The following is a 57,671-nucleotide window of genomic DNA, read 5'->3' on the forward strand; positions in this document are numbered from 1 at the left end:
AATGGATAGGGCATTAAGGCTTACTTCCGACAAAGGAATCTACAACTACTGTGGATTTGAGATCAGCCAACATTTCTTTTTTGAAAAGGCAGACCGTGTGGATGCCGAAACTGTGGAATCATGGATTACAGAAATATTGGCCTTGTACAAAAACACGGCAGTCGCATTATGAATATCTCGCATTCAGCGCAGGATATTCTGCACAGATACCGCAATGAGGCTGGAGCAATAAAAGCAGAGCAGGGACTTATTCTTATTCCAGATGTGAGTGGCTTCACCGATTTTGTCCCAAGTATATGTATCGAAGCAGGAAGCTATATTTTGCGTGAGCTTCTTATGGCTATTATGGATAGTAACCGTCTAGGGATGAAGGTTTCTGAAGTAGAAGGAGATGCTGTCCTTTTCTATAAATTTGGTCTGCCTCCTCAAATTGATCTTATTATTGAGCAGTACGAAATCATGCTGAAGAATTTTAGGGAAAAGCTGGACGCCATAGAATCCCTTATCGACAGAAAGCTTAATTTATCCCTGAAGTTGGTCGCGCATTACGGGCTTTTTGCCGAATATGCTGTGGGCGGTTTCAGTAAGCTTTATGGAAATGCAGTAGTGCAGTCGCATTGTTTGCTCAAAAATACAATACAGAGTAGCACTTATGTATTGTTCACTTCTGAATTGCTGAATTGTAGTGGCTCGGATCGCAGCTTTGCCTCAGAAGAAAGCTATAGCTATATAGATTATAAAAATAGAAATCTTGCTTAAATTTAAATCCTGACAAATTAAAACTCTTTTGTTTCAAGTGTCAGAAATTAGTAAGGCACATGGAGAAGTTTTTTTAGTTTAAAACCAAGATAAAACTGACATTTTTTCGCTTGAAAAACTGAAAAAATGTCATTTTTTTCTACTGGCACAATTTTGGTTTTTTTCTCGTCGGCACTGCTAGCCAGTGCATGTTCACAAATATTGTCTAACAATTAAAAGTAAAATGTTATGAATCTTATCAAAAGAAATGCAGACCAACGCACTGGTTTGCCTCGTATGTTTTTTGATGATGTTTTTGGCCGCGAGCTTTTCAATTGGGAAAACAGCAATTTTTCTGCAACAAGCACCACGCTGCCATCGGTAAACATCAAAGAGACAGCAGACCATTATGAAGTCGAAGTTGCCGCTCCTGGGCTAGATAAGAACGACTTCAAAGTAACCCTTGACGGAAACCTGCTCACAATTTCTTCAGAGAAAGAAAACAATCAGACTATCGAGCAAGAGAATTTTACCCGCAGGGAATTCAGCTATCAATCTTTCCAAAGAAGTTTTGAGCTACCTAAAAATGTGGTGGACGAAGAAAAAATCAGCGCCCGCTATGAAAACGGTCTTCTTTATCTGTCCATCCCTAAAAAGGAGGAAGCCAAACAGAAACCTCCAAGAAGGATTGAAATCGCGTAATTTTCAATCTGTTATTTTACCTTGTTTTTAGTTAAAGCTGTCCATTTGGACAGCTTTTTATTGTTGTTAAAATCAGAATTATGTCTTCACAATTATTCTCAGGGATAGCTGTGCTGTCCTGTGTTGTCTTATTTTTAATTTTATTGTTGCGTCGATTTAGACAGCCCTATTTTACCGCATACATTATAGCGGGCGTTCTTCTGGGACCAAAACTATTAAACGTGATCCACGATCCCGCAGTAGCTACGGAATTAGGTGAGATAGGAATTGTGTTGCTTATGTTTTCTATCGGGGCTGAGATAGATCTGCATCATTTAGGCAGGAATTTCTATAAACCCTTTGCAATAGTTCTAGTACAGATTCTGATGAGCTTTTTATGCATGTATGCTTTGGGGGGCTATTTGGACTGGTCGGCCAGCAGGATTATGCTGATGTCTTTTATCATAAGCCTTAGCAGTTCTGCTATAGTGTTTCAGTATCTGGAGAAATCTGGAGAAATTAGAAGCTCATTGGGTATTATAACCTGTGGTGTGCTGCTGATGCAGGATATTCTTGTTGTTCCAATGATCCTCTCACTCAATTTCATTTCAGGTAGTAATGCATCTTTTTTTGAAATTATTAAAGTATGTGCGGGAGGCATACTAATACTACTGTTTTTAAGAGCTGCAATCAAAAAAAAGATTTTGAAGATTCCCATGAGAAGAGAAATCATTGCCGATCATGACCTGCAGGTGTTTATCGGTTTCTGCATTTGCTTTGGAATGGCTTGGGTGAGTTCTTGGTTTGGACTGTCTCCTGCTTTTGGAGCATTTGCTGCTGGAATAGTAATTGGCCAAGATAAAGCTACACGTTGGCTTGAAAAATCTTTGATTCCCTTGAGGGTTTTCTTCATGGCATTCTTTTTTCTCGCCATTGGATTGCAGCTTGATTTACATTTTTTTGCTGCAAATGCAGGCACAATTATAATTGTTGCTGTAAGTGTTCTGTTGATCAGCAGCCTTATTAACAGCCTACTTTTTAGGTTGACGGGTAGCAGCTGGAGAGATAGTATATATGCTGGTGGACTGCTGTCGCAGATAGGTGAATTCAGTTTTGTTTTGCTTACCCTTGCCGCCTCACTTGGCCTTGTCGAGGATTACATCTATCAGATCACTCTTGCAGTCATAACTTCTACCATGCTACTATCTAGTATCTGGCTTACTATAATCCGAAAGTTGATCTATACGTTGCCGCCTGTTGTAAAATCTTAGTATTTAGATTTTTATGTTTTTTTTAGGAATGTTAAAATTGTATTAAATTTTATTTTGTTTAATATTTTTTGATTTTTGTTAAACAAAATTGTTGTAAATTTAATCTAGCTAATCATAAAAAAGACACACTATGAAAACTATTAAAATGAAATTCGCAGCCGCATTGGCTTTATTTGTTTTGACACTGAGTTCATGCAGCAGTGATGATAATGGTCCTTCACAGGATAATATGAGTATTTATGCAACCGCGAAAGCGAATGCCCAATTAAGCGTTTTGGCATCAGCTTTGGAAAAAGCAGGTCTTGCTAGCACATTGAGTTCTTCAGGATCTTTAACCGTATTTGCTCCAACTAACGAAGCTTTTAACGCATTTTTGTCTAAAAATGGATATGCAGATCTTAATGCAGTTCCCGTAGCTGCCTTAAAAGAAATTTTACTTAATCATGTTCTAAGCACAAAAGTTAAGTCTAGTGCTATAGTAACGGGATATGTTAAAACCCTCGCAAAGGGAAGCGCCTCTACAAGCAACACCCTTAGCATGTATATAGAAAAAAATACTGCTGTGGATATTAACGGAGGAAAAGCCAATGGAGGAGCAACTGTAACCACTGCCGATATAGAGGCAACAAACGGTGTGGTGCATATAGTCGATGGCGTTATCGGTCTGCCTACTATAGTGACTCATGCTATAGCAAACAAAAACTTTACTACTCTTGTGTCGGCACTAACCTATAATCCTGCTTCGGGATTTGCAGCCATGCTTTCGGGAACCACAGGTTCTCCATTTACCGTTTTCGCTCCCACAAACACTGCTTTTGCAAGTTTTTTAACGGAGACTGGATTTTCTGGACTCTCAGCCATTCCAGCGAATGTTTTGGAAACAACCTTAAAGTATCATGTTGTAGCTGGTGCAAATGTCCAGTCTTCAGCATTGACTAATGGGCAGACGGTAAATACTGCCGCAAGCCAAAGTTTTACAATTAATACGGCTGGAGGAGCCAAGATAACCGATGCAAACGGAAGAATAAGCAACATAATTATTACCGATGTACAGTGCTCCAATGGTATTATTCATGCTATAGATAAGGTTCTACTGCCTAAATTGTAATTTCTGGTTTATAATTTTTTGTGGGCAATTGTTTTTAATGGCGGTTAAAAGCTTTTTTAACCGCTTTTTTTTTAAATAAATCTTGATTGGTTAGGAACTACAAGATTATTTCTGACTTGATTTATTTTGCCAGACAATAAACATCAATACGTTTTAAAATGAAAACTAGAATAATTTTACTCATTGACGATGACTGCGATGATATTGCATTTTTTAAGGAGGCATTCGCGGAGATGGATGATCGTTTTACGCTTATCTGCGTAGATGGCGGTGCGAAGGCCATTCACATGCTTAATGAAATGGATAGTGCCCCTGCGCTTATATTCCTTGATGCGGGCATGCCCATGATTAATGGATGGGAATGCCTGAAGCTTCTCAAAGCTGAGAGCCGTTTTACATCCTATCCTATCATCATGGCTTCAACCTCTCAATTGTCTTCAGGAATAGAAAAAGCCCGTGATCTAGGGGCGCTGGCCTATATGATTAAACCTTGGGATTTTAAAGAATTGGTATTTATGATCAAGTTGATTTGCGCAGGATTGGATGGGGCTCTGCAACAGAATCTGTTAGATCTTGAGCTGGCGATGCCAAATCATTTTTTTGTCTTTTGAGCAACACAGGATCAGCCAGATGCAGATTGGCTTAAAAGAAGGACAGGTTCATCTTATCAAAATAATATCATAACTTTTCCTAAAAATAAAGTTGTGTATTCCTAAAGAGCTATGACGGATATATGATGAAATCGGACTGCTTTTTTGGCAGAATTAGGACGAACTTTTTATAGGCTAAATTTAGAGAAACTTTAGTTTTTTTACCTTGCATTTTTTTGCATGTTTTAACTTTGGGCATTTGGGAATTTTAAAACGAAAATTCATTTTGTTTTGAATAATGTTTCTACAATTTTCATCTTAATTTTCTTTTCTTTATTCTATTTAAGATTATAAAGTAGTAATTTTCTTTAATATTGTTCTCTTTTAAATTTAGTGCGTAAATATTTTATTAACAATTGTTAAAGTATTTTTAAAAAGAAAAAGCTTTGTCTTTGCTAGAGTTTGCGCATTATTTTGTGATTAGTAATGAATTATTATGCGTTTTTAAGTTAAAATTTTAAGTATAGTTGCATGTTTTTGCGTTTTTATTTGTAATATATTTACGGTTATTAACCAAAAAACTGCCCAACTTATGAATCAAAAACTACTCAATCTATTCTTTTTAATAGCTATAAACGGCTTTATTTTAGGTCAGGGAACTAATATAACTCCAGGCTGTTCTAATAGCGGACCAGAAATAAGTGCAAGCCCTAAAGCAGATTTAAGAGGGACTTATTTAACATCAGTATATAATTTGGACTGGCCAAGCAATAGGACTGCAACTCCTGCAGTTCAGCAAGCCGAGCTAATTACAATTTTGGATAAATTGGTTATTACAGGAATCAATACGGTTTATTTTCAGGTTAGACCGGAATGCGATGCTCTTTATAACTCATCAATAGAACCTTGGTCGTATTGGCTGACAGGAACTCAAGGTGCGCCGCCAAACCCAATGTGGGATCCTTTAAGTTTTGCCATAACAGAATGCAGAAAACGAGGATTGGATCTGCATGCATGGCTGAACCCTTATCGTGCAAGTGTTGGCGGTTATACATTGGCAAACAATCATGTTTCTAAATTAAATCCGTCTTGGGTTTTTACAGCTTCAAATAATGCCAATCTTAAAATTTTGAATCCGGGTTTGCCAGCGGTACGAAATTATATTATCAGTATTGTAGAAGATATTGCTTCGCGATATGATATTGACGGAATTGTTTTTGACGATTATTTTTATCCAGATCAGGGTATGGCAAATAATCAAGATGCCACGACTTATGCCAATAACAATCCGACAGGAATAAGTAATATTGATGACTGGCGCCGTGATAACGTGAATCGTATGATTGCAGGTGTTTATGATGCTTTGCAGGTTATTAATACCAATTATAATAAAAATATTGTTTTTGGAGTTGCTCCGTTTGGCATCTGGAAAAGTGGAGTTCCGACAGGAATTGTTGGAAATCCATCTTATAGCGCATTATATTGTGATCCAATAAATTGGCTTCAAAATGGGAAAGTAGATTTTATTTCTCCTCAATTATATTGGAAAATTGGCGGTTCTCAAGATTATATCAAACTTTCGCAATGGTGGAATGATCAGGCCGCGACTTATGGCAGACATTTATATGTTAGTCAAGGGTATGATCGCTTGCCGAGTACTTCATCTCAAAATTGGCCTGCTTCAGAGATTCAGAATCAGATAGATCAAAACCGAATTGCGGGAATGACCAATACTTTTGGACAGACTTCTTATTCTACGCGATATATTATGAGCGACGAAAAAGGAATTGCAACAGCTTTACAAAATAATCAGTATAAGTATAAATCATTTCCGCCTTCGATGCCATGGAAGGACAATATTTGTCCATTAGAACCAACAAATATTAGATTTGAAGGCAATATTCTAAAATGGGATGCTCCAGTTGCAGCCACTGATGGCGATTTGGCAATAAAATATGTGGTGTATGCATTTGCAACACAGGCCGATATTCCAAATTTTAAACAAGACGGCACAAAAGTTTTGGACATTGTAAATGCAACTCAGCTTACTTTGACTACGGCACAATTGACTGCTCCAAATAATTATTTTCTGGTGACGGCTTTGGATAAAAATAATAACGAAAGTGCTAATATTACAGGTGTTCCATATAGTAGCTTGCCAGCGGCTCCAGTAGCTTTAAGTCCTACCGAAGGAGAGTTGTATATAAATTCTCCTGTAAATTTTTCTTGGAATTCTACAGTTAGTAATGCAGATTACCGTATTCAAGTTTCGAAATCTGCAACAGGATGGACAGAAACGAACGGATTTACGACTGCAACGACCCCAAATGCTACAGTTGTTGTAAATGCTGTAGTAAATACAACTATGAGTTATGTTTGGGATCAAGCTAACGCTGCAGTTTATGAAGCTCCAATAGGAGGAACAACTTATTATTACACTATAAGAAGTTATAGTGCTGCAACAGGAACTTCAAAATATTCTACTCCTGTAAGTTTTACTCCAAAAAGTGTCAATTGTACTGTGCCAGGAACAACTGTTATTACTGTTGATAACATTGATGCAACTTTAGTAGGATCATGGACAGCAACATCTGCCACTGCTGGCTATGTTGGGGCAAATTATATTCATGATGGCGATACGGCAAAAGGAACAAAAACAGCAACTTTTACTCCAACAATTACGCAAAGAGGCAAGTATGAAGTTTTTATCAATCATACTGCTGGAACCAATCGCGCCAATAATGTTCCTGTCGATATCATTCACGAAAGTGGAACGACAACTGTTCCTGTAAATCAGCAGATTAATAATGGAACATGGGTTTCATTGGGAACTTATAATTTTAGCGCAGGTACTAATAATAAGGTTGTAATTAGGACAACTGGCACTTCAGGCGTTGTTATTGCTGATGCTGTTCGATTTTATTTCATAGATTGTTTGCCTGATGCTACACCGCCAGTAGCTGATTTTACACCAGCTTCGGCTACAATTTGTGCAGGACAAACGGTTTCATATACGAATGCATCTACTAATGCAACTTCCTACAGTTGGTCGTTTCCAGGAGGAACTCCGAGTACGAGCACTGCTACGAATCCAGTTGTAACTTATAATACTGCAGGAACTTATAATGTTGTTTTAACCGCTACAAATGGAGCAGGTTCAAATACGAAAACATTGACGAGTGTAATTACTGTAAATCCTTCAGGAGCAGTTACAGCAGGATTTACAGCTCCTTATTCAGAATTGGCAACAGGCGAAAATATGACTTTTACCAATACTTCTACAGGCGCTACAACTTATGCATGGACCTTTCCTAATGGTTCTCCAGCAACGAGTACAGCTGCAAACCCTACAGTAAATTTTACGACAACAGGCAGTAAGACTATTACTTTGGTAGCTTCAAATGCTTGTGGTAGTAATACTTACACAATGACAATCTGCGTTGGAACAAATACCAAAACTACACTGGAAACTTTCGAAAGTTCGGCAGGAAGATTTACAAGTGTTCCTACTGCGTCAGGTTCGACTGTTGGAATTGCAACCACATCAACATTGGCAAGAGCTACAGATAGTTTTAAAAACGGGACAGCAAGCTTAAAAGCAGTTTTGTATGATAATACAACGGTAACAACAAATTGGTTAGTGCGTTTGCTTTCGGGCGGAGGTACACCTGCGAATAATCAGGCTTTTGTTGGGAATCAGGGATCTTTTGGATTTTGGATGAAAACGAGCACGGCAAATGCAGGAGCAACGGTAACGGCTTGGATTGATGATACGGATGGTTTAGAAGAATTGCCTCCACAAACAATCATCAACAATGGAGCTTGGAACTATTACGAATGGTTTTTGCCAACTGCCGTTGGAACCACTATTACTACTGGAAATGGAATCGTTGGCGGAGCATCTGTAACTTTGGATGCTATTGTAATCAAACAAAATAATACCGCGTCTACCATGACAGTTTGGATTGATGATATTCAGCACAATTATATTTCTGCTTGCTCTGGAACTAGAAAAATGTTGGATGTAGAAGAGGCTGAAGATCTTAAAGTTTCTAATGAATTAATTGTATATCCTAATCCAACCAATGGAATATTGAATTTGAAATTGGATAGCAACATAAAGTCCGATGTCAGATTATTTAATATTACAGGACAGCAATTGTTGAGCACCACTTTTGAAGGTACAGAACAACAGCTTGATTTGAACAATTTTACAAAAGGAATTTACCTTCTTCAGGTTTCAACTGATGGGAAGATAACTACTAAAAAGATCATCTTAAATAAGTAATTTTTGTTTTTAGGTTAAGGCCGCCAATTCAATTGGCGGTTCTTTTTGTGCTAAAAAAATAATTTTAAAAGTGTTTTCTTATTAATAATCATAACCACGTAAACTATTTATTAACAAAAAGCAAAAAACATGAGGAAAAACAAACTTATCGATTTGCGAAACCAAATTGCTTCAATTATGGTTTTGTTTAGTATTGCAACCGGTTTGGCGCAAACGACGCCAGACTCCAAAAAACCAAGTGATGAGCAGCTCTATTCTTTGGCAGACAAATACTTGAAATCTTCTATTAAAAAAGAAGTCAATCCTGATGGAGAGGTATTTCTACAAAGAGAAATGGGCGACTATCTAGCATTAGCGAATAAAAAAAATGCAGTAACCAGCAAGCCAGATTTAGTAGAAAAACACGATGAATTAGAATGCGAGCACAATGGGGAACTTTTGAAAGAGTATCTAAATAGGCCACATCCTTCGGTTAAAACAATGGTAAAATATTTTACTGAAGCTAGTAAAGAATTTGATGTTCCTGTAGAAATTTTAATGGCAGCTGGACAAGTGCAAAGCAATTGGGCGCAAGTGTCTTCTTCTTTCTACGGGTCTTGGGGAGTAATGGGATTGATTGAAAGCGATTTTAACAATCAAATTGCTGTAGCGGCTAAATTAATCAAATCTACTCCAGAGGCTATTAAAACGGATGCCAAAACTAATATCAGGGCAGCAGCAGCCTTATTAAAAAGTTATCAAAAGAAAACGAATCCAAAAGGATTGGAAGATTGGTTTGATGCGACACGAGAATTAACAGGTTTGAAAGATGAAGAAATGAAAACTTCATTGGCAGAACGTTTTTTTAAAGTAATAAAAGAAGGGTCCAAAACAGTTACACTTTGGAAAGAAATCATAGATATAAAAGGAAATTCAGTAACAATTCCATCAAACAAAAACTCCAAAAGTTCTACGGCAAAAATAAGCGCCGTTCAAGCAACAGCAGCGGTCGATTATCCTGATGCTTTGTCAAGAATTACTTCTTGCAATTATGGAGTTGGGCGAAATGGCTACGGTATAGATTACTATTTTGTCCATTATATGGCAACAGGCACGTATGAAGGTGCTATTTCTTATTTTAATGATTGCAGCAGAACAACACCAACTTCTGCACACTATTGTATACGCAACTCAGATGGCCAGATTTCGCAAGTTGTGCGCGAGGCTGATCGTGCTTATTCGCAAGGAGTTTCAGGATATCCGCAATGGAATGGAGCCGGAGTAAGTACAGAACACGAAGTTTTAGCAACCAATTTATCTATGTGGGACAGCCAGCCTATGCTTAATGCAGCGGCAGCTTTGGCAATTGATGTCTGCGATAGAAATGGTGTTCCGAAAACAAGACGTGTTACCAATGGTAATCGCGGAATTTATGGCCATAACGATGTAAATACGGGAACAGATTGTCCTAATCTTACAACAGCTCGCTGGAATGTTTTATTGGCAAAAATTACAGCGGGCAGTTCAACAAATGTTCCAGTTCCAACAGCACCTACTGCAGGCCAGATATATGTGAGCACACCGGTAAACTTTACATGGGATTCTGCAGTTTCAAATGCCGATTACCGCATTCAGGTTTCCAAATCGAATGCAGGGTGGAACGATACGGACGGATTTACATCTGCAGCAGCGCCAAACAGCACAGTAGTTGTAAATGATGTTGTAAATACGGTAAAAACGTATTCCTGGAATGCTACAAGCGCAGCAGTATCAGAATCTCCGGTAGGAGGAACGGTTTACTATTACACAATCAGAAGCTATAGCGCAGCAACGGGCACTTCAAAATATTCGGCTCCCGTAAGTTTTACGCCAAAAAGCGCAGGCTGCACATTGCCGGGCTCAACTTCGATTACGGTTGACAATCTAGCGGCGACTTTAGCAGGGGCCTGGACCTCCACTTCAGCAACAGCAGGATATATAGGTACGGATTATATTCATGATGGCGATACTGGAAAAGGGACAAAATCGGCGACTTTTACCCCTTCAATTCCTCAAAGAGGGAAGTATGAGGTATTCATCAACTTTACGGCTGGCACAAACCGCCCGGCAAACGTTCCGGTTGATATCATTCATGAAAACGGAACAGCTACAGTTACGGTAAACCAGCAGATCAATAATGGAACTTGGGTTTCATTGGGAAGATACAATTTCAGCGCCGGCTCTGCGGGAAAAGCTGTAATCCGCACAGCTGGCACAACTGGGGTTGTCATTGCAGATGCCTTTAAATTCACCTTTATTGACTGCCTGCCTGAAAATACGGCTCCAGCAGCCAGTTTTACGCCAACAGCTGCCGCAGTTTGTGAAGGGCAAACGGTAGCCTATACCAGCACTTCTGCAAACGCAACTTCATACAGCTGGTCGTTTCCGGGAGGAACGCCAAGCACAAGCACTGCCGCAAATCCAGTAGTCACTTACAGCACGGCAGGAACTTATGATGCAAGCTTGACTGCTACAAATGCAATAGGCTCTGACACTAAAACAATAACAGGATTGGTGACTGTAAATCCTGCAGCGGCTGTCGTAGCTGGATTCACAGCCCCTTTGGCAGAATTGGCAATTGGAGAGAGCATAACGCTGACAAATACTTCTACAGGGGCAACTGCATACGCTTGGACTTTCCCTAACGGATCTCCTTCGGCAAGTACAGCTGCAAATCCATCGGTAAGCTTTACATCTGCAGGTTTGAAGACTGTTACCTTAGTGGCTTCAAATGCCTGCGGAAGCAATACCTACACCATGACATTTTGCGTTGGGTCAAATACTACAACAGCTTTAGAAACTTTTGAAGCTTCGGCAGGAAGATTCACGCAAGCTCCAACTACTTCTGGCTCTACTGTTGGTATTGCCACAACTTCAACTTTAGCACGAGCTACAGATAGCTATAAAAGCGGAACAGCAAGTTTAAAAGCAGTTTTATATGACAATACATCAGTTGCTACAGATTGGCTGGTGCGTCTGCTTTCAGGCGGAGGAACCCCTGCAAACAATCAGGCGTTTGTCGGCAATCAGGGCTCTTTCGGCTTTTGGATGAAAACCAGCACCGCAAATGCCGGAGCGACTGTTACGGCTTGGATTGATGATACAGATGGATTGGAAGAGCTGCCTCCACAAGCCATTATAAACAACGGAGCTTGGAATTATTACGAATGGTTTTTGCCAACTGCGGCAGGAACAACAATCACGACAGGAAACGGAACCGTTAACGGCGCTTCTGTAACTTTAGATGCGATTGTGATCAGACAGGGCAATACGGCCAACACAATGACGGTGTGGATCGATGATATCCAGCACAATTATATTTCTGGATGCTCCGGAACCAGAAAAATGCTGGATATAGCTGATGATGCTGCAGAGGTAAAAACTGGCGATGGATTAGTAGCATATCCGAATCCGACAGACGGAATCTTGAATTTGAGTTTGGAAAACAATACAAAATCTGATGTCCGATTATATAATGCTTCAGGCCAGCAATTGCTGAACACCACTTTTGAAGGGGCTGAACAGCAGCTTGATCTGAACGGCTTTGGAAGAGGGATCTATCTCCTTCAGGTTATTGCAGATGGCAAGACGATAACCAGAAAGATTATTTTAAATAAATAGTTTTAACTCGATATTTTTTAGCTGCCCAAACCCGTAAAAGAGGTTTGGGCAGTTTTTTTACTTGTTACCAATCTTAAAAATGTAATTATTGTTTCTTTTCATATTATTGATTTTATTTTGTTTAATATTTTTTGATAAAAATTAAACAATTCTTACCTTTAATCTATAAATCAAGCCTTTATTTAAACTGAGGTATAAAACATGAAGTTTTTAATAGTGATCCTAATATAAAAATGGTGTTTATGGAAAAAATACTTGTAATAGGAGGAAGCGGAGGAATTGGAGAAGCAATAGTATTGGAGCAATTGGGAACGAAGCAAGTTTATAACATTAGCAGAACTGCTCCTAATATTTCACATCCTAACTTAATTCATTTTACGGCAGACATTTTAAAGGACGCGCTTCCAGAAATTGAGAAAATTGATGCTATTGTTTACTGTCCAGGTTTTATAAATCTGAAACCTATTCTGAGTTTAAGCATTGATGATTTCAGAAATGATTTCGAAATCAATGTTATTGGTGCTGTGAAAGTAATACAGCATTATCTGCCAGCCTTAAAAAAAGGCACAAATCCGTCTGTGGTCCTTTTCAGCACAGTTGCAGTAAAACTTGGAATGCCTTATCATGCTAGTGTTGCTGCAGCAAAGGGTGGAGTAGAAGGTCTTGTTAAATCATTAGGTGCAGAGCTCGCTCCCGCAATCCGTATTAACGCTATTGCACCTACTATTACAGAAACTCCATTGTCAGCTTCAATCCTCAGAAATGATCGTATGAAAGAAAACATGTCTGAACGTCATCCTTTAAAAAGATATTTACAGCCTAAAGAAGTGGCTAAAATGGCAGATTATCTTATTTCAGATGCGGCAGGATCTATTTCGGGACAAATTTTTCAAATGGATTGTGGCTTGGTCAGCTTTAAAATTTAATATGTCATCATGAAAATTCTATTAACCGGCTCAACAGGATATATTGGCAAAAGAATTCTGCCCTTACTACTTGAAGAGGGGCATGAAGTAATCTGCTGTGTACGGGACAAGAACAGATTTTTTTATCCTGAAAAGTATTCAGCAAACGTTAGACTTCTTGAGGTTGATTTTTTGCAATATAAAAGTGTAGAAACTATTCCTAATGATATTGATGCCGCGTATTACCTTATTCATTCCATGTCTAGCGCTGACAATTATGATGAGCTTGAAAGGATTTCTGCAAGTAATTTCAAAAAAAAGATAAATGATACAAGCGCTAGGCAAATTATTTATTTAAGCGGAATTGTCAATGATAAATCCTTATCTAAACATTTGGCTTCTAGAAAGGCGGTAGAAGAAATCCTAAAAAGTGGTAAAACTCCAACAACAACCTTGAGAGCAGGAATTATAGTAGGTTCAGGCAGTGCGTCTTTTGAAATTATACGGGATTTGGTCCATAAACTGCCTGTAATGATTACACCAAAATGGCTTAATACTAAATGCCAGCCTATTGCCATTGCCGATGTTTTAGAATTTTTAATGAAATCACTGCTAAACCCTAAAACATACAACGCGAGTTTTGATATTGGCGGGCCAGATATTCTTACATACAAGGAAATGTTGCTAGAATTTGCAAAGATTAAAAAACTCAAAAGATTTATTTATACACTGCCAGTAATGACGCCTAAGTTGTCTTCCTATTGGTTATATTTCATTACTTCCACTTCTTTTAAACTGGCTTCGGCATTGGTGAGCAGTATGAGAGTAGAAGTGGTTTGCAGGGACAATAGGATCAATGAGTTGTTGGATATAAAACCTATGAGTTACCGTCATGCATTACAAAAAGCAATTGTAAAAATTGACCAAGATGAAGTAGCTTCGAGCTGGAAAGACGCGCAAATAAGCGGACAGTTTAAAGGAAGTATCTCATATTATTTAAAGGTTCCTAAAAAGGATTGTTTTATAGATAGAAGAAAAAGAAAAATTATAAACAGAGACTATACTATTGCTAAAATTTGGTCTATAGGAGGAGAAACCGGATGGTATTATGGTGATTGGCTTTGGGGTTTGAGGGGATTTATTGATAAGCTTTTTGGAGGTGTTGGAGTTCGACGAGGAAGAACGAATAAACATGATATACATGCAGGAGATGCTCTTGATTTTTGGCGTGTGGTGTATGCTAATAAGGAAGAAGGAAAATTAATTCTCTATGCAGAGATGAAACTTCCGGGAGAGGCATGGCTCGAATTCAAAATTTTTAATAATACATTATATCAGGCAGCAACTTTTAAGCCATCAGGAATTCTCGGAAGGTTGTACTGGTATGCTGTGCTGCCTTTCCATGGTTTTATTTTTAATGGCATGATCAATAAATTGATAGATTGACTTAATAACTTTGATATTTGTTATTGTTAAAGGCTATTGGAAAAGAACTTCTTAGTTCTGTATTATTTATAAATTCTTTTTGTTTTATTTGGTTAAACTCTTAAAATTATGCGGAAAAGTCAGCTTAAAAACTAAAAGTATGGATAAAGTTTAATTAAAAATATGATTTTTATTTTTTAATTCAATTTTTTTTCTAATTTTATCGTCAAATAATACCACTCTATTTTGATTGCAGGAAAAGCAAATACAGTCACAAAATCAAAATCTCTTACTCTAAGAGGTCTTCAGCCTATCTTTAATTGTTGAAGAATTGATATGCAAACACTATTCTTAAGTGTTTAGTATCATTATTGTATTTTTTATTTTCTCAACCAAACCTAACCAAATGAATTTTACCAATTTATTATATCGTTGTATTGATTGCAAATCACTTTATCTAAAAGGTTTGCAGCCAATATTTAATTGTTAAAAAGTTTCACTTCTCAGTTTACAGATTTTTATGCCAAAACTCTTCATTTTCATGAATAGTCGAGGTGTTTCTATTGTCAATTTTATTAAATTTTAAACTAAGAAAATGAAACTAACCAATAAAATAAAACTGATTATTGTGTTGTTGTCATGTATTACAACATATGCACAAAAAACTATAAAAGGAACTGTTACAGACAAACAATCCAATATACCCATGGTAGGCGTCAATGTTATTGTTCCTAATTCAAAAGCAAGTACAATTACAGATTTTGATGGAAAATTTCAACTTCAAATACCTGAAAACAGCACTTCGATAGAACTTTCTTATATCGGATATCAAACCCAAAAAGTTACGATAGACGAAAAATCCAATTATACTATTTCTATGACTTCCGGTCAAGGCCAAAGCCTAGATGAAGTAGTAATTATTGGTTATGGAACGCAATCTAAAAAAGATGTGAGTTCTAGTATACAATCTATAAAAACCAAAGATTTGCCTCAGGGAACTTCTTCAAGTTTTGAAAACAGTTTGCAAGGACAGACTCCTGGGGTGAATATAAGTTCGTCATCGGCTACACCAGGAAGTGCTGTGAGCGTTAATATTCGTGGTGTTTCTTCTATATCAGCGAGCAGCCAGCCTTTGTATATCATAGACGGAATTCCAATAGTGTCTAGAAATAATTCGGCACTAAATGCAAATATACAGCCAGTTAATCCATTAGCAGATTTGAGCCCGAATGATATTGAATCTTTTACAGTTTTAAAAGATGCTGCCGCAGCCGCCATTTATGGATCAAGAGGTGCTAACGGAGTAATCTTAATTACCACAAAAAGAGGTAAAACAGGTAAAAGTATTGTAGATGTTAATTATTACACTTCTTTTGCTGAAATTTCGAAATATCCAAAAATGGTTGACAGCGAGAAGTTTAAAAAGTTTTTTAACACCGCTGCAGAATTTGACGGACTAGGTTCTGATTATTTTGATTGGATCGATACTTCAAAAGGAATCAATACCAATATCTACGATGAAATCTTTAGAGTTGGTGTAACGCAAAATTTAGATCTTAGTGTTAAGGGCGGAAGCGAAAAAACGAGCTATTATCTGAGCGGAAATTATTATAATCAGGAAGGAATTCAAATAGGTCAAGGCTTTAAGAGATTAAGTGCCCGTATGAATCTGGATCATAATATTAATGAAAAATTCAAAATAGGAAATACTTTTTTTATTACACGAAGTAACCATCAGCGAACAATTGGCGAAAATGATGAATATGGAGTTGTAATCAATGCACAAGGTTGGGATCCTACAGAACCTATTTATGATGAAAATGGGAAGTATACCAACCCTTTTAAATACAACACTTGGTGGCCGCTTGAAAATCCTGTTCAAATTGCCAAAGAGTACAAAAACACTTCTCAATCTACTCGCGTGCAGGGTACAGCATATGTTGAATGGAAAATTATTCCAGATTTAAAGTTTAAATCGGCTTTTTCATTAGAGTATTCCAACCTAGTCGAGGATTCTTATGTTCCTTCTGGCACAAATAAATCGAAGACAGGTGAAGGTATTTTTGCAACTTATGAAGAAACCAATTGGTTGGTAGAAAACACTTTAAATTACAATAAACAATTTGGCGAAAAGCATAATTTCGGAGCTATTTTAGGATGGACAATACAAGAAAATGAAACTCGTTTTTCTGACCAATCTGGTGTCGGATACGCTACTAACACTACATCTAGTATTTCGGCTGCAAGTACTATTATTGCTAGTACTTCGGGTAAAAACCAATATGGTTTGCAATCTTTTTTTGGAAGAGCAAATTATGTTTACGATGATAAATATATAGCATCATTTACAGTGAGAGCTGATGGTTCTTCACGTTTTGGAGAGAATAATCAATATGGCTATTTCCCATCAGGATCGTTGGCTTGGAGAGTTAATAAAGAAAAATTCTTTAAAAGTGAAAGTATTTCTGATTTTAAAATAAGAGCTAGTTACGGACTTACAGGAAACCAAGAAATTGGTTCAAATTGGAGAGGAACTTATACTCTAAATGCTAATTATAACGGAGTTCCGGGAATAGCACCTAACCGATTAGAAAATCCGGACTTGGGTTGGGAAAAAACAAAGCAACTTGATATAGGTTTAGATTTTGGATTGTTTAAAAACCGAATCACTTTAACGGCCGATTATTTCAACAAGCAAACAGATGATCTTTTATTGCAAGCAAAAGTTTCGGGACTTACTGGTTTCAATTCTGTTTATCAAAATGTTGGAGCTATAGAAAATAAAGGTTTTGAATTTGGAATTAATGCAGCCGTCTTTGATGGAGATGATTTTAAATGGAATACAGGGGTTAATCTAACGTTGCTTGACAACAAGATTAAAAAATTGATGAATGACGGTGAAGAAGTGGGAAGAAATCATATTTTGAAGGAAGGACAAGAAGTAAGCACTCTATATTTAATTAAATTTTTGGGTGTGGATCCACAAACTGGAGACGCAAAATTTGATGACATAAATAAAGATGGAATAATCGATTTCTCTGACAGACAAATGGTTGGAGGCGCATTGCCAACTTATTTTGGCGGATGGAGCAACAATTTCAGCTACAAAGGATTTACTTTGACGGCAAACTTTGTGTTCTCTGGAGGAAACAAAATATTCAATCAAAGCCGTCATGTTTACGATAATTATGGGTATACAAAAAGCGGCATCCCATATTCTAATATTAGCGAAAGAGTATATGATAATTATTGGAGAACGCCAGGGCAAATTACTGATGTGCCAAGGCCTTCTACAAAAGATGGACAGATGCAGCGCTTTAGCACGCAATTTTTGGAAGATGGAGATTATATCAGATTGAAAACTTTAAGTCTTGCTTATAAGCTGCCTTCTAATGTGATTCGCAAAATTGGTTTGAATAGTCTTTCTCTTTATATCCAAGCTCAAAACCTATTTACTATAACCGATTATTTAGGTTTCGATCCTGAAGTTTCTACAAATACTTCAAGTCAGGAAGATTTGAATATTCTGCAAGGGGAAGATTTTGGAACTTTAGGTCAGGCACGCACTTTTACATTAGGATTAAGTACAACATTTTAAAATTTGAAATCATGAAAAATAAAAAGATATATGTATTCTTGTCTGTGTTACTTGCTTTTACAGTTTTAGGATGTGATGATGTACTGGACACAAAATTAGATGATGAAATTCCGGCGGCAACTGCCATAACTGATAATATTTCATTAAAAGCCGCCGCTGTAGGACTGTATGATGTGATGCAAAGCGGAACATACTACGGAGGTGAATTTATATTGGCTCAGGAATTAACGGGAGGCAATGCAGATGCGACCGGTTTTCAAGAGCGTTTTACCCAGTTGGACAACGCTATTGTACCACCATCAAATGCTTATATTCAAAGCAATTGGGTAAATGTTTATACACTTGTAAATGCCAGCAACTTGATTTTGCAGAAAATGGAAGAGCTTGAGCTGAAAGATGACAATTCTAAAGGAACTGCACTTTTTTGCAGAGCACTAGGACATTTTGATGCGTTGCGCCAATTCGGGCAGTTTACAGATCCAAACTCAAAATATGGTGTTCCAATTTCAACTAAATATTTGGATGCAAAATCTGCTAAAGAAATTTCCAGATCTACTGTTGCTCAGTCTTATCAGCAAATTATTTCAGACTTAAAAGATGCCATTGCAATTTTGAAATATGACAGCAATAGATTTTTTATTACAAAAGCTGCTGCTGAAGCTTTGCTTGCAAGGGTTTATCTCTATCAAGGCGATTATGATAATGCCATATTGTATGCCAGTAAAGTAATTAGCAATAGTACGTATAAATTAAATACAAAATTTAATGATATTTATGATGTTGAAGGTTCGTCTGAAGCTATCCTAGAGTTACAGTTTTTAGGAATTGATGGTAATAGTTTAACCGAATTTTTATCAGTTTCACCTCCGGAAGTTTCTGCTGATTACAGTAATTTTTTCAAACCAATGGACGATGACGACGATCCAAGAAGTTATAAATATTACGATTCGGGAAAAGAAGTTTTTTGTGATAAATATGGAACTCGTGACAGCGAAATAGACGGAAATGCCATTATCATTAAACTTTCAGAAATCTATCTGATTCGTGCAGAAGCTTTGGCAAAGAAAACTCCTCAAGATTTAACTTCGGCTTTGGCTGATTTAAATGTGGTGCGTCAAAGAGCTTTACCGAGTAAGCCTTACACTTTAGCCCAAATTCCAAATCTAGATGCTTTTGTTACTATTTTGATTGAAGAAAACAAAAGGGAATTAGGTTTTGAAGGACACCAATGGTTTACTATCGTTCGATTAGGCAGAGCAACTTCAATTTTGAATATTCCTGCTTTCAGAACAACTTATCCAATACCGCAAAACGAAATTACAATTGCCCAAGGCAAGTTAGAACAAAATCCAGGATACTAAAAAAATCCCCCAGGAAGCTGCTAATGCGGGATTCATTTACAAAAAATGTATGTCGCTTAGCAGTCTTCTTTAAATTCAAAAAAAGAAAAAGAAATGACAAATAAAACGCCGTTTGCACTTTGTATACACGGAGGTGCGGGTGTGATAACTCCCGAGAATCTATCACCAACAGATAAAAAAATGATAAAAGAGGATCTTATTCTTGCTCTTAATGCAGGAGAAGAGATCTTAGCAAAAGGCGGTAATGCCGTTGATGCGGTCGCTGCTGCCGTAGTAGCTTTAGAGAATAGCATTCATTTTAATGCGGGAAAGGGAGCCGTTTATTCTCGAGAAGGCAAACATCTATTAGAAGCTTCAATAATGGATGGCGCTACGTTAGAGGCTGGATCGGTAGCAAACAGTATGAAAATTAAAAATCCCGTTTTATTCGCCAAAAGTTTATTAGGATATAAAGACCTTATCATGATTTCTGGTGAAGCTGCCGATAATTTGGCAGAACAAACTAATCACGAATTAGTAGAAAACCATTACTTTGATACTGATTTTAGAAAAGAACAATTTTTGGAGGCAAAAAAAATCTCTGAAACAGCAACTTTTCTCGATCATACCAACTTAAAGATGGGAACTGTTGGCGCAGTTGCTATTGATAGAAATGGCAATATAGCCGCAGCGACTTCGACAGGAGGAATGACTAATAAATTGGATGGACGAATTGGCGACTCCGCGATTATTGGAGCCGGGACTTATGCCAATAATAAGACTTGCGGCGTCTCTTGCACTGGTGTTGGAGAATATTTTATTAGAGCCACAGTATCTTCCATGGTTTCAAATTTAATGGAATTTGGAAAAATGTCTCTAGAGCAGGCAACCGAAGTAACGATAAAAGGCCATTTGACAAAGCTGGGCGGAGAAGGAGGGCTTATTGCAATTGACAAAGACGGAAATATTAATTTTTCATATAATTCTCAAGGAATGTACCGTGGATTTGTGTGTGAAAAAAAGAAAGAAAAAAAAGTATATATCTGGGATAACGAAGAAGTATAACACTAAAATCATATCATGAAATCTATTCCGTTTTTTGTAATCTTGTGTTTACTACTGTTGTGTTCTTGCCAATCAAAGCTTAACAATGTTGAAGAGCTTAAAACTAAAGGAAAGCTATTCATAATTGGTGGCGGAAAAAAATCTGATAAATTGGTTTCTGAATTGATTGCAGTTAGTAATCTAAATAAAGAAAACTTTATGGTGATACTTCCAATGGCTAGCGAAGAACCCGATTCGGCAGTTTATTATACGGCAAAACAATTTATTGGATTAGGTATAAATTCAAACAAGATAAAGGCTTTTAATTTTAATCGAATCAGCCAGCCAAAAGTACAGATTGATTCTCTAAAAAAAACTAGCCTAATTTATATTACTGGTGGAGATCAAAATTTGTTTATGAAATCAGTTTTGAATACCCCTGTTTATAAAGCCATTCATTCTGCCTATCAAAATGGGGCAACCATAGCAGGAACAAGTGCTGGCGCAGCAGTAATGAGCACAAAAATGATTTCAGGAAATGAATTGAAGCACCCAACTTATACTGGAGAATTCCATAGCATCGAAGCAAAAAATTTTGAATTAGCAACGGGATTGGGTTTGCTGCCAAATGCCATTATCGATCAACATTTCATTTACCGAATGCGAATGAACCGTTTATTGTCGGTTGCTATGGAAAATCCAGATTATTTAGGAATCGGCATTGATGAATCGACCGCTATAGTGGTACAAGGTGACGATGCAAGAGTTACTGGAGATTCGCAAGTGGTCATTATAAGAAAAACAAATAAAACAAATATCCAAGTCAAAAGCGGACTATTAGGAAGTAAAGATATTAGATTAGAAATTCTTCTGCCGGGAGAGAAATTTAAATTATAAAAAAAATGAAAATATTAGAAAAATTCCCAGATACAATTACTATAATTCTAGTAATTACACTTCTCTTTATAGGTCTGACATGGATAATTCCGTCAGGAGAATTCGATCGTACGATTGCAAACGGAACGGAGAAAATTATTGCAGGTTCTTACAAGTCTGTACAAGCATCTCCTCAAGGAATCAAAGCTTTTTTGGAAGCTCCGATTAAAGGATTTATTTCGGCATCTCAAATTATTGCTTTTGTCTTTCTGGTGGGAGGAGCGTTTTCTATTATAAACATGACGGGCGCAATAAACGCAGGACTTTTTAATGTAATTGAGTTTAGCCATAAAAGGCCAAAACATAAAATTTTTATTGTTCCATTTTTAATTGTATTATTTTCTTTTGCAGGAGCTACTTTTGGAATGAGCGAAGAGATTTTAATCTTTATTCTGATTACCGTACCCATGGCAAAAGCAATGGGTTATGATGCAATTGTTGGAGCGGCAATTCCAATTGTAGGAACTGGCGTTGGTTTTGGAGGTGCCTTTAGCAATCCATTTACTATTGGCATTGCACAAGGTATAGCACAAATTCCAATTTTTAGCGGAATGGAATATAGGATTTTTGTCTGGTTTATTTTAACAACATGTGCTTGCTTCGTAATTACGCATTATGCAATAAAAATTGGAAAAGATCCTAAGAAAAGCCTATTGTTTGGCATTGCCGATGAAAAAGAGAATAGCAATCTTGAGACATCTGACTTTAAATTAGACACCGCTAGGAAAATAATTTTATATGCACTTTTTGCAACCATTCTCATTTTAATTTACGGGGTGAGCAATTATAATTGGTACATAAACGAAATCGCTGCTTTGTTTTTGGCCTTAGCTATTTTTGTCTCCATTGTTTACAGAATGTCAATATCAAAAGCGATAGATGCTTTTGTATTGGGAGCTAAAGACATGATGACTGCAGCATTGGTAATCGGACTGGCCAAAGGACTTCTAATTATTACACAAGAAGGCAAAATTATTGACACGATACTTAATTCTATTGTATCAATAACCCAAAACACGCCAAAGGCTGTATCTGCTGAATGCATCTTTTTTTTCCAATCATTTTTAAACTTTTTCATTCCGTCAGGATCGGGACAAGCTTCTTTGACCATGCCCATTATTATTCCGATTTGTGATGCCTCAGAAATAAGCCGACAAATGGCAGTGCTGACTTTTCAATTAGGAGACGGCTTTACTAATCTTATTATTCCAACAAGCGGAGTTACAATGGGAGCGCTTTCTTTGGCTAAAATACCTTATAGCAAGTGGTTTAAATGGATGCTGCCTCGAATGGTGGTATTTTTAATAGCATCAATGCTGCTGATTCTTCCCCCTTTATATTTATTCAATTGGTAAAATCAGACTAAATGAAAACACTAACAATAACTTTTCTGTTTATTTTGAGCGCTTGCTCTTCTGAAAACAATACGGAAAATTCGGTTCCAAAAACACCAGAAGCAAAAAACTATGTGTCTTACTTTACAGGAAATAAAGTAGATAAAATTACAGCCCCAAAGGGAGGAATTTGCTTGATGGGAGGAGCAACCGAAAACGATCAGGCAATGAAATGGTTTTTAAATAGGGCAGATGGCGGAGATGTTTTAATATTACGTACTTCTGGAACTGATGGCTATAATTCGTATTTGTATACCTCTTTAGGAATCGCTATTAATTCTGTTGAAACTATTGTTTTTAAAAATGCCAAAGCGAGTTCTGATGCGTATATAATCGAAAAAATAAATAATGCGGAAGCAATTTGGTTTGCAGGAGGAGATCAGTGGGAATATATTTCGTATTGGAGAAACACGCCAATTTCTGAAGCTATCAATGAAGCAATAATCAATAGAAAAGTTGTCGTGGGCGGAACCAGTGCTGGTATGGCGATTCAGGGAGGATATTATTTTTCGGCTCAAAATGGCACGATCACTTCTCAAGAAGCATTGTTAAATCCTTTTGATACTAAAGTCACAATATCCAACGAGTCTTTTTTAGATAATGCAATTTTAAAAGATGTCATTACCGATACCCATTATGATAATCCCGATAGAAAAGGAAGACATATTGCTTTTTTAGCCCGAATTATAAATGATTATAAAGTTCAAGGAAAAGGAATAGCTTGCGATGAATACACTTCCGTTTGTATAGACGAAAAAGGAATTGCAAGAGTCTTTGGAAATTATCCTTCTAAAGATGATGTTGCCTATTTTATAATGCCAAATACAGAAATTCCAAACAACAAGCCAGAAATTTGCAAACCAAACAATCCATTGGAATGGAATCTGAATAAGGTTGCCATTAGCGTTTACGAGGTTAAAGGAACTAGTGCTGGAACTAATACATTTAATTTAAATAATTGGATTGATGGAACTGGAGGCACATGGAAAAAATGGTTCGTAGAAAATGGCAAACTCAATGAATAAGGGAAACGCAATAGAATAATTAACTCTCAAAAATAAAATACCAATACAATACAAGATGTACCATTATCTTCAAAAATATAATAGATTCTTGCTGCGGTTAAATGTAAAGAACGAAACGTCTCGCCTTCGCGCTGTAGTTTTGGGTTCAGCTGTCAGCAATGGTCCAACTCCATCTATAGAAGAGGCTTATGACCCCAAATCCTTGGAACATATTAAGGCAGGAACTTATCCTGTGGAAAAGGATATGGTTGCTGAAATGAAGGCTTTCAATGCCGTTTTTAAAAAATATGGCGTAAAAGTGTATCGCCCAGAAACGATTGAAAATTACAATCAGATTTTTGCCCGTGATATTGGATTTGTCATTGATGATGTTTTTGTAAAATCTAACATTTTGCCTGACAGAGAACGCGAACTGGACGCGATTCAATATGTAATTGATCAGATTGATCCATTAAAAATTGTTCGTCCGCCAGCAGAAGTTCATATAGAAGGCGGCGATGTTATGCTTTGGAAAGACCATATTTTTATAGGAACTTATAAAGGGAGCGATTATAAAGATTACATAACTGCAAGAACCAATATGCATGGCGTAAATTATATCAAATCTCTGTTTCCTCATAAAATTGTAAAAGAGTTTGATTTAGTAAAATCTAAGTTAGAAGCAAGAGACAACGCTTTGCATTTAGACTGCTGTTTTCAGCCAGTAGGAAAAGATAAAGGGATTATCTATAAAAGAGGTTTCCGCGAAGAGGCAGATTATTTGTATTTGGTTGAACTTTTCGGAAAAGAAAACTTATTTCATATCGAAAGAGAAGAAATGTATAATATGTTTTCGAATGTATTTTCAATAGATGAAGATGTGGTGGTCTCTGAGAAGAATTTTACGAGATTAAATAACTGGCTTCGTGAAAATGGTTTTACTGTTGAAGAAATTCCGTATGCCGAAATTTCAAAACAAGAAGGTCTGTTGAGATGTTCAACTTTGCCATTAATTAGGGATTAAATAATTGTTTCAAGTTTCAGGTTTCAAGTTTTTCCAGAATTTGACACTTGAAATTTAAAACAAAAAAAAATAGAAATGAAACAGACAACAAATGCAATCCTAATGATTAGACCCGTAGCATTCAGAATGAATGAACAGACGGCAGTGAATAATTATTACCAGAAAGTATTGAATGGACTTTTGCCAGATACTGTTAATGCTAAAGCGCAGCAGGAATTTGATGCTTTTGTAGAAAAGCTAAGGGCTGTTGGTGTCGATGTAACTGTTGTTGATGACATTATAGAAACCGATACTCCAGATAGTATTTTTCCAAACAATTGGGTTTCATTTCATGAGCATGGTGATGTAGTATTGTATCCTATGTTTGCAGAAAACCGTCGTCTGGAACGTCGTGATGATATCTTGGATATTTTGGAAAAAAAAGGCTTCGAGATTTCTAATATTATTTATTATAACGCGGCAGAAGAAGAAGGCATTTTCTTAGAAGGAACCGGAAGTTTACTTTTAGATCGTGCCAACGCAAAAGCATATTGTGCTTTGTCGCCTCGCGCAGATGAAGAATTGGTTATTAAATTCTGCCAAAACTTTGATTATACACCAGTAATTTTTAAAGCTTTTCAAACTGTAAATGGAAAGCGGAAACTGATTTATCATACTAATGTGATGATGTGCTTAGGCGAAACTTTTGCTGTTATTTGCGCAGATTCTATTGATGATGAAAAAGAGCGCAAAATGGTTTTGAATCATCTCAAAGAAGATAAAAAAGAAATCATTTTAATCACAGAAGATCAGGTAAATAATTTTGCTGGAAATATGCTGGAAGTTAGAGGGAAAGATGATAAGAGATATATTGTAATGAGTGCTTCAGCACATCAATGCTTGACTCCGAAACAAATTGCCCAATTAGAAAATCATGCAGAAATTTTAAGTTCAAGTTTAGATACAATTGAAGCTTGCGGAGGCGGAAGTGCTAGATGTATGATGGCTGAAGTTTTCCTGCCAAGAATTCACAGCATTGCTTAGCGTTACTTTGAATGGAATGAGATGAATAAAGATGGAAAATATGAGAGGAAGTGCATGTGGATATGGGGCGCAGAGATTTGCTACTATACGTTAATTAAATCAGTGTTTTTATTTTCATGATGGCAGCAGAAGAAAAGAAAAAACCACTGTTTAAGTGAAGATCTAAAACAGTGGCTTGGTATTTATATGATTGATAGTTATAAAAGTTTTGTCTTTATTCAACGACTATTTTTTTGGATGCAGCAGATGAATCTTGAAGGACCCTTGCTACATATATGCCTTTGCTAAGTTTTGTTCTAATAGTTTGACTAGCATTGGCTTTCAGATTTTTTGCTTCATAAACCAGTTCGCCGCCAATTGAGTATATAGTCAGAGAATACTCTTTATCTGACTCTGAAGTGAAATGGATATTAAACTCTCCACCCTTTGACGGATTTGGATATATCTGTACGCCAGCATCTATTTCTATATTATCTGCTGAAATATTCTGTGCAACGGCACTTTTTGAAGTCGTTCCTATTTTATTGAATTTAAATAGTTGGCATGAAGTCCCATAATATTCCCAAAGTTGGAGATTTGCTGTTCCATCCATATTGCAGTTGGATGTGTCCCAGCCTTTTGTGGTGTCAACTGCTGATTTTATGCTGTAATAGCCGTTGCCAACATCGGTTACCAGCCATTTTTGGGCATCATTAGTATAATTGTCCCAAAGCCTTATCGATTTCCCATTTGTTGGATCTGCACTTTCAAGATCTATTACACGTCCAGTTGAGCTTGCATTGGATTTAAAACGCCAATACCCGTTTCCTGCATCAATGGCAATCCACTGCTGTGCTGTTGTGCCCAATCGATCCCAAGGTCGGATGGCAGTGCCATTTGCATTGGTTCCATACATAAGGTCTACCACTTTATTCGAATTTGTTTTAAATTCAATTTCATAGACTCCATTGTTTACTAGAGTAGTGCAGGTTTGCGACGGAATGTTGCTGTTTGCATATTCAGAGAACCACTGTTTGACTGGCGCAGCGCACGCCTCCCAGTTATTGTTGAAAGCAGTTGTAACATTGTAGGGATCTGCATTGGTTATAAGTCCCTCGGGTGCCAGTAGATTCCAGCTGCAATTTCCTGTGGCATCGATTCTGCCCTTCAGGTTAAGTCCAAAACCGCTTGTTGTTCCAGTTCCCCATGTCTCTGCTCCAGTAGGTGACCAATCGGTTTCTGTTATCATAATTGGCGCTATATTAGCAATCGGTTGCACATTGGCATTCCAAGCATTATTGAAGCTGGTTGTATTTTCAGCATTTGCTCCCCAATACCCTGGATAGACATGTACAGCATAACCAATATTGCCACCTGTTATCAAATGGTTTGGATATCCCTGATAATGGGATTGGTATCCTGTTCCCGGTATCCAGCAGACATTATTTGCACCATTAGACCTAATTCTATTTACAATATCTTGGAAGAAGTTCTTCAATGCGGCAAAGTGCTCATCACCTGTTGCGCCCCAGTTTCCATTTGTTCCTAGTATTTCTATAGGTTCATTGGCAATTTCAAACATAACATTGTCTACATTTTTTAAGTTGGGATGACTCGATAGATATTGCCAAACCGTTCTTAAATAATTATGGTAGCTGTCTCCATAGGCAATTCGATTGGGACATACTCCAGGAGGGCGAAGCACAACATAAAGCCCTCTGCTTCTGGCGTGGTTGATTAGAGGGATTATGACTTGGTTTACATAAGTAACCAGTCTATTATAATCAAAGCACGAGATGTTATTTTCTCCAGCTGTGCATCCTGGTGTGTTAGTCCAGTAGGGATCGATATGGAGTCTTATGTAATTTAATTTCCATCCATTGGCTGTGTTTGTGAGCGCATCCATAACGGCATTATTGTAATTCAGACATCCCTGAACATTATAATTATCCCAGCGACATTGGCCATAAGAACAGCCATTGAACCAGGGACTGGGAGTTATGGCTACCCCGTGCAGCAATACATTTTTTCCGCAGGGATCTTTTAGATTCTTGCCATCAACATGTAGAGGAGGCAAAGGCATTCCAGGCCATGCATATAATTCCATCAGAGGAATAATCGCCAGAAATAGAAAAATCACTTTTTTTACTCTTTTCATAACTTTAATTGGTTTAATTAGTTAGTAAATTAACCTACAACTTCTTGTAGGTTTTTCATTGCTAATTTAATAATAAAAGAGATTAAAAAACAACCGATTGCGTAATTTTTTAACATGAATTTTTAAGATTTCAGTATTTAGAGCAGGTAAAAGGGAAATTAACTATTGTAATATTTTATGTTTTTATTTTGGGTGGTGATGTGAAAATTTTGTTGAGGGATGATATTGATGGTATCATTTTCCTGTTTTTTGCAATGCTCTTATTACAATTGTCTTAAAAATTTTGTATTTTAGTTCAAGCCCAGTTCCAAATCTTGAAGACATGCTGAACTTATGCAAATGTTCGGCAGCTTGAAAATCATCTCGAAGAAAAGTATCTCAGAATTGTAGTAACAGTTTTTAGATAGCCACAGAACGTTTGATGGCCTGATGCTTTTAGAATGCTAAAATTGGGATTTATTTTTACAGTATAGATCGTTTTAACCTTAAATAGCTTAAGAGATGCAAATGAAGCAAAAAGACGAAAACCTAGACCAATCAGCCCATATTGCTGAATTTTTATCAGCTATTAAAACCAAATCGGATCGTTTAGCCAATTATTTTATTTTCACCTTTTTTGCTTTTGGCTTGTTTCTGGCTACTTTTTATGATACCTGGCAGATAGCAGTTGGAGTGGGTGGCCTATTATTGGTGGCCTATTTTTCGGCAAAAATGGCTCTTGCTGATTCAGACTTCTACCAGTATGTTTTAAGTGCTGTTTTAGGAATCTTTATGGCCCAATTTATCTATCAAATGCATGGCCTGTTTGAAATGCACTTTACGGCATTTCTTTCCAGCGCCATATTGATTACATATCAGAAATGGAAATTACAGATTCCTCTTCTAATCATCGTGATAGTGCATCACGCCCTGTTTGCCTATATGCAGTACTCAGGGGTAGGCGGCATTTATTTTACGCAGTTGGATCATATGTCGCTGCAAACCTTTATATTCCATATTGTTCTTGTGGCGGCTATTTTCTCAGTTTGCGGACTGTGGGCCTACCAGTTTAAGAAATACAGCGAAATGCATATCGATCTTATTTTCAAGAAAAAAGAAATTGAAAATATGGAACTTAAAAGAGCCAATTATGAATTAGACCACTTTGTGTATAGTGCTTCCCACGACCTAAGAGCACCACTAAATTCCATGCTGGGGCTGATTGAAATTGCAAAAGACGAGACAGAAGAAGGCCATACTTTGGAATATTTAGAAGCTTTGAAAGGCAATGCAGAAAGGCTGGACACCTTTATCTGTGATATTTTAGACTATTCGCGTAATCTCCGCACTGATGTAAGCAATGACTCGATTAGTTACAAAGAGCTTTTGAATGACATAGAGCAGAATCTAAAATTCATGGGCGATAATAGCCGCAGCGTTGATTTTATCACCGCTATTAGAGGGGACAGCCCTGTTTTTTCTGATAAAAGCAGGCTTAACAATATTCTAAATAATCTCATTTCAAATGCAATTCGTTATCAAGATACCGAAAAGAAAAATCCTTTTGTTAAAATTGAAATTGACATTTTGGAAGATGAAACGCATATTGTAATTAGTGATAACGGAATAGGCATTCCAGAAGAGTCCCTGCCTAAAATATATGATATGTTTTATCGTGCATCCAACAAGGCGGTAGGATCAGGGCTTGGGCTCTATATTGCAAAGGAGGCTCTCAACAAACTTGGAGGCCAGATAAAGGTAACTTCCAAAGTGGGAGAGGGAACCGCTTTTTATATTCAAATTCCAAACAGACAGATGATAAAAAATATTAATTGATGGAAGCAGCTTCTCAAAAAACATTTTACAAAAAGGTTCTTGTTGTCGATGACAATCCGACAGACCGATTTATTGCAAAAAAAATGATTGAAAAATGCAGTTTTGCCCAAGAGACTATTCTGTGTGAATCTGCTCAGCAGGCATTGGAATATCTTATAGCATTGGAAGATGAGCCTGATGCTTTACCGGATTTTATTTTTCTAGACATCAGCATGCCGGGCATGGATGGATACGAGTTTCTGGAGCAGTATGCCACTTTTCCAGAGGTGATTAAAGCCAAATGTATAATTTTAATGCTAACCACTTCTCTGCATCCCGATGACATTGAGCGCGCCCAAAGCAATCCTCTGGTCATCCGTTTTATAAACAAGCCTATAAGCAGAGATAAGCTCGAAATGATTTCCAATGATTTTCCTGCGGAAAATTAGGTGGCGTTTTGCTATTAGACAGGATAGTAGTGAGGAAGCTGGTTAGAAAGTGGATTATTTTACGTTTTTTTATGTGTATTAGCAATCAAAATTTTTGCATTATGTGCTAAATATAAGTCAGAAGGTAGCCCAGCAATGCGCCTCCCAAAACTACTAAGGCAGTATTTAATTTTTTTAAGGTAAAAACTGTAATACCGCTAATGCTTGCAATTAAAACTGTTCGCCAATCAGTAATAGTTTCTTCGGCCATAGATATGCACAAAGCGGCTATTATTGCTATAGAAGCAGCATTTACTGCATCAATAAAAATAGATAATCCTTTTGCCCTTCGTAATCGTTTCATTATAAAGTTAAGCAGTACAACGAAAATAAAAGATGGCAGAAAAATTGCGACAGTCGATATCACTGCTCCTGAAAGGCCGTTTATTTGATAGCCGATAAAAGTTACAGAAGAAAATACAGGACCAGGTGTAAATTGGCCTACAGCAATGGCACCCATTAATTCCTGCTTTGTAAGTAGACCCTTGGTTGTTAATTCAGCATCCAAAAATGCAAACAGCACATATCCGCTTCCGTAGAGAATAGCACCTATTTTTAGAAACGTTAAAAAGAGTTTAGAATTTACTGTTGTCCAAAATCCGGTTTGAGGCAATGACATTAAAGCAAATGGAGCAAGGCTGCCAAGTCCGTCAATTCTCATTTTTTGAATATAAAAAACAGCCATGGCCAGAAGTCCCGATCCGAAGAGCAGATAAATTTCATTAGCTCCGAAGATAGTAGCTGTAAGGACAGCTATTGCGATCAAACCTAAAAATATAGATTTTACCGACTTTACAGCTAATGGTGAGACTGCTCCAATAATAATGGCTATAATAGCTGGTTTGATGCCATAAATGAACGGCTGTACTTCAGGGAGCTGTCCATAAAGACTGTATAGGTGTGCCAGAATCCCAGTTATCAATACGGCTGGCATGATAAAACAGCACCCGGCAGTTAGCAAACCCTTCCAGCCTCCTTTGACATAACCTATATGAATAGCCATTTCGGTGCTGTTCGGTCCAGGAATAAGGTTGGTAGCTCCAAGCAGATCCAGAAAATGCTGTTCATTTAGCCATTTGTATTTCGAGACCACTTCTTTGTGCATCATGGCTATGTGCGCAGCAGGTCCGCCAAAGCCAATTGTTCCCAGCTTTAGGAATACCCGTGCAATTTCTTTAAGGGTTGCATTATGCTCCATTTTTCATTAAAGTTTTGTCAGCTGACCAATAGCCGGCACCTTTAATAATAAGAAAAATGCTTCCCATTAGCATTGCCCAATCTGTGCGGCTCTCATGCATCATTTCCCAAAAGCCATCTTGGGCAAGAATTTTGAATTTGGTAGTGGCTATAGCTGCAACCATTATTACTAAAAGAGGAATGCCTGCCAATCTTGTGATAAATCCAATCAAAATTAGTATTCCACAGATTATTTCTAAGCCAGCAACAAGGTTTCCCAAGAATTCAGGAGAAGGCAGTCCCATTTTTTGGAAACGGCCTACGCCGCGAAGAGCGGGAAACAGAAATTTTTGAATGCCTTCTGAAAGAAATACCGTACCGACCATGAGACGGATAAGTAACGTAGTTTTTGAGTCGTCCGTCTTAATTATATTATGAAATTTCATGCTTATATGGGCTTAAGGATTTTTTGGACTAGTAATGTTTCAGCTCATAAATCTAAAAAATATATTCAGATTAAGATCTATTTTTTTAAAGGTTCAATGGCATAAAACTTTGATCTCTTAATAAGTCCTCTATCTGGTATTTTAAATCTGGATGAATGAGGTATTTCGTTGCTAATAGAGACAAGGAGCGTCGTATTTTTCTTTTTTAGATTTGTGAGCAATAGTTAGCTTGAATCTCTTGGGAGAGGGAAGTAACGAAGCTGTTAGCCTATACGATGACTAATTTAATGATTAGACCCAAGACAGCCGCCACCACAATAATATAAGGTTCCTGAATTTTCTTTATATAAAGCAGCGCAAAAATGGTGACAATAGCGATGATAGCCGTTGGAATGTCTATTATGCTCCTTTTGGCTATTACAATTACAGATCCGACAAGTGCGCCTATCACAGCGGCCGTAATGCCTTCTACAAATGCTTTAACAGGCTTGTTCTGAGCAATCTTCTTAAACGATGGAGCCATCGCGATAGTAAAGAGATAGCAAGGAAGAAAGGTCGCTAGTGCAGCTACCAGTGCCCCCAAAAAACCATTGACGAGATAACCTATAAATCCTACAGTTATTACTACAGGACCTGGCGTGATCATGGCAACAGCAACAGAGTCCAGAAACTGCTGTTCTGTAAGCCATTGATTTTCGGTCACAACTCCTGAATGAAGAAAGGGAACTATAGCAAGGCCGCTTCCGAAGACAAAGGTGCCGGCTTCAGCAAAAAAGACCGCTATTTTAGTGAGAGTTGAACTTTCATAGCTCCAAAATATAGCGAGAAAAGTAATTAAAGAAAAAGAGTTTGCAGTCTTTATATTCCACCATTTAGGACGCGCATAAACAATCATGTATAGAAGTCCTGCTGCTATAAAAAGAAACACTTGTTCTTTTTCTGTGACATAAGTGATAAGAACGGCAAGAATAAAAAACAGCCATAATAGCCATTTGGATTTTATTGCTTCAAAATTAGGTTTTCCTATAGATTTTAAAGTAAGTTTATACGAACTCAAAGCTATTATTCCGATAACCGCTGCGCCTACACCGTAAAATACAGCCTGAATCCAAGAAAGGCCACCATATATCTGATAAATAATGCCTAATAGCAGTACCATTAAGAAAGAAGGCAGTACAAAGGCAAATCCAATTAATGTTGCACCCAAAAAGCGATAATGCACAAATCCTAGATAAATGCCAAGCTGCGCTGCAAGAGGGCCAGGGGCTAGCTGTGCCAATGCAAGTCCTTCTCGGTATTCTTCTTCAGTTATCCATTTTCGATTTTCCACCAAATCTTTGTGCATATAGCCAACCAAAGCAACAGGACCTCCGAATCCGATTGTGCCGAGCTTTAAGAAATATAGAAACAGCTCTTTTAATGTGTATTTGGGATTTTCGTTCATAAACCTAAATTTTAAAATGCAATTCCAAATTGAAAGCCTGCTGTAAAAGAAGCCGGATGATCGTTGCCAAAGCGTACAGGGAGAGGTATAGCGGCAAAGTAGCTGCAATTGGCGCTTTTTATTATTGTTTTATTTATAACAGGTGTGAAGCCATATCTCCCCGAGGACTCAAAAGCGGCTCTTCCTGCAAATGTAAATCCGTTTCCTAAAGCAACCAGAATTCCAGGATGGAACAATAAATTGGTTACTTTATCAGTTCCCTGATCATCTTTAATATTCGGAACTACCTCAAAAGAAAATCCGATTTTCTCGTTTTTCCAAATATTGATTCCCGTTGGGAAACCCACAGCATAATAATCTCTGAAGTTTACAGCAGTTTGATCTTCACTTACGGTTACTATTGGATGCAAAATGCCAAAATATCCTGTAATCTTAGGATAAACAGTTTGAGAAAAAGAGGTGTGGCTGAATACTGATAAAATTAATAGAAGCTGAAATCTGAAAGACATTGGTTTTGGTTTTTATAAGTTATGAAAACAAAATTATCATCATTGAAGTTCTCTTAATAGAATGCTTTTTACGTTTTGTATATGGATTACTTTTTTTGATCTTTTTTTACTCAGACGGATTTGACAGGACGATTCTGTTGGATTTTAAAAGTTTAAACAGTAAGATATTGTTTGCAGTGCAACCCAAACGAGAAACAATATGTTAGAATACTATTACTGGAAAATAATTAAAGTTGATTGGCAGCGCTTATCTTCTGGTTCCAAAGTTTAAATTTTAGAATTTATTTTAATAATATTCTTTCAGTAATTATTTTATTTGAGGAAGCATCAATTCCCGTAACTTCTGCATACTTAACATTTGGTAGCCAGAACGAGCCTCCTTCAATTCGTACAAATATTTTTTCTACCTGTATTTTTTTGCGGTTCACATTTACAAATGCATGATATTTTTGATCTGAATCTATTTTCTTCAAGGTGATGGGAAGTTTTTTATAGGCTGCAAACTGAAGCTCAAACTCTTCATTATTTAAAATCTTACTTTCGATTCCATAAGCAAATCTGCGCTGGATATAATTGAAGTCTTTTCGTTCTCCCTTTTCAGCATATCGAATCCAATACCCTTTTACGGGATTGCTTTTGTTTATTTTTCCGTTTTCTAGATAGTTTATGGCATAAACAGCAGTGTTTATATTGGGATCCCGCTGAATGTAAAACAGCATATCATCTATATTTTTAGGTGTTGGAAAATGTAATGGCGATGGATTTTCAGACTGCGCCCATAGTTTTTCAGAGGCCATGTTTATTAAGATCGCTATAGCGATTACTGATTTTGAAAAATATTTAAACGTCAATTTGTCCATAACACAACATTTATACGTTAATTTTATTCGGTTGCACTCTGTTTTTCGTTTACCCGAAAACCCAATATTTAATTAGTGGGTAATTAAAACCATACGATACAAAACTATCGGTGATTATTCTTCCGATTCGATAATCGATTTGAAATGTTTTCTGCAGAATGAGCGTGCCAAATGATTTTAAGGAAATGCTACCCAATACAACCAGCGCAAATTTGAAAAGCTGGTTATTGATACAGCTGCTATAGCCAGAGTGATTTTTAAATACCCAAAATCTATTGATGCTGAAATTGATAATTGCGCCAACGCTTCCTGAAATTAAAATAGAGAAGGTGAAATGCAGCTTAAATATTTCGGTCAATAAAATCATTAAGCCATAATCCGTAAGGCCGCCTAAAAATGCCGCAACTTGTGCCCGCAGAAAAGTGAAAATTGATTTTTTCTTAAACATCTCAGTCTTAGCTTCTGTCTTTTAAATCGCCCAGCTTTAAAAGTTTAAAGCTGTCTATGGTATTGATTACAAATAAAATAATGGTAATAAAGCCAGCCAAGTAAGCAATTGATCCATGAGCAAATACTTCTGCAATTAAAATTAGAGCAATTATAAACCTGAGTTCTGTTGGACCGACAAGACCGGAATCTATGCTGTATTGGTTTGTGATTTTGTAGCGTAGCTGGCTGATGATCATAGACCAGCCATATAATGCAACAAAAGCAAAAGCTATGATTTGCGTACCGTTTTTAGCATAGATGTAGTAGCCAAAGCCTATAAGCACGATACCAATCCAATCGACGATGATATCGAGCGCAAAACCATACCAGCGGCGCGGAATATTTCTGTAATATGCCAATCTTCCATCTAAAGAATCTCCTAACCAATTTATAGCAAGTCCGATAATGCCCAAAAGTAGATATTGATCTGTTGAATAAGCACCCAAAACAAAAGCTAAAAAAACTAACCCAGAACCAAGCGAACCAATTAAAGTGAGCAGGTTAGGCGAAATGAATCTTGGCACCTTCGGAAGCAAAAATACAATGGTCAGCTGCTCCGCTCTTTTTAAGATATTAGTCCGCTTGCGGTCTGAAAATGTTCTTTGAACAATGGCATTATTCCCTTCATGCTGCGTTTCCTTTCCCATTAATAACCCATTATTAGTAAACCTGACAGTATACCCAATTCCAGTTTTATAATTTTTACTTTTATCTTTCTTTGGACATTTTTTAAAAAATCGGAGGTTCTTTTTAGTTTACCTGATCTGACCAGATAACTAAATGCAATAACAAACAGCATATTACTTAACAATTCCCGCAAAACGTTGATAGAAAACCGTTGGGCTGTTCTCATTTTTAGGAGCATATTTTCCTGCTATAATGGGAATATAAATAACTCTTCTTCTGCTTTCTTCGCCGCGGATAGATGATTCCGCGACTCTGTGCCACAAGCGCCCGTCATGGATGGTTAAATCTCCAGCTTCTGGAATTATTGAAACTTCGTCTGGATCTTCTTTATGGTCTAAAAAGTATTTTTTGCGAAAAAGCATTTGGTAAATACTCTGTTTGTGCGTACCTGGAATGATTTTAAGACCACCGTTTTCAGGTTTTAAAGAGCTTAAATGAATGCCCACATTTAACATGGGATTTAATTTTGTACCATAAAAAATATCCCTCAAGCCATCTGTATGCCAGCCCATCTTGGTAAACTTGCTTTCAGGTCCATTGATATAATGATTGAAAACCATTCCATCTTTTTCTTCAGTGCCTAATCTTGCGCCATCGCCTGCCAATTGCAACAAGCTATTAAATCTTGGATCAAGTAGAAGGCCGCTTAATGTTTGATGGTGCTGATTGATAAAGGCAAAGCGCTGCACAATAGGAGAGCCGTCTAAATCTTTACCATATTTAATTGGAACGCCGTTTACTTTTTGAAGATCATTGTCAATCCATTTTTGTTCTACTTCTTTTGAAGCATCAATGATTGATGAAACGGTTTCTGGGGTTATAAAATTTTTGAAATGGATAAAACCATATTGGTTAAAAAAGTTGATTTGTTCAGCAGTTAATTGATTAGCTAGGGTAAATGTTTTATATGAAGAGACCATGATAAATATATTTAATAAATGAAAAATAGTGTTTGAAATTTTATCTAAAAGTTTAGCAACAGCTACAACAGCAACAGCAACAGCAACACATTCGCATGTTTGCGTGCATTTGGTTTTTAGGAAAATTAAACATGTTTCTTTTACTAGACATATTCTATCGAATTAGTAGAGATTTAATGCGAAGATAATATAATTTTTCTTTTACAATGAATTTTTTTTTATTTTTTTTTGAAAAAATTAAATTTTATAAATCCCAGCTGCTGTTTTTTCGATAAATGCTTTCGGTAGTATACGGTTAGCATAAACAGAAATGATATTTGTAAAACCAGGAATAACTTCTGATTTTTTTCCGAACATGGCTTTTACTGCCATTTTTGCCACTTTATCAGGCTGCATATTAAACTTTTCAGCCATTTTGTTTAAAGCGCTTAAACCCGCTCTTGCAGCAAAGCCTGTATCGACAGGACCTGGACTGAAACAGGTTACTGATATTGAAGTTTTAGCAAGTTCGAAACGAAGAGCACGAGTAAAGGACAAGATAAATGCTTTTGTGGCCGAATAAATTGCAAGTGTTGGTACAGCTTGATACGCAGCCGTACTGCATATGTTTAAAATGTAGGCTTGTTTTTCTTTTGAAAGAATAGGCATCAATAAATGCGACAATTCTACCACTGCATTCATGTTAAGCTGCATCATGCCAAGCTGATCGCTGAGAGGAGAATGGCTAAAATCGCCCCATACACCATAACCAGCGTTGTTAACTAAAATGCCAACGGGATAATTATTCATTTTTATCCAATCAACTACTTTCAGGGATGCCTCTTTTATCGAAAGATCAATAGGAAAGATAGGAGCAATAGTGCCGTATTTTGCATGAAGATCATCAGATAGCGTCTTTAATTCCTCACCACTTCTTGCAACAAGCAGTAACGGATAGCCCTGTTTGGCCAACTCGTAAGCAATAGATTTTCCAATTCCTTTGCTTGCACCAGTTATTAAGGCATATGCTTTTGTTTCTTCGCTCATTCTATTAATTTAATTATCAAATATAAAGATTAATTTTTAACCCGGTCGGTATAATTAAATAGTTTGATTATGTTTATGAGCCTGTCAAATGTTTTTTTTTGATCTATAGAATAAATGTTATTGTTGTAAGGATGAACTTTTAAAATTTATAGGATTTCATTTGAGACACTAAATCAGCACAGCCAAATAACGGGAAAATATTTTAAGTGAATGTACGCAGTTATTAAATCTTACCTGCCATAAAATAGGGTAGGTAAGATTTAATTTTGGAGTGTGAAATTATTTGTTAGGTGCAATATCTCCACGGCGTATAGGCACATGAACAGCTTTGTATTGTGATGCAAATTTTCCGTTTTCTGAAGCAGCCTTAGCAGTAAAGAAATTTTCTAAGGCAATAGCGACTTGGAAAGAGAAATCTGTTGAATATACATTCGGGTCCATAGAAGTTCCGCATTCTATATTCTGAAACCACTCCATCCATACTTTACCTCCTCCTCCAACAGGTGGGTTTACGCCTCCGTCTGGAGCAGCATTAGGCGGAACAAGAGATGTCACTGCAGGATATTGAGCTGCATTATGGCATGACATGCATGAAACTGTATTAAGATCAGCAGGACCGTCTAATCTGCCGTTCCATCCAAGATGCTGAGGAGGCAGATTTGGACTTTCGAAAATTACCGTTTCTTTCAAATCCTTGTTTACTTCAGTCTTAATTGGCGGATAAGGAGATGTTTTGTTAATCTTGTTTTCGGGATCATTCCCCCATGTAAGCCCAACAGGCACAAGATTCATCAATTTGTTTTTCTTGTTTAGCTTACCATTGTAGCAGAAAGTTCCAAATACCCATCCAGTTCCTTGAGGATTGCTAGGGCTTCTGTCTGCTCTAGGATCACGCACAGAAATATCCATTTGCAGAAGGTGCACATCAGAAACTACTCTTTTGTCTGATTTCCAGAAATTTTCTGTTATATAAGCTTTCCAAGTAAGCGGATTTACAAGATAATCTACGAAATCTGTACCTTTTGGAGCATCGGTAAAAAGCAGTTTGATAAAAACAGTCCCTGTTGGGAAACCGCCATTGTCATAACGTTTATCCAATACTTTTATATTAGGATTTTGAGGAGATTTCCACATTTTACCCATAGCATAACCTGCTTTATCATTGATCAAGGTAATGGCGTAAACAGAGTAGTCTCCCTCAATTCCTTTGAGTCTTGGTCCTAACTGTAAAGGTCCCAGAGGCGCTTCTTTAATTAAACCATGAAAACCTTCTGTACCTCCGTTTGGTGGGTAAGCATTTGGTCCTTCAACACTTGGATGAAGCCATGGAATATGGTACCAGTTGCGTACTTTGTTTTTGTATGGATCCCATTCCTCTGTATTTCCCTCAAAACCATAGTCACGTACAGCTTCTATATATTTTAAAGGTTCTTTCTTAAAATCAATATCCAGAAATTTAGGCATTTCCTCTGGCAATTCAGTTGGGAAATCTGTTTTTAGACGAAAAATAGGCTGGTCAGAATATTTTTCTCGATATTCTTGAGGGCTTACCATGTAACCGAAGTCGGGAAAACCATCTTCTTCATAATTTTTCTGTTCCAGTGCAGCGAGGGCTAGATTCTTTTTTTCTGCAACAGGTTCTTCACGTTTTTTGTCGCAGGAAGCAAACAAAATTGAAATTGCTATAATAAGCGGTCTTAATTGTTTCATAAATTGAAGATTGTGTTAATAGTTTATGTATTGGCTAAATTGTTTTCAGTAATCTCACAAGCCCTGCGCACTTCCTGTACAGTAGCAGGAGCATCTAGTCGAAATAGTGGAGATAGTCCACGTTCTACTCTTGAGGCTCTTATAGCATCTTTTATGGCAAAGAAGACACTGTTGGCTAGCACTAAAGGAGGTTCGCCGACCTCTTTGGCAGAAAATATCTGGTTAGGATCTTCAGGTATGCTTTGAACAGACTTTTCATCCCTTGGGAAAAGATAGGTGTTCATTTCTAACGGAATTGTAGTTATAGCAGGAATTTTGTAACGCCATGTATTGGTTGAATTTAATCTTCCGATGTCTGGACCGTCTGTTTCTGATACTAATTTTTCAGTTAATAAATATCCGATTCCCTGAACAAAAGCGCCTTCAATCTGTCCTATGTCAATAGCAGGATTCATACTCCATCCCATATCATAAATAATATCAGAGCTTATGATTTTTACTTCTCCTGTGAGGATATCTACTTCGGTAACAGAACAGGCAACAGAATAGGTGAAGCCTACAAAGGAATCAACACCTCCGCCAAGCGAAGCATCTTTTATACGTTCTATGCCTGGAATATTTGGCTGGTCTTTTTCAGTTTTAAATGTCATGGCAGGAATCTGTATTTCGCCACCTTTTATTTTAGCATTAAAAGTAGCAATAAGATTTACCCTTTGAGAGGCGGCCAAACTTATTAGGTTTTGCCATATCATAGATTTATTTCCCTGTTTAGGGTCAATTTTTTTGGCCCAGCCTTTATTTTCACCTGCGCCGTAATTCCAAAAATCTATATTTTTATTTTTGCACCATTCTTCGCCATTTTCATTTAGCATCTGATAGCCAAATTCCATAAGCCTAGATCGCATTTCCTCGCAGGTTTGTTTGACGGCTTCGCATGAATAAGGAGTTCCTGTAGAACCTCCAGTACTTGTTGGGTTAGGAGTGATGCTTGTATTTACATTGTCAATAAATATCATTTCCATTGGAATTCCCAACACATAAGAAGCTACCTGTTGTGCTTGTGTAACCAGACCTTGTCCAATTTCAACACCTCCCTGATGGATTACTACGGTTCCGTCGGCTGGATTAATGGCCACAACAGCAGCTGATTGTTCCAGCATAAGCAAATTATATCCTGACCCATATTTTACAGGAATCATAGAAATACCTCTTTTAAACCATTTGTTTTCTTTATTGAATTTTTGGACATCTGCATATTTAGCTTCAAAATTTGAAACTTCTTTAGCGTATGCCCATACCTGTTTCATATAGCAGTAAGTAAGCGCCTGACCAAATGGAGTCACATCACCACGGTCGTAAAGATTTTTTTCACGCAGATCTTCAGGTCTCATGCCAATAGAAACAGCGGCATCATCAATAGCATTTTCTACAATATTTTTTCCTTGTACATCTCCAAAGGCACGCATCGCTGTGCTAGGAGCGGTATTGGTTCTGCATACATCAATCTGGCTTTCGAAATTTTTAATTTTATAAGCATTATCTGTGCGCAGTTGGATGCAATTGGATACGATGAAGGAGCAGTCATAGAAAGCACCGCCGTCTCCCCACATTTTAAGCTGGAAACCATGAAGAATTCCTTTGTTTTCAGGTTTATATTCACCAGTATCTACGGCAATTTCGTATTCACCATAATAGGCATGGCGTTTTCCTATCATGGCAGTATCTTCGTCACGTGGCATGGCTATTCTGACAGGCTTTTTCACCGCTTTCGCAGCAACCGCAGCAGGCCCAGCCACAAAACGCGTCTGTTCGGTTTTTCCTCCAAATCCTCCTCCAACGGGCGGAACATTTATTTCTACTTGGTGATGGTACATGGCTAATGCCGAAGCGACTGTATCATGCATTCCGCCTGGACTTTGTACAGATGGCTGCACTTTTATTCGGCCTTCGTCTATAGGAGTTGCAATACAGGCTTGCGGTTCCATATAGAAATGAGCTTGTCCACCACAAAGCTGTGAAGAAGTAACCACTGTACACGGGATATTGTCTACATTCTCTTTCCTTTCGGTTATGGATTGTTCACGTATTAGAGTTTCAATTTTAGTGGGCTGTTCTTTCACCCAATCAAACTGGCTTCCTGGTCGCGTTATCTTCCAGATATGAGATATAAACGGGGTTGAAGTAGGCGCATCGGGAAAGATGCTTTCTTTTTTTATTGCTTCAAGAAAATCGAATATAGGTTCACTCCATTTTCCTGTCCAAGGAGTTCCAGGTTTTGTATATTGAACATATTTTTCAGAAACCTCCGCGGCAATTCTGATTGCTTCCTGTTCGTTTGAGGCAAGTACCATAGCAATAGATTGACCAACATAACTCACTAATTCTTCTGCAAAAAGCGGCTGGTCATTTCCCATTCCCTGATAATTACGGCCTCCGTTTTTAACGTTTTCATGAGTAATAATATCGCTAAAAGCAGGAAACTCGTTTTTAAGATGTACTCGTAATTCTTCAATTTCGACTTTTTTGCCATTCACTGCGAAAGAATAATTCATTAGGGCTTTTCGGCTTTGCACAAATGCTCCGTTTAATGTTTGTGGAGGCACTGGAAGCTCATGTGTGTAATGAATCTGTCCTGAAGTTTGGTACATGGCCGTAACTTTGATATAAGGCTGTGCCACTGGCGCTTTGTAATCTTGTGTTTTATATTTTTGAACGCCATCACTTGCAGGCCATTTGTTCCATTTGTTTTCTGCCGAAGAAATCAGGTTTTCTGGAATTTTAGCTCCTTTAGCAACTAAAGCGTTAATGATTGATTTGTAAAAAAAGGATACGGCCAATTGTGTTCGGTATTCTTTCGTGAAATCTTCATTCGGAACTTCTTTCATACGTTCGTCCTGAAGATCGAGTTCTTTTCGCACTTCTTTTGCCAGAATTGCTGAAAGTGTAGCAGCGTCTTTAAGCTCTAGCTTTTTATTTATCATCGCTTTTTCAGTTTCTGTTGCTCTCCACGGATAAGGAGCAATACCTCCAAGTGCAATTACTGCCGACTCCGTAATATACTGATCGCTAATTTTGAAGCTGGTCGTAGCATTGACAATACTGTGAGCGTTTACTTCACGAAGTGCTACTTTTTGAGCAAGTACAATAGCATTAGAGTCTTTTAACGGAATTTCATATGAGCTAAGAACAATAGTATCAGCAAGTTTTGAATCTATTTTGATTGCTTCTAAAAGTTCTCCTGCCGTTTTTGCATACGCTTTAAATTGGCCATTTTTCTCTAATTGGAAATAGCTGATTTTTACATTTAAAGCAAACAAGACAGTGAAAAGGTCTGACGGAAATGGTTCGCCTGTGCCTTTTGGAATATGTTTTAGAACTAGCATCGTGTTTCCGCCAATTGTGGCAGCATTACGTACAATTCGACCAGCAGTTCTGCGAGCCATATAATCTAGTGCTTCAAGTGCTGTAACATCCGATTGGGATTTCTTTTTAATGTCTTGCCCAGTGTCAATGTACTTAGAAAGTATTTCAATAAAGCTGCTATAAGTGGTGCTGGCTGATAGCAGAATGTGATCTTCAGTTATTTTATTTCTCTCGTTTAATTCGGGAATGAAGCGAATATCAGCGTAAAAAGTACTTGGCAGATACTCGTTTTTATAAATTCCGTAAGAGGTGTTTGCATGTACCAATCTAACGTCGTGGTTTTCTTTTAAAATTTCTGCGAGTTCCTGTAGTGTAGTCGGAGCAGCCCATCGATTGGTTGAAACACCTATAGCCGAATTTTGGGCTTCTTTTGGGAAAGGTATTTCTAATTTGCCTGGTAATTGAGCTTTACCCACAGGATCAAGCATGCAGGGCATCCTCTTTTCCTCATCATCCTTACTCCAATCAGAAGCAAAAGTTTTCATTCCCGTAAGGATTGATCGATATCCTGTGCATCGGCATAAATTACCGTCAAAGGCTTGTTCGATTTCTTTTTTGGTTGCTTTTTTATTATTGATTATGAATTCTGACATATTCATCACAAATCCTACGCTGCAGTAACCACATTGGCTGCCGTTATTAAGTGCCAATTGATATGCGACTGGGTTTATTCCTGTATGCGTCTCTTCAGATGGAAAATCAGAAATATTCTTTATAAGTTTTATATCAGCAGCACTGGCTCCATCTTTAGTGGCGCGGGCAACTTTTTTTAGAACAGCAAGATGTTTTTCTTCGGCTTGTTTTTCAGCCTCTTCTAATACAGGAGAATAATCTTCGCCTAACGGAGCAGGCATGCGTGTTGAGCTGGTTTTTTGGACAAAATGCTCTGGATCGGGCTTACGGGCTGCACCTGTTCCTTCGATAGTGGTAATAGAAAGCCCTCCTATAGAACATACTGGTCTAAGGCAGGAGTTTATTGCCAGATGGTTGGGTTTCTTTTCCTGATTATCCCATTCTGACAAGATAACTGTACATCCGCCACAGCCCCCTTGTCCACATGGTTTCTTTGGTCCGCAGAGCGCTACTTCGGGAGATCTTAAATAATCAATTAAAAGTAAATCGGGAGAAGGATTTTCTATAATCGTAGGTTTCCCATTTAAAAAGAAATTTACCGTGTTTTTCATAGTAGCTGAAGAATTGATTTGTTTTTTGATTTTTCTAACTTAAAAAATGAAATAAATCCACATGGAATTCACCAGTAGCTGAACTGGAAATCTTGCATACAGATGTTTTGGCGCAGAGTTTTTTGATGCTATTGATTATTCATGCCTTTTATAGCAGCATTTCAATAGGATAGGAGTATAGAAATGGGGATTCTAATAATAGTTTATTTAACAGGAATATAACAATAGCTTTTGTTTAGAAACATTTGGAGCAGGAATATTATCTGTAAATATTCGATTATTAAATCATAACAAATGTAAGATGACGTTTGAAATTGCCATCAGGTAGTAATACGTGTTTTTTAAGAGAAACCCTATAAAATGATTTTTTAGATTATAAATTAACATCTAATGCAAAGAGAAAACTTAAAGTTTGTCAATCTACTGGGAATTCTATAACATCTGCTTGAAATTAAATACTTTATGATTTTTTACGGTTTGTAACTTTATGATGAAGTTAAAAAAAATGAATATCAATAATAAATATTAAAGTTATGGCAGAAATTAAAATTGAAAAGAAGAAGCCTATCTGGCCATGGATTATAGCCCTGCTTTTGATTGGTGCGATTGTATATTACGTCTTTTTAAGGGACGATCAGATGCAGGATCCGAATAGAACAGAAATCGAAAATGTTACTCCAGCGGATACCATTGGAAATTAATTATAAAAGCAACAAAAACATGGAAAATAAAGACAGAAATTTATACAGGCTTGATGAGCTTTCCGACTATAAAGTAGCTTCTGACTATTCTGATGTCAGGGGATGGAAGATAGTGGATGCGGACAATCGTACAATAGGAACTATTGACAATCTATGGGTGAACAAAGATATGCAGCGTGTAGTGTATCTAGATGTAAAAGCCGATAAAACCTTAATTGAGGACAGCCAGCGAGAGGTGCATGAAAATATAGCAGATGGAAATGAAAAGGAATTTATGTACCGTGACGGAGACAGCCATTTGATCATACCAATTGGTTCGGTGAATATTAATAAAGATACGAAGACTGTTATGGCAAGTGGAATCGGATATGACACATTCAGAAGAACAGGCCGTTTCAATACTCAGCAGCGATTTGACCGAAATTATGAAAGGGCAGTGCTAAGGTCGTACTATCCTGATAATGATCCAAGTGTAGGGTATGACGCCGATGACGATACTTTTTACAGTCGTAAGGAATTTGGAGATCGTTAGATAGTAATTACAACCTGAAGGCTTTAAAGCGAGATTGATTTATGGAGAGGTAATGGAAGACCAGATGTCTAGGATGTCTGGTCTTTTTTGTGCGTGATTTTTTTAGAAATGACCAATAAATTGGTTTCATTTTATAATTTGAAACATGTTTGGTCTTGTATTTTAGCTGAAAATCAATTCTGTAAGATAACTTTGAAAAGAAATTAGCCATGAACAAATTAAAAAATTAGAAATTATGAAAAAGTATCATTTATTAGTTACCTTGTTTTTCTTTTCACTGGTGCTTTCAGCGCAAAGTAGCCAATCATTTCTGCTTAACCTCTATGGAGGGTATACCTTTTCCGATAGAGTAGATTTCGATTCATCTTACGGAAAGGTGGAAGATGGTTTTGAGTGGGGAGCAGGTCTGGAATATTTTATAATGGATAATGCTTCAATTGAGTTGAAGTATAACAGGCTCGATACACACATGCCTTTGTATACAAAAGTGCCTTTAAACAATGGTGCTATTGCTCCTGGAACCCAAGTTAATGCGGGCGATGATAAAGGCGCTATCAATTACATACTGGCAGATTATACGTATTATTTTGGCTCAAGCTCCCAGAAAGCGCTTCCTTTTCTTGGTGCAGGTTTAGGGGTGTCAATTCTTGAAACGCCAAAAAGCGGCAACGGGACTTATTTTGCTTGGGAGATTAAAGGCGGTGTGAAAATAAAAACCGATTCGCCGGTATCGATTAATCTTCATGCCTATTTGCAGTCTATGTCAGCAGCTGTTGGATATGATTACTATTGGGATTACTACTGGGGTCCAGTAGCAGTCACTGATTATGCATCAACATTTCAATTTGGTCTTGGCGCTTCGCTAAGCTACGATTTCAGTAAATAATAGTCAGCATAAAAACATTTTAACAAAAGCCTTGGGAACTTCCAAGGCTTTTGTTTTTGCGCTAAATATGATTGTTAATCATGAAGACAGATATTTTGATATCTGTCTTTTTTTTGATTTTAATTCTTTTTCCGAATCCTGTATTGCAGTTTGCTTAAAACAAAAAAAAGAAGTTTCAAAATTTCTTAGAATTGATAGGCGTGATACAATTTTGAGTATAGCTTTGTACGATTCCTTTTTTAACCTATCTTCGCTTTTTATAGATTTCTGAAAAACATTTAACTCCTTTAAAACCTAATTTGTGGAAAAAAATCATGAAGCCGCAGAAGAGAATCAGCTTAAACGTGGGCTGACTAACCGTCACATTCAGTTAATTGCTTTAGGCGGATCAATAGGAACAGGCCTTTTTTTGGGCATTGGTCCAGCGGCTGTATTAGCAGGTCCATCTGTTATCTTAGGATATGCTATTGCTGGAATTATAGCCTTTTTTATTATGAGACAACTTGGTGAAATGGTTGTTGAAGAACCTGTTTCAGGAAGCTTTAGCTATTTTGCCTATAAATATTGTGGTTCTTTTGCAGGTTTTGCATCAGGTTGGAATTATTGGATTTTATACATCTTAGTTAGTATGGCTGAACTTACAGCCATCGGGGTTTATGTGCAGTTTTGGTGGCCTGAAATTCCGCTTTGGGCATCCAGTTTATTTTTCTTTCTGGTTATTAATGCTTTGAATTTTGCCTCGGTAAAAGTGTACGGAGAAACCGAATTTTGGTTTTCTATTATAAAAGTTGTTGCAATTATTGCTATGATACTTTTTGGAATGTACTTGCTTGTAAGCGGAACAGGAGGAGAGCAGGCTACGATTCATAATTTGTATAACGATGGAGGATTCTTTCCAAAAGGCATTTTTGAAAAAACTTCAAATGGCAGCTTTCGAGGTTTATTAGCCGCAATGGCATTAATTATGTTCTCCTTTGGAGGTTTAGAATTAATTGGAATTACTGCAGCTGAGGCAGAAAATCCAGAAAAAAACATTCCAAAAGCGACCAATCAGGTTATCTATAGAATTCTTATATTTTATGTTGGGGCATTGGTAATTTTGTTTGCTTTGTCACCTTGGAAACAAATCACTACAGATAGCAGTCCGTTTGTTATGGTTTTTCAAAATCTAAACGGAATGGAATTTGAGTTGTTTGGCAACAAAATATATTTTACGAGCCTTATTGCTAATGTGCTTAATTTGATTGTATTAACTGCCGCTTTGTCTGTATATAATAGTAGTGTATACAGCAACTCACGTATGTTATTTGGTTTAGCAGATCAGGGCAGTGCTCCTAAATTTTTGAAGAAGCTAAACAAACACTCAGTGCCAATTAATGCCATTTTAATTTCTTCGTGTTTTGCGGCTATCTGTATTTTAATAAACAAAGTAATGCCAGAAGAAGCTTTTGGCATTTTAATGTCTTTGGTCGTTTCTTGTTTAGTGATTAACTGGGTTATGATATCATATACCCATCTACAATTTAGACGTGCAAAAGACAAGGAAAATACAAAAACTAAGTTTGCATCGATATTTTATCCGATAAGCAATTACATCTGTTTTATTTTTTTGTTGGGTATTTTATTTATCATGTGGATGACGGATATGAAGTTATCTGTAGAATTAATTCCAATTTGGCTGGGTATTCTTTTTGTATTTTATAAAGTTTATAAAACTAAAAAATAAGTAGATTAAGTATATTCTATTTCATCAGAAATGGAATTATTATCATTTTTAGTATAAAATTTATCTTCATGAGCAGAAGTTATAATTCAATTTTTTTAGTATTTCAAACTTAATGGTTTACACCAAAGAAAACTTTCCAAAAATGTGCTCTGAGCGCAATACTGTCGTTACCGTAGTAATGTATATACTGTTTGCACTTTTATGCATCGCAATGATTGCTTTATTTGTTGGAATTCCATTAGCTCTCCAATTGGAGCATAATAGCCCTTTGTCTAACGGAGAAATGATTTTCAATCTTATCTATTTCCCTTTCCTGCTTTGGGGCAGTTGGTTACTGTATAAAAATTACCTCCATCAAAAGCAAAAAAAAGTCATTTTGATTTCTGTAGATCAAGATGGTCTTCATCATCAACAAGCTGATGGTTCGGTTCACAGTGTTTTATATAAAGAACTCGAGAAGAGCAAAGAGGATTACGTAAGTGATATTGATCGGAAAGTTGGAACAAAATATTCGCCAGGATATATTTTTGGCTTTAAGAACGGAGTGAAAGTTCCTATTCATTTTTCAACAGCTGAAAATGGATTGTCTTATGTTCCAAAAAATAAATATCAGCTAATTGCTCATTTTCTGCAAGGTGCTGTTTTATTTTGCCCACATATAAAAATTTCGCCTGCTGTTTATGCTGATAGTTTTATTAATCCCAAAACTTTTGAATTTGATAAAAAAGCTCAAAGATTGACATACTTTATAGCTTTTGTACTAGTTATAATTATTCTGCTTGCAATTGATTTGTTTATAAAATATACCAAAGGCTTTTCGATGCTATTTTAATGTAAATGCGCAGGCAAAAATGACAATTCATTTAAAATAAAAACGAGTTAAATGAACCTTAACTCGTTTCTATCTTCTTTAAATCTTTTATAAATATTAAATTTTGCTTTCGTCGGCAACGGCATCTTGCCATTTATCCCAAACTTTTACTCCTGCATCATAACCATCATAACCAAAATTTTGGCTTAACTGACCTTTAATATTTGGCTCTATAGCCAGTCTATATGGAATTGGCCAGTAATTATTACGCTTGTCCATAGAATAAAACTTTACGCCTGGTTTAAGAGAAATTCCAGCTGGATATTTATTGTAAAGCGTGTAATGTACAATGCGCTGCCACCAGTAGCTTCCGCCAGTTGCATCTTTTCCTGATTGTTTATCCCAAGTATCTTTGCTATACGTATTTCCCCATTCATCTGCTTTTCCGCTTAGAGCCAAACAGTGCGAAATACGTTTTAATTCTACATTTCTCCATTCTTCCATATAAAGTTCTCTTCCTCTTTCTGCGCAGATATCACCAATCGTTACTGTAGTATACATTTGCGAAGCTTTTGCTCTAGCTCTTACCACATTTACGTCCTGAGCCGCTCCAGAAACATTGCCTTGATAAAAACGTGCTTCAGCGCGCAATAAATAGGTTTCGGCTAAACGATAGATATACATGTGTGCACTTGCTCCTGCAGTAGCTCCTTGAAAATCATTTGCTGCTGGATTTGCTTCGGCCACGACATCATGATAAAAGATTTTATAATGTGGGAAATCAAACCAGTCACGAATAGAATCTTGTGCTAACAATTTTCCAGATGCATCCCTCATTCTGAAATTTTGACCTGCCCATGTCGCGCTTCCGCCAGCTCCAGATGCATATTTAAGATCTTCCATATTTACCCAGTTACCGACAGTACTGTTATGCCTAAGATCGATTTTATCTTCAACACCATTTACAACCCACATTGGATGTTGTGAGTAATAAGAACCGCTGATTGTACCAATTCCACGTCCAATTGCTCTTTGATAATCATACTTTGCATTATAATTTGTTTTATCAGTCAACGGAAAACGAGGTGCTGCAGTTTTTCCGTCGGGAGTAATTAAATTGGCATCATTCCAGTTTGGACCAAAAATTCTCATGGATGAAAAGGCTAAAAACGATTGCGCACCTCCATTTGGAGCCACCAATATGGCCTCAGTATTAGCGCTAATCACTTTGTTTTCTGGTCTATGTAAATCCCAAATCACATTTCTTGTAATGGGCCATGCGGTAGGATTTCCTCCTGGATCAAAAATTCCTAAATTGCCTTGCACCAATGCATAGCCTGACTGGTTAATCAAAATATTAGCTTGCGCTTCAGCTTCAGCAAATTTGCCTGATGCTAAATAACATTTAATCAACAGCTGACGGCAAGCGCCTTTGCTTACCATTCCAACATATCCAATTTTAGCTTGTTCTGGAACCCATTCTACAGCTTTTTCCATATCTGCTGTAATCATTTCTATGATGGCTTCTTTTTTAGTAGAATAATAACTCTGTTTTGGAACTTCTAAAATTTTAGTAATCAACGGGATGTCTCCAAATTGATATACCAAATTAAGATAACGATAAGATCTGTGGAAATATGCTTGACCAATATATTTTCGTTTAACTTCTTCTGATAAACTTGTTACTTTATCAATATAGGTTAATACAGTATTTGCATTTTTGATTCCTGTATACGCTTCTGTCCACATGAACCCAAGGTAAATATGTTCTCCACCAGCATCTCTTCTAAAATCTCCAGTAGGAACAATAGTATTAGAATAATCGGCAATATTGCTACCCGTGTCTGTTTTTCCATATTGGGCCATATCAGAGAAAAGATACTCGGTACCAATTGGCACGCTAACACCAGAATAACCAAAGTGGATATAATTATTACGCAGCTGCTTATCGCAAAGTGCTAAAGTTGCCTGTAACCCAGCTTCTGTAGAGAATGTAGTTTCAGGTTCATAGAATGAAAGCGGATCTGCTTCGAGAAAATCTTTTGAACAAGAGCTAGAAAGCACTGCCAATGCTAAAAAAGGCACTAGCCTTGAAATGCTATTTTTTATATATTTTTTCATTGTTGTATAATTTTAAAGTTGGAAATTAAAACCTAAATTAAACTGTCTCGTAGCCAATCCTCCTGTTTCTGGATCTCCAAAATATTTCCATTCTTTAGAAGCAGCCCATGTCGCTACGTTTTGAACTGAAGCATATATTTTTATACTCTTAATATGCACTTTATCCATAAGATCTTTAGGAAGCGTGTAGGCAAGCGAAATATTATCTAGACGAATAAAACTACGGTCATACAATCTTCCCGGTGCAACTGGAGTTCCAGCAGGCCCTTTAGCATCAAGACGTGCCCAGTCATTAGTTGGGTTATCTAATGTCCAATATGGATTCACGTATGGGTTAAAATTGAATTTATATAAACTCGCATCGTTGAAAGTATTCATATAATTTGAATTCAGCGATTTGCCCCCCATATTAGCATACATACTAATGCCTAAATCCCAATTTTTATAAATCTTAAAATCATTACGCAACATCCATTGTACTGGTGGATTTGAGTTTCCTAAAAACTGTTTGTCTTTTTCATTATAAACTGCTTTTTTGTATGGTTTACCATCTGAGTCTACCGCATCTATATCATCTGCTGTATAACTGTTAGCTACTTTTGGATCTCCAGGGCGCTGTCCGTATTTTTGAGCTTCTTTCCATTCATCTTTCTGCCAGATTCCAGTTACTCTATAATCCCAGATTTGGGAGATTGGTCTTCCAATAAACCAACCATTAGCAGAATCATTTCCTTCTTTTTTCCCAATTACATTTCCATTATCATCTTTAACATCTACCATGTTTCCATATAATGACACAATTTTGTTTTCGTTGTAAGATATTCCAAATGAAGTACGCCATTCAAAATTTGGTTTTTTCATGTTTAGTGTGTTAAGGCTCAATTCAAAACCTTGATTTTGAACTTCTCCAAGGTTGGTAGCAATTGTTGAAAATCCAGTAAAACCTGGCAAAGATTGGCTCATAATCATATCATGAGTAGATGCTTTGTAAAAATCTAATGTAGCAGTGATTCGATCACGCAAGAATCCTAAATCAAGCCCAATATTTGTTGAGGTAGTTTTTTCCCATTCCAAGTTTGGATTTGCCATACGGTCAAGTGCTAAATACTTTATTTCAAGTGCTTTTCCAGAAGCATCTAAATAGCCCATAGTTCCAGTATTGACTAAGTTTGCCAAAGAAACATACGGATCTGCAAGCGATCTATTTCCGTTTTTACCCCAAGACAAACGAAGTTTACCAGTGCTCATAGGTTCCCAGTTAAACCATTTCTCATTTTTAAAGTTCCAAGCAACACCAAAAGAAGGGAAAACTGCGTAAGGATTTGAAGCTCCAAATGCCGAATATCCATCACGACGTACCGTTGCTGTCAGCATATAACGATTATCAAACGAATAGAAAAGTCTCGCCATTAATGCATCTGCGGTTTCATGTGTATCGTTTGATCTAAGTGCACTATTCGCCATTGTTGCTGTATTAACAAGGTGAAAACCTAATGCATCTGACGGCTGAATATTATAGGCATCCATTCCGTCTGACCAAAAACGGCGTTCTTCTGCTTCCTGAACAAAAGTGGCAATAATGTGATGTTTTTGTGCAATCGTATAATCCCATGTAATGGTATTATTCAAGTTGTAATCAAATCTTGTTGAGTTATTTCTATTTACCCCTGTGGTAGCTGCAGGCCAGTTTGGATTCTGCGTTGATCTAAAATAACGATCGTGAAAAAACTGGTAACGAGGAGCAATATTGAATGCATAGGTGATACCTAAAGGCAAAGTTACTTTAGCATTGAAAATAGTATTCAATGTTGTATATCCTGTCTCTTTATCAATAAATTGACGCTCGTAGTAATAGTTATAATTTTGTCCAGAAACATTTTTTCCCATAGGCTGTCTCTCATAATTGCCATTTGCATCGATGAAGGTTCCAAACGGACTGGTTCTCATCATATTATTATCTCCAGCATTTGTACCTAAAGAAGGTGTAACATCTCCATCTGATCGATCTTGAAAATTAACGTTTACTCCAAGGTCAAGCCAATCTGTAACTTTAGCGTCAACTTTCATGTTGGAGCGAGCGGCTTTATAATCGTTCCCAACAATAGCTCCTTCTGATTTTAAATAGCCAAAAGAAACATAGTAATTTACTCTGTCAGCTGCACCTGAAATACTTAAATTGTTATCATGATTAATCCCTGTTCTAAAAGAACTATTGCTCCAGTCATGTGTTTTATTAGCTAAGAAATTTGCCATTAGTGATGGATCAAAATTCAATCCTAAACGTGCTCCCCAAACTTCTTTACTGCTTTTTCCATTTGTCTGAGAAGCAGGTTGGTACGCTAACCATTGTGCTTCTGTTATGCCCCATTTACTCAGATCATTTGGATTTGAAAAATACCCTGGTTTTCCATTAGCCACTGTTCCGGCAATAAATGCTTCGTATTGTCCCGTTGCTGTGTTGACACCATAGGTTTGAGCAGTTTCCCAATCTTCACGGTATTTTAAGTAGCCTTCTGGAGAATACACTTTGCGATAAGCACTTTTATTGCTAATCGTTGTGTTGGTAGAAAAACTTACCATAGGCTTACCTGTTTTGCCTTTTTTGGTTGAAATAAGAATAACCCCTGCAGCTGCTCTCGATCCGTAAACAGATGCTGCCGAAGCATCTTTTAGAATATCAAGTTGGGCAATATCGTCAGGGTTGATTTCTGATAGCTCACCATAAAACTGCATTCCGTCTAAGATAATAAGAGGTGAATTATGACCACCCGCTGTATATACAGAAGTCTGCCCTCGAATTTGTATATTCCCGCCTCCTTTTGCAGAAGGATCATAACCTACTCGCACACCAGGAGTTCCTCTTAAGATATCCTGAACGGTCTGCGGATTTTGGTTAACTAATCTATCAGGAGAAACTTGAACAACTGCTCCTGTTAAATCTTTTTTCTTCATTTTACCGTATCCTACAACTACAACTTCCTCCAACGAAGCCGTTGTCCTTTGCATTTTTGCATTTACGATAGTTTTTCCTTTTACAGAAACTTCAGTATTGGTATACCCCAAAAAAGAGAATACTAATACAGCATTTTCATTTTCTACTTTTAAAGAAAATTTTCCGTCAAAATCTGTTAGGGCAGCATTTTTACTTCCTTTTTCCAAAATGGTAACACCTGGAAGTGGCATACCATTTTCATCATTGACCTGTCCAGTGATGTTTTTTTGTTGTTGAACATTTTGCGATTTCGCCGCACCTTTAGAACTAAGGGTATATCCGTGGACTTGCGATAGAGAAAACAAAATGCAGAATAGCATCAATTTTGTTTTCAAACTAAATCCAGATACCCCATTAGGACCCATTTTAATCCTGATAAAATTTGTCATTTTGGTTGGTAATTTGGTTAATTGAATAGTTAGTTTTGGAAATTGCTTATGACATCTGTCAAGTGGAGGTCTTCAGTAACTTCGTGTGCAAAATTGACTAATAATGATTTTTAGAAGGAGAAATAAAATACATTTTTGGGTGCAATAAAGTCCTGAAAATATATTTTCATGGTTTTTTTAGCCATAAAAAATATTTTCTGTAAAAAAAATATTAAAAAAATGAGAATAAGATGTTTACTGCAAAAACAGAAGTTTAAAAAATGCAGTTGGTGTTTGATTTGCTTAAAATACGTTTAGGAAACCCAATTAGTTTAAAAAGAAGCTTTTGAATAAAGTTTTAGGGTTTATAAGGATATAAATCTTTTAATGGAATGATGATGCCATTTTTAGACATTTCACATTCGGCGTAAGCGTTTTTGTATACCTTAAAAATGAATTGTATATCGCTTGAAGATACGCCTTCATTTAATTTTCTGAAAGCGCTTAAAACTTCAATAGGAGACAATTCATATTGAATATTATATTTCTTTTTCTTTTTATCCTCCCAATAGATATAAAATATTTTAGGAATGCTGCGAATTGCAGCAGCATTAGCATCTTCTGAAAGTTCTATTCTGTCGTCTTTAAATGAATATGCATAAAAACTTGCCAGCACATCATGTTTTTCCATTTCAACTTTTGAAGACCATTTGTACTGATTTTGAAGTAAATCAGCATAATCGGTTATATTTTCAATGCTTTCAAAACGATTGTATTTTTCGCCTAAAGATTCTTCATAAACTAGCATATCCAACTTTCCTGCGATTTCTTTAGCCATAAATGTTTCCAAAAGCTGAGGTTCTGTATTTTCTTTAGGAATTATTTTCAAAAGGATTTTGCCTTTAGGCAGTATTTCTAAAATTAAAATAGGTACCACATTTTTTTCGGTAACCAAATTTTTCATTTTTTTATAAGGAACCAGAGTTTGAAGCTGATAAAATTTGCGTTCGTCTACAGAGAAATATTTTAGTTTAAGAGAATCGGGTAAAAGCTCCTCCTGCCAGATTTTGAAAAAAATAGAATTGTCACTTTTAGCGCTGGTTACTCGTTTTGATTCAGAATCGATTTCACTTTTAGAATCGTTGAAAGTATTATAAAAAGTGGCATCTATAATTTGAATGATATTTGAATTTTCTGCTGTTGGATTTTCTAAACTGCTATGAATTTCAGCATTCCAAAACATTTTGTCTTGCTCTTTATTTTTAAATCTGGTGGCAAAATAAAGGGCGATTACGGCAACCAGAATTACAGCCAAGAAAATGTTGATATAATCGAGTTTTGTATTATTCATGGTCGTTCTATTAATGTTGATATGCTTTTGCTAAAGCTCCTAAATATGATAATACTGCAAATACCATAATTGAAACAATTACTAGAAATATAGAAAAGTATTTGAATTCTTTTTTATACGGAATATTGGTGAAAAATATCGAAATTAAAACTGAAATTGCAGGAACTGTAAAGCAGAATAATGGCATAAGTGCGCCCCTATAGGCAGAAGAGTTTGATATTAAATTTACATAATCCATATAATAATACAGCACGATTTCTATGCAGAACAATAAAATAACGGTTAGGAATGGATTGTTTCTCATGTATAAATGATTTGGATTTCTAAATATAATAAATGTTATTTTTCATTCTGATTAATTTGCGAATAGATTTTGCCTTTCCAAAACAGCGGTTTATCTGGGTTTTCGGGATGTTCAAAAATAAAGTCAAATTTTGCTTTTAGAATTCCATTATGCCATAAATCCCTGTCAATTGTAATAGCACCTTTTTTGCAAGCATATATCTGCTTTCCTATTGAACCCGAAATGCTATTTAACTCGATTTCAGAAATACATTTATCCTTTGTTATTTTCAGAATCAAACTGCTATGAGTTGCGATATTTTTATTGGTAAAACAATAAATTGTATCTCTACTGATTCTTTTAACGCTTATAAAATTTGCACCTGCCCATTCATAACTGTTGGTTTTAGATTTAATCGAATGAAATAGGTGAGTGGTATCTACAAGCTGATAGAATTTTGCCAAAGAATCTTTATAAATTTTTCCATTCTCATCTTTCATCCTCTCTGTTTCCGTCGGACAAAGTCCGTCACAGCTTAATTGCCCAAAATCATTTCGATAAACTCCTTCTGGATATTCCCAATTTTTTGCAAATGAAAAATCGCCTGATAGGTTTTTCTGCCAATTGATTTTAATTTCTAAGTTTTTATTCTTTTCAATTGATGAACTGCCAGATAAAAAGATGAATATTAAAAAAATATATGTAAAAAACTTTATCATTGGAGATTATTATTTGGATTTTATAAATGTGAGATACTTTTCATCGCATTGCGTAAAATGCACATATTCGTTCATTGCATTTCCGTAATTCTGAATTTGTATTGTGTCGGTATCATATATGCCGTCAATTTTTCCAAAGTTCAAATAAAGAGTATCATCTTCATTATGTTTTCCAACCTTACCTTTTGAAATGATTTTATTCCTATCGAAAATTAAAAATGAATATTCTCCAACTTTCTTTTCGATTTTAATTTTAAACCTAGAATTTTCGCAAGATGTCAAAACATAAATTCCAGCAATTTCCTGATTGGCATCGGAATATGAAACCAAAGATTGCTGTTTTTGTAAAACATGTACAAAAAGAAAAAAGCTCGAGAGAAGAATAAATTTTTTATAAATCATGATTCTTAAATAAAATAGTAAACGGATAGTACAAAAATGAAAATAAAAGATTTACTGATTTCAGCTAATATAAATTCGTTGAAATTCTCAGGAGATTTGCAATGTTCTTTTTTAAATGTGCACTCAAATTACTTTTTGTGTGTGCTTGGAGTTAAGCAAAAAAGATTTACAGAGAAATAAAAAAATATATCGAAAGTATAGCATTTAAAACATTGAAGTAAAAAATTATATATTCGTACTGCAAATTTTGATCTTTATAAAGAGACAGTTTCCAAGAGCTTTTTTTATCTGGTTTAAAATTTCAATTTGTAAAACTGTTATTTCCTAATATGAACAAAATACGAACCTTAATAATAGAAGACGAACCAGCAATTAGAAAAGAGTTGCAATGGTTAGTCTCGCAAGAAGATTCTCTAAAACTTGAAGCGATGGCAGGTTCGGTAAACGAATCAGTACAAATCTTAAAAAATACAGAAAT

General features: G+C 36.6%; 44 protein-coding genes (2 of these 44 cut by a window edge). 26 read left to right on the top strand and 18 right to left on the bottom strand.

What is annotated here, in order from left to right:
• From BB050_RS17015 to ctlX, 18 genes are all read left to right on the top strand, one after another.
• A protein-coding gene (locus BB050_RS17015) for an NAD(P)H-dependent oxidoreductase (RefSeq protein ID WP_066034412.1) crosses the window boundary here: on the top strand, positions 1 to 172 show its 3' portion. The gene continues 419 nt to the left of window position 1, outside the view; only the last 172 of its 591 coding nucleotides appear in the window; its start codon lies beyond the left edge, outside the window; its stop codon occupies positions 170 to 172.
• The gene (locus BB050_RS17020) at positions 121 to 759 is read left to right on the top strand and encodes a DUF2652 domain-containing protein (RefSeq protein WP_083219862.1); all 639 of its coding nucleotides are present in this window, start codon (positions 121 to 123) and stop codon (positions 757 to 759) included. Before BB050_RS17015 ends, BB050_RS17020 begins: the two co-directional genes overlap by 52 nt.
• Before the next feature lie 228 nt (positions 760 to 987).
• Positions 988 to 1,440 (top strand): Hsp20/alpha crystallin family protein, encoded by a 453-nt coding sequence (locus tag BB050_RS17025; protein ID WP_008469248.1) that lies wholly within the window; start codon positions 988 to 990, stop codon positions 1,438 to 1,440.
• An 80-nt stretch (positions 1,441 to 1,520) separates the two neighbouring features.
• Positions 1,521 to 2,690, top strand: coding sequence for a cation:proton antiporter (locus BB050_RS17030; protein WP_066034414.1), 1,170 nt, complete (start codon positions 1,521 to 1,523; stop codon positions 2,688 to 2,690).
• A 130-nt stretch (positions 2,691 to 2,820) separates the two neighbouring features.
• Complete coding sequence (locus BB050_RS17035) at positions 2,821 to 3,798, top strand: fasciclin domain-containing protein (RefSeq protein ID WP_008469246.1); 978 nt, start codon at positions 2,821 to 2,823, stop codon at positions 3,796 to 3,798.
• A 158-nt stretch (positions 3,799 to 3,956) separates the two neighbouring features.
• Complete coding sequence (locus BB050_RS17040) at positions 3,957 to 4,409, top strand: response regulator (RefSeq protein ID WP_066034415.1); 453 nt, start codon at positions 3,957 to 3,959, stop codon at positions 4,407 to 4,409.
• A gap of 571 nt (positions 4,410 to 4,980) precedes the next feature.
• Complete coding sequence (locus tag BB050_RS17045) at positions 4,981 to 8,676, top strand: family 10 glycosylhydrolase (protein ID WP_066034416.1); 3,696 nt, start codon at positions 4,981 to 4,983, stop codon at positions 8,674 to 8,676.
• A 129-nt stretch (positions 8,677 to 8,805) separates the two neighbouring features.
• Positions 8,806 to 12,315: a golvesin C-terminal-like domain-containing protein gene (locus BB050_RS17050; protein ID WP_083219863.1), complete on the top strand. Its 3,510-nt coding sequence runs from the start codon at positions 8,806 to 8,808 to the stop codon at positions 12,313 to 12,315.
• 242 nt (positions 12,316 to 12,557) lie between these two features.
• The gene (locus BB050_RS17055; RefSeq protein ID WP_066034418.1) at positions 12,558 to 13,241 is read left to right on the top strand and encodes an SDR family NAD(P)-dependent oxidoreductase; all 684 of its coding nucleotides are present in this window, start codon (positions 12,558 to 12,560) and stop codon (positions 13,239 to 13,241) included.
• Between the two features lie 9 nt (positions 13,242 to 13,250).
• Positions 13,251 to 14,666, top strand: a complete 1,416-nt coding sequence (locus tag BB050_RS17060) for an SDR family oxidoreductase (RefSeq protein ID WP_066034419.1) — start codon at positions 13,251 to 13,253, stop codon at positions 14,664 to 14,666.
• 574 nt (positions 14,667 to 15,240) lie between these two features.
• A complete protein-coding gene (locus BB050_RS17065; RefSeq protein WP_066034420.1) occupies positions 15,241 to 18,243 on the top strand; it encodes a SusC/RagA family TonB-linked outer membrane protein in 3,003 nt (1,000 codons plus the stop codon).
• Positions 18,244 to 18,254: 11 nt separating this feature from the next.
• Positions 18,255 to 19,604 (top strand): RagB/SusD family nutrient uptake outer membrane protein, encoded by a 1,350-nt coding sequence (locus BB050_RS17070; RefSeq protein ID WP_066034421.1) that lies wholly within the window; start codon positions 18,255 to 18,257, stop codon positions 19,602 to 19,604.
• Positions 19,605 to 19,697: 93 nt separating this feature from the next.
• Complete coding sequence (locus BB050_RS17075) at positions 19,698 to 20,648, top strand: isoaspartyl peptidase/L-asparaginase family protein (RefSeq protein WP_066034422.1); 951 nt, start codon at positions 19,698 to 19,700, stop codon at positions 20,646 to 20,648.
• 15 nt (positions 20,649 to 20,663) lie between these two features.
• Positions 20,664 to 21,524: a cyanophycinase gene (locus BB050_RS17080; RefSeq protein ID WP_066034423.1), complete on the top strand. Its 861-nt coding sequence runs from the start codon at positions 20,664 to 20,666 to the stop codon at positions 21,522 to 21,524.
• 5 nt (positions 21,525 to 21,529) lie between these two features.
• Entirely contained in the window at positions 21,530 to 22,918 is a 1,389-nt protein-coding gene (locus BB050_RS17085; protein ID WP_066034424.1) for a YfcC family protein, read from the top strand.
• A gap of 11 nt (positions 22,919 to 22,929) precedes the next feature.
• Complete coding sequence (locus BB050_RS17090) at positions 22,930 to 23,982, top strand: cyanophycinase (RefSeq protein WP_066034425.1); 1,053 nt, start codon at positions 22,930 to 22,932, stop codon at positions 23,980 to 23,982.
• Positions 23,983 to 24,070: 88 nt separating this feature from the next.
• Complete coding sequence (locus BB050_RS17095) at positions 24,071 to 24,985, top strand: dimethylarginine dimethylaminohydrolase family protein (RefSeq protein ID WP_066035215.1); 915 nt, start codon at positions 24,071 to 24,073, stop codon at positions 24,983 to 24,985.
• Between the two features lie 75 nt (positions 24,986 to 25,060).
• Positions 25,061 to 26,008 (top strand): citrulline utilization hydrolase CtlX, encoded by a 948-nt coding sequence (gene ctlX / locus BB050_RS17100; protein ID WP_066034426.1) that lies wholly within the window; start codon positions 25,061 to 25,063, stop codon positions 26,006 to 26,008.
• A 214-nt stretch (positions 26,009 to 26,222) separates the two neighbouring features.
• On the opposite strand, the gene BB050_RS17105 is transcribed toward ctlX, so the two are convergent.
• Positions 26,223 to 28,145 (bottom strand): RICIN domain-containing protein, encoded by a 1,923-nt coding sequence (locus BB050_RS17105; RefSeq protein ID WP_066034427.1) that lies wholly within the window; start codon positions 28,143 to 28,145, stop codon positions 26,223 to 26,225.
• 507 nt (positions 28,146 to 28,652) lie between these two features.
• Between BB050_RS17105 and BB050_RS17110 the strand changes: the two genes are divergently transcribed.
• Both BB050_RS17110 and BB050_RS17115 read left to right on the top strand, forming a co-directional pair.
• Positions 28,653 to 29,960, top strand: coding sequence for a sensor histidine kinase (locus BB050_RS17110; RefSeq protein WP_236940354.1), 1,308 nt, complete (start codon positions 28,653 to 28,655; stop codon positions 29,958 to 29,960).
• Positions 29,960 to 30,388 (top strand): response regulator, encoded by a 429-nt coding sequence (locus BB050_RS17115; RefSeq protein ID WP_066034429.1) that lies wholly within the window; start codon positions 29,960 to 29,962, stop codon positions 30,386 to 30,388. The genes BB050_RS17110 and BB050_RS17115 overlap by 1 nt, the downstream gene beginning before the upstream one ends.
• A gap of 106 nt (positions 30,389 to 30,494) precedes the next feature.
• Here the strand turns inward: BB050_RS17115 and chrA are convergent, their stop codons facing one another.
• The 11 genes from chrA to BB050_RS17170 form a co-directional block, all read right to left on the bottom strand.
• Positions 30,495 to 31,625, bottom strand: coding sequence for a chromate efflux transporter (chrA, locus tag BB050_RS17120; RefSeq protein WP_066034430.1), 1,131 nt, complete (start codon positions 31,623 to 31,625; stop codon positions 30,495 to 30,497).
• Positions 31,615 to 32,049 (bottom strand): DoxX family protein, encoded by a 435-nt coding sequence (locus BB050_RS17125; RefSeq protein ID WP_066034431.1) that lies wholly within the window; start codon positions 32,047 to 32,049, stop codon positions 31,615 to 31,617. The genes chrA and BB050_RS17125 overlap by 11 nt, the downstream gene beginning before the upstream one ends.
• A 268-nt stretch (positions 32,050 to 32,317) precedes the next feature.
• Positions 32,318 to 33,493, bottom strand: a complete 1,176-nt coding sequence (locus BB050_RS17130) for a chromate transporter (protein WP_066034432.1) — start codon at positions 33,491 to 33,493, stop codon at positions 32,318 to 32,320.
• A gap of 11 nt (positions 33,494 to 33,504) precedes the next feature.
• Positions 33,505 to 34,002 carry a hypothetical protein gene (locus BB050_RS17135; RefSeq protein ID WP_008469217.1) on the bottom strand — a complete coding sequence of 166 codons (498 nt, stop codon included), beginning with the start codon at positions 34,000 to 34,002 and terminating at the stop codon, positions 33,505 to 33,507.
• A gap of 281 nt (positions 34,003 to 34,283) precedes the next feature.
• Positions 34,284 to 34,862: a DUF4833 domain-containing protein gene (locus BB050_RS17140; protein WP_066034433.1), complete on the bottom strand. Its 579-nt coding sequence runs from the start codon at positions 34,860 to 34,862 to the stop codon at positions 34,284 to 34,286.
• Between the two features lie 49 nt (positions 34,863 to 34,911).
• Positions 34,912 to 35,310, bottom strand: coding sequence for a GtrA family protein (locus tag BB050_RS17145; RefSeq protein ID WP_066034434.1), 399 nt, complete (start codon positions 35,308 to 35,310; stop codon positions 34,912 to 34,914).
• Between the two features lie 7 nt (positions 35,311 to 35,317).
• On the bottom strand, positions 35,318 to 35,998 hold the full coding sequence (locus tag BB050_RS17150) for a CDP-alcohol phosphatidyltransferase family protein (protein ID WP_066034435.1): 681 nt from the start codon (positions 35,996 to 35,998) through the stop codon (positions 35,318 to 35,320).
• 153 nt (positions 35,999 to 36,151) lie between these two features.
• Complete coding sequence (locus BB050_RS17155; protein ID WP_008469212.1) at positions 36,152 to 36,958, bottom strand: phytanoyl-CoA dioxygenase family protein; 807 nt, start codon at positions 36,956 to 36,958, stop codon at positions 36,152 to 36,154.
• A 237-nt stretch (positions 36,959 to 37,195) separates the two neighbouring features.
• Complete coding sequence (locus BB050_RS17160; protein ID WP_008469210.1) at positions 37,196 to 37,984, bottom strand: SDR family NAD(P)-dependent oxidoreductase; 789 nt, start codon at positions 37,982 to 37,984, stop codon at positions 37,196 to 37,198.
• Positions 37,985 to 38,263: 279 nt separating this feature from the next.
• Positions 38,264 to 39,694: a hypothetical protein gene (locus BB050_RS17165; protein WP_066034436.1), complete on the bottom strand. Its 1,431-nt coding sequence runs from the start codon at positions 39,692 to 39,694 to the stop codon at positions 38,264 to 38,266.
• A gap of 23 nt (positions 39,695 to 39,717) precedes the next feature.
• On the bottom strand, positions 39,718 to 44,301 hold the full coding sequence (locus BB050_RS17170) for a molybdopterin cofactor-binding domain-containing protein (RefSeq protein ID WP_066034437.1): 4,584 nt from the start codon (positions 44,299 to 44,301) through the stop codon (positions 39,718 to 39,720).
• Between the two features lie 533 nt (positions 44,302 to 44,834).
• On the opposite strand from BB050_RS17170, the gene BB050_RS21910 reads away from it, so the two are divergent.
• From BB050_RS21910 to BB050_RS17195, 5 genes are all read left to right on the top strand, one after another.
• Complete coding sequence (locus BB050_RS21910) at positions 44,835 to 45,002, top strand: hypothetical protein (RefSeq protein WP_008469206.1); 168 nt, start codon at positions 44,835 to 44,837, stop codon at positions 45,000 to 45,002.
• Entirely contained in the window at positions 44,971 to 45,534 is a 564-nt protein-coding gene (locus BB050_RS17175; protein ID WP_236940355.1) for a PRC-barrel domain-containing protein, read from the top strand. The genes BB050_RS21910 and BB050_RS17175 overlap by 32 nt, the downstream gene beginning before the upstream one ends.
• Before the next feature lie 262 nt (positions 45,535 to 45,796).
• On the top strand, positions 45,797 to 46,420 hold the full coding sequence (locus BB050_RS17180) for a hypothetical protein (RefSeq protein ID WP_236940356.1): 624 nt from the start codon (positions 45,797 to 45,799) through the stop codon (positions 46,418 to 46,420).
• Positions 46,421 to 46,721: 301 nt separating this feature from the next.
• Positions 46,722 to 48,146 carry an amino acid permease gene (locus BB050_RS17190; protein ID WP_066034438.1) on the top strand — a complete coding sequence of 475 codons (1,425 nt, stop codon included), beginning with the start codon at positions 46,722 to 46,724 and terminating at the stop codon, positions 48,144 to 48,146.
• Between the two features lie 211 nt (positions 48,147 to 48,357).
• Entirely contained in the window at positions 48,358 to 48,978 is a 621-nt protein-coding gene (locus BB050_RS17195) for a hypothetical protein (RefSeq protein ID WP_066034439.1), read from the top strand.
• A gap of 96 nt (positions 48,979 to 49,074) precedes the next feature.
• On the opposite strand, the gene BB050_RS17200 is transcribed toward BB050_RS17195, so the two are convergent.
• The 6 genes from BB050_RS17200 to BB050_RS17225 all read right to left on the bottom strand — a co-directional run bounded on the left by BB050_RS17200 (position 49,075) and on the right by BB050_RS17225 (position 57,121).
• Positions 49,075 to 51,078, bottom strand: coding sequence for a RagB/SusD family nutrient uptake outer membrane protein (locus tag BB050_RS17200; RefSeq protein WP_066034440.1), 2,004 nt, complete (start codon positions 51,076 to 51,078; stop codon positions 49,075 to 49,077).
• Positions 51,079 to 51,090: 12 nt separating this feature from the next.
• Positions 51,091 to 54,459, bottom strand: coding sequence for a SusC/RagA family TonB-linked outer membrane protein (locus BB050_RS17205; RefSeq protein WP_066034441.1), 3,369 nt, complete (start codon positions 54,457 to 54,459; stop codon positions 51,091 to 51,093).
• Positions 54,460 to 54,796: 337 nt separating this feature from the next.
• On the bottom strand, positions 54,797 to 55,789 hold the full coding sequence (locus BB050_RS17210; RefSeq protein WP_066034442.1) for a hypothetical protein: 993 nt from the start codon (positions 55,787 to 55,789) through the stop codon (positions 54,797 to 54,799).
• Positions 55,790 to 55,799: 10 nt separating this feature from the next.
• Positions 55,800 to 56,093, bottom strand: a complete 294-nt coding sequence (locus tag BB050_RS17215) for a hypothetical protein (RefSeq protein WP_123907001.1) — start codon at positions 56,091 to 56,093, stop codon at positions 55,800 to 55,802.
• 35 nt (positions 56,094 to 56,128) lie between these two features.
• On the bottom strand, positions 56,129 to 56,791 hold the full coding sequence (locus BB050_RS17220; RefSeq protein WP_066034444.1) for a hypothetical protein: 663 nt from the start codon (positions 56,789 to 56,791) through the stop codon (positions 56,129 to 56,131).
• A gap of 9 nt (positions 56,792 to 56,800) precedes the next feature.
• Positions 56,801 to 57,121, bottom strand: a complete 321-nt coding sequence (locus BB050_RS17225; protein ID WP_236940357.1) for a hypothetical protein — start codon at positions 57,119 to 57,121, stop codon at positions 56,801 to 56,803.
• Positions 57,122 to 57,522: 401 nt separating this feature from the next.
• Between BB050_RS17225 and BB050_RS17230 the strand changes: the two genes are divergently transcribed.
• Positions 57,523 to 57,671 carry the 5' end (the start) of a LytR/AlgR family response regulator transcription factor gene (locus BB050_RS17230; RefSeq protein WP_066034446.1) on the top strand. Its footprint extends 598 nt past the window's final position, so 149 of the gene's 747 nt are visible here — the first part of the coding sequence; the start codon lies at positions 57,523 to 57,525; the stop codon falls past the right edge of the window.

The organism is Flavobacterium anhuiense, assembly GCF_001705175.1.
Classification (GTDB): domain Bacteria; phylum Bacteroidota; class Bacteroidia; order Flavobacteriales; family Flavobacteriaceae; genus Flavobacterium; species Flavobacterium anhuiense.

What these genes read in the sequence shown, in the direction of transcription:
- chrA (WP_066034430.1), bottom strand. Translation starts at nt 31,625, where the DNA reads ATGGAGCATAATGCAACCCTTAAAGAAATTGCACGGGTATTCCTAAAG.
- ctlX (WP_066034426.1), top strand. Translation starts at nt 25,061, where the DNA reads ATGAAACAGACAACAAATGCAATCCTAATGATTAGACCCGTAGCATTC.
- BB050_RS17135 (WP_008469217.1), bottom strand. Translation starts at nt 34,002, where the DNA reads ATGTCTTTCAGATTTCAGCTTCTATTAATTTTATCAGTATTCAGCCAC.
- BB050_RS17085 (WP_066034424.1), top strand. Translation starts at nt 21,530, where the DNA reads ATGAAAATATTAGAAAAATTCCCAGATACAATTACTATAATTCTAGTA.
- BB050_RS17030 (WP_066034414.1), top strand. Translation starts at nt 1,521, where the DNA reads ATGTCTTCACAATTATTCTCAGGGATAGCTGTGCTGTCCTGTGTTGTC.
- BB050_RS17040 (WP_066034415.1), top strand. Translation starts at nt 3,957, where the DNA reads ATGAAAACTAGAATAATTTTACTCATTGACGATGACTGCGATGATATT.
- BB050_RS17045 (WP_066034416.1), top strand. Translation starts at nt 4,981, where the DNA reads ATGAATCAAAAACTACTCAATCTATTCTTTTTAATAGCTATAAACGGC.
- BB050_RS17150 (WP_066034435.1), bottom strand. Translation starts at nt 35,998, where the DNA reads ATGGGAAAGGAAACGCAGCATGAAGGGAATAATGCCATTGTTCAAAGA.
- BB050_RS17200 (WP_066034440.1), bottom strand. Translation starts at nt 51,078, where the DNA reads ATGAAAAAATATATAAAAAATAGCATTTCAAGGCTAGTGCCTTTTTTA.
- BB050_RS21910 (WP_008469206.1), top strand. Translation starts at nt 44,835, where the DNA reads ATGGCAGAAATTAAAATTGAAAAGAAGAAGCCTATCTGGCCATGGATT.
- BB050_RS17075 (WP_066034422.1), top strand. Translation starts at nt 19,698, where the DNA reads ATGACAAATAAAACGCCGTTTGCACTTTGTATACACGGAGGTGCGGGT.
- BB050_RS17090 (WP_066034425.1), top strand. Translation starts at nt 22,930, where the DNA reads ATGAAAACACTAACAATAACTTTTCTGTTTATTTTGAGCGCTTGCTCT.
- BB050_RS17080 (WP_066034423.1), top strand. Translation starts at nt 20,664, where the DNA reads ATGAAATCTATTCCGTTTTTTGTAATCTTGTGTTTACTACTGTTGTGT.
- BB050_RS17210 (WP_066034442.1), bottom strand. Translation starts at nt 55,789, where the DNA reads ATGAATAATACAAAACTCGATTATATCAACATTTTCTTGGCTGTAATT.
- BB050_RS17145 (WP_066034434.1), bottom strand. Translation starts at nt 35,310, where the DNA reads ATGTTTAAGAAAAAATCAATTTTCACTTTTCTGCGGGCACAAGTTGCG.
- BB050_RS17110 (WP_236940354.1), top strand. Translation starts at nt 28,653, where the DNA reads ATGAAGCAAAAAGACGAAAACCTAGACCAATCAGCCCATATTGCTGAA.
- BB050_RS17130 (WP_066034432.1), bottom strand. Translation starts at nt 33,493, where the DNA reads ATGAACGAAAATCCCAAATACACATTAAAAGAGCTGTTTCTATATTTC.
- BB050_RS17070 (WP_066034421.1), top strand. Translation starts at nt 18,255, where the DNA reads ATGAAAAATAAAAAGATATATGTATTCTTGTCTGTGTTACTTGCTTTT.
- BB050_RS17115 (WP_066034429.1), top strand. Translation starts at nt 29,960, where the DNA reads ATGGAAGCAGCTTCTCAAAAAACATTTTACAAAAAGGTTCTTGTTGTC.
- BB050_RS17050 (WP_083219863.1), top strand. Translation starts at nt 8,806, where the DNA reads ATGAGGAAAAACAAACTTATCGATTTGCGAAACCAAATTGCTTCAATT.
- BB050_RS17175 (WP_236940355.1), top strand. Translation starts at nt 44,971, where the DNA reads ATGTTACTCCAGCGGATACCATTGGAAATTAATTATAAAAGCAACAAA.
- BB050_RS17160 (WP_008469210.1), bottom strand. Translation starts at nt 37,984, where the DNA reads ATGAGCGAAGAAACAAAAGCATATGCCTTAATAACTGGTGCAAGCAAA.
- BB050_RS17025 (WP_008469248.1), top strand. Translation starts at nt 988, where the DNA reads ATGAATCTTATCAAAAGAAATGCAGACCAACGCACTGGTTTGCCTCGT.
- BB050_RS17165 (WP_066034436.1), bottom strand. Translation starts at nt 39,694, where the DNA reads ATGAAACAATTAAGACCGCTTATTATAGCAATTTCAATTTTGTTTGCT.
- BB050_RS17155 (WP_008469212.1), bottom strand. Translation starts at nt 36,958, where the DNA reads ATGGTCTCTTCATATAAAACATTTACCCTAGCTAATCAATTAACTGCT.
- BB050_RS17125 (WP_066034431.1), bottom strand. Translation starts at nt 32,049, where the DNA reads ATGAAATTTCATAATATAATTAAGACGGACGACTCAAAAACTACGTTA.
- BB050_RS17065 (WP_066034420.1), top strand. Translation starts at nt 15,241, where the DNA reads ATGAAACTAACCAATAAAATAAAACTGATTATTGTGTTGTTGTCATGT.
- BB050_RS17060 (WP_066034419.1), top strand. Translation starts at nt 13,251, where the DNA reads ATGAAAATTCTATTAACCGGCTCAACAGGATATATTGGCAAAAGAATT.
- BB050_RS17205 (WP_066034441.1), bottom strand. Translation starts at nt 54,459, where the DNA reads ATGACAAATTTTATCAGGATTAAAATGGGTCCTAATGGGGTATCTGGA.
- BB050_RS17035 (WP_008469246.1), top strand. Translation starts at nt 2,821, where the DNA reads ATGAAAACTATTAAAATGAAATTCGCAGCCGCATTGGCTTTATTTGTT.
- BB050_RS17055 (WP_066034418.1), top strand. Translation starts at nt 12,558, where the DNA reads ATGGAAAAAATACTTGTAATAGGAGGAAGCGGAGGAATTGGAGAAGCA.
- BB050_RS17105 (WP_066034427.1), bottom strand. Translation starts at nt 28,145, where the DNA reads ATGAAAAGAGTAAAAAAAGTGATTTTTCTATTTCTGGCGATTATTCCT.
- BB050_RS17020 (WP_083219862.1), top strand. Translation starts at nt 121, where the DNA reads ATGGATTACAGAAATATTGGCCTTGTACAAAAACACGGCAGTCGCATT.
- BB050_RS17215 (WP_123907001.1), bottom strand. Translation starts at nt 56,093, where the DNA reads ATGAGAAACAATCCATTCCTAACCGTTATTTTATTGTTCTGCATAGAA.
- BB050_RS17140 (WP_066034433.1), bottom strand. Translation starts at nt 34,862, where the DNA reads ATGGACAAATTGACGTTTAAATATTTTTCAAAATCAGTAATCGCTATA.
- BB050_RS17170 (WP_066034437.1), bottom strand. Translation starts at nt 44,301, where the DNA reads ATGAAAAACACGGTAAATTTCTTTTTAAATGGGAAACCTACGATTATA.
- BB050_RS17220 (WP_066034444.1), bottom strand. Translation starts at nt 56,791, where the DNA reads ATGATAAAGTTTTTTACATATATTTTTTTAATATTCATCTTTTTATCT.
- BB050_RS17195 (WP_066034439.1), top strand. Translation starts at nt 48,358, where the DNA reads ATGATTGCTTTATTTGTTGGAATTCCATTAGCTCTCCAATTGGAGCAT.